This is a genomic window from Amycolatopsis sp. FDAARGOS 1241, from assembly GCF_016889705.1.
Taxonomy (GTDB): domain Bacteria; phylum Actinomycetota; class Actinomycetes; order Mycobacteriales; family Pseudonocardiaceae; genus Amycolatopsis.
Window position 1 is genome coordinate 3,335,839 of the sequence record NZ_CP069526.1, and the last position, 55,842, is coordinate 3,391,680.

General features: G+C 71.7%; 57 protein-coding genes and 1 pseudogene (2 of these 58 cut by a window edge). 34 read left to right on the plus strand and 24 right to left on the minus strand.

All coding sequences use genetic code 11. The features are described from left to right. On the minus strand, positions 1-383 hold the 5' portion of the coding sequence (locus tag I6J71_RS16380) for an AzlC family ABC transporter permease (protein WP_204095486.1). It extends 313 nt beyond the left edge of the window; 383 of the gene's 696 nt are visible here — the first part of the coding sequence; its start codon is at positions 381-383; the stop codon falls past the left edge of the window. A 69-nt stretch (positions 384-452) separates the two neighbouring features. Here I6J71_RS16380 and I6J71_RS16385 point away from each other — a divergent pair, with 69 nt between their 5' ends. Continuing rightward, entirely contained in the window at positions 453-1,016 is a 564-nt protein-coding gene (locus I6J71_RS16385; RefSeq protein ID WP_204095487.1) for a helix-turn-helix domain-containing protein, read from the plus strand. Between the two features lie 4 nt (positions 1,017-1,020). Here I6J71_RS16385 and pdxS read toward each other — a convergent pair whose 3' ends face one another. After that, positions 1,021-1,869 carry a pyridoxal 5'-phosphate synthase lyase subunit PdxS gene (gene pdxS, locus I6J71_RS16390; RefSeq protein WP_239155374.1) on the minus strand — a complete coding sequence of 283 codons (849 nt, stop codon included), beginning with the start codon at positions 1,867-1,869 and terminating at the stop codon, positions 1,021-1,023. 510 nt (positions 1,870-2,379) lie between these two features. Between pdxS and pdxT the strand changes: the two genes are divergently transcribed. The 3 genes from pdxT (at position 2,380) to I6J71_RS16405 (ending at position 4,731) form a co-directional block, all read left to right on the plus strand. After that, the gene (pdxT, locus tag I6J71_RS16395; protein ID WP_204095489.1) at positions 2,380-3,024 is read left to right on the plus strand and encodes a pyridoxal 5'-phosphate synthase glutaminase subunit PdxT; all 645 of its coding nucleotides are present in this window, start codon (positions 2,380-2,382) and stop codon (positions 3,022-3,024) included. A 61-nt stretch (positions 3,025-3,085) separates the two neighbouring features. Continuing rightward, positions 3,086-3,841: a YebC/PmpR family DNA-binding transcriptional regulator gene (locus tag I6J71_RS16400; protein WP_204095490.1), complete on the plus strand. Its 756-nt coding sequence runs from the start codon at positions 3,086-3,088 to the stop codon at positions 3,839-3,841. Between the two features lie 368 nt (positions 3,842-4,209). Beyond that, complete coding sequence (locus I6J71_RS16405) at positions 4,210-4,731, plus strand: DUF4262 domain-containing protein (RefSeq protein ID WP_204095491.1); 522 nt, start codon at positions 4,210-4,212, stop codon at positions 4,729-4,731. A 1-nt stretch (position 4,732) separates the two neighbouring features. Here I6J71_RS16405 and I6J71_RS16410 read toward each other — a convergent pair whose 3' ends face one another. After that, positions 4,733-5,185, minus strand: coding sequence for a cupin domain-containing protein (locus I6J71_RS16410; protein WP_204095492.1), 453 nt, complete (start codon positions 5,183-5,185; stop codon positions 4,733-4,735). A gap of 74 nt (positions 5,186-5,259) precedes the next feature. Here I6J71_RS16410 and ruvC point away from each other — a divergent pair, with 74 nt between their 5' ends. From ruvC to I6J71_RS16450, 8 genes are all read left to right on the plus strand, one after another. Then, positions 5,260-5,901, plus strand: coding sequence for a crossover junction endodeoxyribonuclease RuvC (gene ruvC / locus I6J71_RS16415; protein WP_239154905.1), 642 nt, complete (start codon positions 5,260-5,262; stop codon positions 5,899-5,901). Then, complete coding sequence (ruvA, locus tag I6J71_RS16420) at positions 5,898-6,494, plus strand: Holliday junction branch migration protein RuvA (protein ID WP_204095493.1); 597 nt, start codon at positions 5,898-5,900, stop codon at positions 6,492-6,494. The genes ruvC and ruvA overlap by 4 nt, the downstream gene beginning before the upstream one ends. Positions 6,495-6,509: 15 nt before the next feature. Next, positions 6,510-7,580, plus strand: a complete 1,071-nt coding sequence (gene ruvB, locus I6J71_RS16425) for a Holliday junction branch migration DNA helicase RuvB (protein ID WP_370542154.1) — start codon at positions 6,510-6,512, stop codon at positions 7,578-7,580. 144 nt (positions 7,581-7,724) lie between these two features. Further along, entirely contained in the window at positions 7,725-8,144 is a 420-nt protein-coding gene (gene yajC / locus I6J71_RS16430) for a preprotein translocase subunit YajC (protein WP_204095495.1), read from the plus strand. A gap of 205 nt (positions 8,145-8,349) precedes the next feature. Then, positions 8,350-10,116, plus strand: a complete 1,767-nt coding sequence (gene secD, locus I6J71_RS16435; protein WP_204095496.1) for a protein translocase subunit SecD — start codon at positions 8,350-8,352, stop codon at positions 10,114-10,116. 1 nt (position 10,117) lies between these two features. Beyond that, on the plus strand, positions 10,118-11,386 hold the full coding sequence (gene secF / locus I6J71_RS16440) for a protein translocase subunit SecF (RefSeq protein ID WP_204095497.1): 1,269 nt from the start codon (positions 10,118-10,120) through the stop codon (positions 11,384-11,386). A 5-nt stretch (positions 11,387-11,391) separates the two neighbouring features. Beyond that, complete coding sequence (locus I6J71_RS16445; RefSeq protein WP_204095498.1) at positions 11,392-11,910, plus strand: adenine phosphoribosyltransferase; 519 nt, start codon at positions 11,392-11,394, stop codon at positions 11,908-11,910. A 230-nt stretch (positions 11,911-12,140) separates the two neighbouring features. After that, positions 12,141-14,504, plus strand: a complete 2,364-nt coding sequence (locus I6J71_RS16450) for a bifunctional (p)ppGpp synthetase/guanosine-3',5'-bis(diphosphate) 3'-pyrophosphohydrolase (RefSeq protein ID WP_204095499.1) — start codon at positions 12,141-12,143, stop codon at positions 14,502-14,504. On the opposite strand, the gene I6J71_RS16455 is transcribed toward I6J71_RS16450, so the two are convergent. Continuing rightward, a complete protein-coding gene (locus I6J71_RS16455) occupies positions 14,488-15,195 on the minus strand; it encodes an alpha/beta fold hydrolase (RefSeq protein ID WP_239154908.1) in 708 nt (235 codons plus the stop codon). The genes I6J71_RS16450 and I6J71_RS16455 overlap by 17 nt on opposite strands. Continuing rightward, a complete protein-coding gene (locus tag I6J71_RS48270) occupies positions 15,192-15,335 on the minus strand; it encodes a hypothetical protein (RefSeq protein WP_239154910.1) in 144 nt (47 codons plus the stop codon). Before I6J71_RS48270 ends, I6J71_RS16455 begins: the two co-directional genes overlap by 4 nt. Before the next feature lie 175 nt (positions 15,336-15,510). Between I6J71_RS48270 and I6J71_RS16460 the strand changes: the two genes are divergently transcribed. After that, on the plus strand, positions 15,511-16,290 hold the full coding sequence (locus I6J71_RS16460; RefSeq protein WP_204095500.1) for an enoyl-CoA hydratase/isomerase family protein: 780 nt from the start codon (positions 15,511-15,513) through the stop codon (positions 16,288-16,290). Positions 16,291-16,300: 10 nt separating this feature from the next. Here the strand turns inward: I6J71_RS16460 and I6J71_RS16465 are convergent, their stop codons facing one another. Next, positions 16,301-17,086, minus strand: coding sequence for an aminotransferase class IV (locus I6J71_RS16465; RefSeq protein ID WP_204095501.1), 786 nt, complete (start codon positions 17,084-17,086; stop codon positions 16,301-16,303). Positions 17,087-17,089: 3 nt separating this feature from the next. After that, complete coding sequence (locus I6J71_RS16470) at positions 17,090-17,977, minus strand: peptidylprolyl isomerase (protein WP_204095502.1); 888 nt, start codon at positions 17,975-17,977, stop codon at positions 17,090-17,092. A 145-nt stretch (positions 17,978-18,122) separates the two neighbouring features. Here I6J71_RS16470 and I6J71_RS16475 point away from each other — a divergent pair, with 145 nt between their 5' ends. Then, on the plus strand, positions 18,123-18,698 hold the full coding sequence (locus I6J71_RS16475; RefSeq protein WP_204095503.1) for an MBL fold metallo-hydrolase: 576 nt from the start codon (positions 18,123-18,125) through the stop codon (positions 18,696-18,698). A 5-nt stretch (positions 18,699-18,703) separates the two neighbouring features. After that, positions 18,704-19,369, plus strand: a complete 666-nt coding sequence (locus I6J71_RS16480) for a hypothetical protein (RefSeq protein WP_204095504.1) — start codon at positions 18,704-18,706, stop codon at positions 19,367-19,369. Here I6J71_RS16480 and I6J71_RS16485 read toward each other — a convergent pair. From I6J71_RS16485 to I6J71_RS16495, 3 genes are all read right to left on the minus strand, one after another. Next, positions 19,341-19,622 (minus strand): hypothetical protein, encoded by a 282-nt coding sequence (locus I6J71_RS16485; protein ID WP_204095505.1) that lies wholly within the window; start codon positions 19,620-19,622, stop codon positions 19,341-19,343. The two genes, I6J71_RS16480 and I6J71_RS16485, sit on opposite strands and share 29 nt — an antisense overlap. Positions 19,623-19,734: 112 nt before the next feature. Then, positions 19,735-22,068, minus strand: coding sequence for a YibE/F family protein (locus tag I6J71_RS50765; RefSeq protein WP_370542155.1), 2,334 nt, complete (start codon positions 22,066-22,068; stop codon positions 19,735-19,737). A 68-nt stretch (positions 22,069-22,136) separates the two neighbouring features. Next, positions 22,137-23,114 (minus strand): GlxA family transcriptional regulator, encoded by a 978-nt coding sequence (locus I6J71_RS16495; protein ID WP_204095506.1) that lies wholly within the window; start codon positions 23,112-23,114, stop codon positions 22,137-22,139. A gap of 98 nt (positions 23,115-23,212) precedes the next feature. Here I6J71_RS16495 and I6J71_RS16500 point away from each other — a divergent pair, with 98 nt between their 5' ends. Then, positions 23,213-23,911, plus strand: coding sequence for a DJ-1/PfpI family protein (locus I6J71_RS16500; RefSeq protein ID WP_204095507.1), 699 nt, complete (start codon positions 23,213-23,215; stop codon positions 23,909-23,911). A gap of 501 nt (positions 23,912-24,412) precedes the next feature. On the opposite strand, the gene I6J71_RS16505 is transcribed toward I6J71_RS16500, so the two are convergent. Further along, positions 24,413-24,583 carry a hypothetical protein gene (locus tag I6J71_RS16505; protein ID WP_204095508.1) on the minus strand — a complete coding sequence of 57 codons (171 nt, stop codon included), beginning with the start codon at positions 24,581-24,583 and terminating at the stop codon, positions 24,413-24,415. 563 nt (positions 24,584-25,146) lie between these two features. On the opposite strand from I6J71_RS16505, the gene I6J71_RS16510 reads away from it, so the two are divergent. Further along, positions 25,147-25,500: an STAS domain-containing protein gene (locus tag I6J71_RS16510; RefSeq protein WP_204095509.1), complete on the plus strand. Its 354-nt coding sequence runs from the start codon at positions 25,147-25,149 to the stop codon at positions 25,498-25,500. Between the two features lie 100 nt (positions 25,501-25,600). Next, complete coding sequence (locus I6J71_RS16515; protein WP_204095510.1) at positions 25,601-25,993, plus strand: SPW repeat protein; 393 nt, start codon at positions 25,601-25,603, stop codon at positions 25,991-25,993. Here the strand turns inward: I6J71_RS16515 and I6J71_RS16520 are convergent. After that, the gene (locus tag I6J71_RS16520) at positions 25,983-27,359 is read right to left on the minus strand and encodes a DNA polymerase ligase N-terminal domain-containing protein (protein WP_204095511.1); all 1,377 of its coding nucleotides are present in this window, start codon (positions 27,357-27,359) and stop codon (positions 25,983-25,985) included. The genes I6J71_RS16515 and I6J71_RS16520 overlap by 11 nt on opposite strands. A 50-nt stretch (positions 27,360-27,409) precedes the next feature. Next, complete coding sequence (locus I6J71_RS16525; RefSeq protein WP_204095512.1) at positions 27,410-28,156, minus strand: SRPBCC domain-containing protein; 747 nt, start codon at positions 28,154-28,156, stop codon at positions 27,410-27,412. A gap of 121 nt (positions 28,157-28,277) precedes the next feature. Between I6J71_RS16525 and I6J71_RS16530 the strand changes: the two are divergent. After that, positions 28,278-30,024: pseudogene (locus I6J71_RS16530) on the plus strand (pyruvate dehydrogenase). Between the two features lie 400 nt (positions 30,025-30,424). On the opposite strand, the gene I6J71_RS16535 reads toward I6J71_RS16530, so the two are convergent. The 3 genes from I6J71_RS16535 to I6J71_RS16545 all read right to left on the minus strand — a co-directional run bounded on the left by I6J71_RS16535 (position 30,425) and on the right by I6J71_RS16545 (position 34,926). After that, positions 30,425-32,326 carry an ABC transporter ATP-binding protein gene (locus tag I6J71_RS16535; protein WP_204097090.1) on the minus strand — a complete coding sequence of 634 codons (1,902 nt, stop codon included), beginning with the start codon at positions 32,324-32,326 and terminating at the stop codon, positions 30,425-30,427. A 178-nt stretch (positions 32,327-32,504) separates the two neighbouring features. Continuing rightward, positions 32,505-34,238, minus strand: coding sequence for an ABC transporter ATP-binding protein (locus tag I6J71_RS16540; RefSeq protein ID WP_204095513.1), 1,734 nt, complete (start codon positions 34,236-34,238; stop codon positions 32,505-32,507). Positions 34,239-34,284: 46 nt separating this feature from the next. Further along, the gene (locus I6J71_RS16545) at positions 34,285-34,926 is read right to left on the minus strand and encodes a TetR/AcrR family transcriptional regulator (RefSeq protein ID WP_204095514.1); all 642 of its coding nucleotides are present in this window, start codon (positions 34,924-34,926) and stop codon (positions 34,285-34,287) included. A 242-nt stretch (positions 34,927-35,168) separates the two neighbouring features. On the opposite strand from I6J71_RS16545, the gene I6J71_RS16550 reads away from it, so the two are divergent. Beyond that, positions 35,169-36,065, plus strand: coding sequence for a Ku protein (locus tag I6J71_RS16550; protein ID WP_204095515.1), 897 nt, complete (start codon positions 35,169-35,171; stop codon positions 36,063-36,065). A 38-nt stretch (positions 36,066-36,103) separates the two neighbouring features. Next, the gene (locus tag I6J71_RS50770) at positions 36,104-36,466 is read left to right on the plus strand and encodes a hypothetical protein (protein WP_370542156.1); all 363 of its coding nucleotides are present in this window, start codon (positions 36,104-36,106) and stop codon (positions 36,464-36,466) included. A 241-nt stretch (positions 36,467-36,707) separates the two neighbouring features. On the opposite strand, the gene ahcY is transcribed toward I6J71_RS50770, so the two are convergent. The 4 genes from ahcY to I6J71_RS48285 all read right to left on the minus strand — a co-directional run bounded on the left by ahcY (position 36,708) and on the right by I6J71_RS48285 (position 41,607). Further along, positions 36,708-38,183 carry an adenosylhomocysteinase gene (ahcY, locus tag I6J71_RS16560; RefSeq protein WP_204095516.1) on the minus strand — a complete coding sequence of 492 codons (1,476 nt, stop codon included), beginning with the start codon at positions 38,181-38,183 and terminating at the stop codon, positions 36,708-36,710. A gap of 308 nt (positions 38,184-38,491) precedes the next feature. Continuing rightward, positions 38,492-39,265 carry a GAF and ANTAR domain-containing protein gene (locus I6J71_RS16565; RefSeq protein WP_204095517.1) on the minus strand — a complete coding sequence of 258 codons (774 nt, stop codon included), beginning with the start codon at positions 39,263-39,265 and terminating at the stop codon, positions 38,492-38,494. Positions 39,266-39,333: 68 nt separating this feature from the next. Further along, complete coding sequence (locus I6J71_RS16570; RefSeq protein ID WP_204095518.1) at positions 39,334-40,371, minus strand: DNA polymerase IV; 1,038 nt, start codon at positions 40,369-40,371, stop codon at positions 39,334-39,336. A gap of 423 nt (positions 40,372-40,794) precedes the next feature. After that, complete coding sequence (locus tag I6J71_RS48285; protein WP_239154916.1) at positions 40,795-41,607, minus strand: DUF3040 domain-containing protein; 813 nt, start codon at positions 41,605-41,607, stop codon at positions 40,795-40,797. 174 nt (positions 41,608-41,781) lie between these two features. On the opposite strand from I6J71_RS48285, the gene I6J71_RS16580 reads away from it, so the two are divergent. From I6J71_RS16580 to I6J71_RS16595, 5 genes are all read left to right on the plus strand, one after another. Then, positions 41,782-43,605, plus strand: coding sequence for a serine/threonine-protein kinase (locus I6J71_RS16580; RefSeq protein ID WP_204095519.1), 1,824 nt, complete (start codon positions 41,782-41,784; stop codon positions 43,603-43,605). Continuing rightward, positions 43,602-43,739 (plus strand): hypothetical protein, encoded by a 138-nt coding sequence (locus I6J71_RS48290; RefSeq protein ID WP_239154918.1) that lies wholly within the window; start codon positions 43,602-43,604, stop codon positions 43,737-43,739. The genes I6J71_RS16580 and I6J71_RS48290 overlap by 4 nt, the downstream gene beginning before the upstream one ends. Positions 43,740-44,063: 324 nt before the next feature. Further along, positions 44,064-44,447: a hypothetical protein gene (locus I6J71_RS48295; protein ID WP_239154920.1), complete on the plus strand. Its 384-nt coding sequence runs from the start codon at positions 44,064-44,066 to the stop codon at positions 44,445-44,447. Between the two features lie 53 nt (positions 44,448-44,500). Continuing rightward, entirely contained in the window at positions 44,501-44,638 is a 138-nt protein-coding gene (locus tag I6J71_RS16590) for a hypothetical protein (protein WP_204095520.1), read from the plus strand. Then, positions 44,611-45,252, plus strand: a complete 642-nt coding sequence (locus I6J71_RS16595) for an FHA domain-containing protein (RefSeq protein ID WP_204095521.1) — start codon at positions 44,611-44,613, stop codon at positions 45,250-45,252. Before I6J71_RS16590 ends, I6J71_RS16595 begins: the two co-directional genes overlap by 28 nt. 67 nt (positions 45,253-45,319) lie before the next feature. On the opposite strand, the gene I6J71_RS16600 is transcribed toward I6J71_RS16595, so the two are convergent. Next, complete coding sequence (locus I6J71_RS16600; RefSeq protein WP_204095522.1) at positions 45,320-45,799, minus strand: MarR family winged helix-turn-helix transcriptional regulator; 480 nt, start codon at positions 45,797-45,799, stop codon at positions 45,320-45,322. A gap of 98 nt (positions 45,800-45,897) precedes the next feature. Here I6J71_RS16600 and ribA point away from each other — a divergent pair, with 98 nt between their 5' ends. Then, a complete protein-coding gene (gene ribA, locus I6J71_RS16605; protein ID WP_204095523.1) occupies positions 45,898-46,533 on the plus strand; it encodes a GTP cyclohydrolase II in 636 nt (211 codons plus the stop codon). Positions 46,534-46,863: 330 nt separating this feature from the next. Here ribA and I6J71_RS16610 read toward each other — a convergent pair whose 3' ends face one another. After that, positions 46,864-47,841 carry a LacI family DNA-binding transcriptional regulator gene (locus tag I6J71_RS16610; protein WP_204095524.1) on the minus strand — a complete coding sequence of 326 codons (978 nt, stop codon included), beginning with the start codon at positions 47,839-47,841 and terminating at the stop codon, positions 46,864-46,866. A 177-nt stretch (positions 47,842-48,018) separates the two neighbouring features. Here I6J71_RS16610 and I6J71_RS16615 point away from each other — a divergent pair, with 177 nt between their 5' ends. From I6J71_RS16615 to I6J71_RS16635, 5 genes are all read left to right on the plus strand, one after another. Next, complete coding sequence (locus tag I6J71_RS16615; protein WP_204095525.1) at positions 48,019-48,810, plus strand: sulfite exporter TauE/SafE family protein; 792 nt, start codon at positions 48,019-48,021, stop codon at positions 48,808-48,810. Positions 48,811-48,894: 84 nt separating this feature from the next. Further along, positions 48,895-51,147 carry a xanthine dehydrogenase family protein molybdopterin-binding subunit gene (locus I6J71_RS16620; protein WP_204095526.1) on the plus strand — a complete coding sequence of 751 codons (2,253 nt, stop codon included), beginning with the start codon at positions 48,895-48,897 and terminating at the stop codon, positions 51,145-51,147. A 1-nt stretch (position 51,148) separates the two neighbouring features. Next, positions 51,149-51,619 (plus strand): (2Fe-2S)-binding protein, encoded by a 471-nt coding sequence (locus tag I6J71_RS16625; protein WP_204095527.1) that lies wholly within the window; start codon positions 51,149-51,151, stop codon positions 51,617-51,619. Then, positions 51,616-52,431 carry a xanthine dehydrogenase family protein subunit M gene (locus I6J71_RS16630; protein WP_204095528.1) on the plus strand — a complete coding sequence of 272 codons (816 nt, stop codon included), beginning with the start codon at positions 51,616-51,618 and terminating at the stop codon, positions 52,429-52,431. The genes I6J71_RS16625 and I6J71_RS16630 overlap by 4 nt, the downstream gene beginning before the upstream one ends. A 73-nt stretch (positions 52,432-52,504) precedes the next feature. Then, positions 52,505-53,188 carry a flavin reductase family protein gene (locus I6J71_RS16635; protein ID WP_204095529.1) on the plus strand — a complete coding sequence of 228 codons (684 nt, stop codon included), beginning with the start codon at positions 52,505-52,507 and terminating at the stop codon, positions 53,186-53,188. A gap of 353 nt (positions 53,189-53,541) precedes the next feature. Here I6J71_RS16635 and I6J71_RS16640 read toward each other — a convergent pair whose 3' ends face one another. Together I6J71_RS16640 and I6J71_RS16645 are read right to left on the minus strand one after the other, a co-directional pair. After that, entirely contained in the window at positions 53,542-54,018 is a 477-nt protein-coding gene (locus I6J71_RS16640) for a DIP1984 family protein (RefSeq protein ID WP_239154922.1), read from the minus strand. 42 nt (positions 54,019-54,060) lie between these two features. After that, a complete protein-coding gene (locus I6J71_RS16645; protein ID WP_204095530.1) occupies positions 54,061-54,990 on the minus strand; it encodes a hypothetical protein in 930 nt (309 codons plus the stop codon). A 282-nt stretch (positions 54,991-55,272) separates the two neighbouring features. Between I6J71_RS16645 and I6J71_RS16650 the strand changes: the two genes are divergently transcribed. Both I6J71_RS16650 and I6J71_RS16655 read left to right on the plus strand, forming a co-directional pair. After that, positions 55,273-55,779, plus strand: a complete 507-nt coding sequence (locus tag I6J71_RS16650; protein ID WP_204095531.1) for a DinB family protein — start codon at positions 55,273-55,275, stop codon at positions 55,777-55,779. A gap of 52 nt (positions 55,780-55,831) precedes the next feature. Then, positions 55,832-55,842: the start of a 2-dehydropantoate 2-reductase gene (locus I6J71_RS16655; protein WP_204095532.1), read on the plus strand. Its footprint extends 919 nt past the window's final position; 11 of the gene's 930 nt are visible here — the first part of the coding sequence; it begins with the start codon at positions 55,832-55,834; its stop codon lies beyond the right edge, outside the window.

Sequence of the window (55,842 nt, forward strand, 5' to 3'; positions counted from 1 at the left end):
GCGCGGCGGCGTTCGGTGTCGCGCTGGGCCAGGGCGAACGCGACGGACTCGTCGATCATCAGGTGGCTGCCGGCGATCCGCGCCGCCCACCGCGAGCCGAACACGTCGCCGACCGCGAAGCCGAACGGCAGGTGCCGCGCGTTCACCAGCAGGCCGGCCACGACCGCGGCCAGCGGGTTGCCGCCGCCGGCGATGATGCCGACCAGCATGAACTGCGACGCACCGGCGAAGACCAGCAGCGACAGCAGCATCGGGGCCCACAGCGGGAAGCCCGAGCTCACGGCGATGGCGCCGAATGACACGCCCACGAGGCCGTCGGCCAGGCAGACGAGTCCGATGTCCCGGGCGAGGCCCCGGTCGAGTGTTCGCCAAATCGAACGCATAGTGACTTATGCTGAACACAGCACCCGTCGTTCGTCAAGACGAACGAGCAGACTGATGGAGCGAACACCATGTCGCAGGACAACGGCGGCGCGCCGCTGGAGATCATCGCCGCGTCGCTGCGGCGCGAACGCGCGCGGGCGGGGCTGTCGCTCACCGAGGTCGCGCGGCGCGCCGGCCTGGCGAAATCCACGTTGTCGCAGCTGGAGTCCGGTTCGGGCAACCCGAGCGTGGAGACGCTGTGGGCGCTCGGGGTGGCGCTCGACGTGCCGTTCTCCCGGCTCGTGGAGCCCGACCGGCCCCAGGTCCGCGTGATCCGCGCCGGCAAGGGGCCGACGGTGTTCGCCGAGCACGCCGACTACGCGTGCACGCTGCTTTCGGCGTGCCCGCCCTCCGCGCGCCGGGACATGTACGTGATCCGCGCGGAGCCGGGCACCCCGCGGCGGTCGGACCCGCACATGAACGGCGTGGTCGAGCACATCGTGATCTGCGCCGGGCGGGCCCGCGTCGGCGTGACCGACGACCCGGTCGAGCTGCTGCCCGGCGACTACATCTCCTACCCGGGGGACGTGCCCCACCTGTTCGAGGCGCTGGAACCCGGCACGTTCGGGGTGGAGATCTCCGAATACTCCTGAGGGCTCACCAGCCGCGCTCGGCGAGGCGGTGCGGCTCCGGCAGCTCCTCGACGTTGATGCCGACCATCGCCTCGCCCAGGCCACGCGACACCTTGGCCAGCACGTCCGGGTCGTCGTAGAACGTCGTCGCCTTGACGATGGCCTCGGCGCGCTGCGCGGGGTTGCCGGACTTGAAGATGCCCGAGCCGACGAACACGCCCTCGGCGCCCAGCTGCATCATCATCGCCGCGTCGGCCGGGGTGGCGATGCCGCCCGCGGTGAACAGCACCACCGGCAGCTTGCCGGCCTCGGCGACCTCCTTGACCAGCTCGTACGGTGCCTGCAGTTCCTTCGCAGCCACGAACAGCTCGTCCTCGGGCAGCGACTGCAGCCGGCGGATCTCGCCGCGGATCTTGCGCATGTGGGTGGTGGCGTTGGAGACGTCGCCGGTGCCGGCCTCGCCCTTGGAGCGGATCATCGCGGCGCCCTCGGTGATGCGGCGCAGCGCCTCGCCCAGGTTGGTCGCGCCGCACACGAACGGCACGGTGAACGCCCACTTGTCGATGTGGTTGGCGTAGTCGGCCGGGGTGAGCACCTCGGATTCGTCGATGTAGTCGACGCCGAGCGCCTGCAGCACCTGCGCCTCGACGAAGTGGCCGATGCGGGCCTTCGCCATCACGGGGATCGAAACGGCCTCGATGATGCCGTCGATCAGGTCGGGGTCGCTCATGCGTGCCACGCCGCCCTGCGCGCGGATGTCGGCGGGCACCCGCTCGAGCGCCATCACCGCGACGGCGCCGGCGTCCTCGGCGATCTTCGCCTGCTCGGCGGTGACCACGTCCATGATCACCCCGCCCTTGAGCATCTCGGCCATGCCGCGCTTGACCTTGGCGGTACCGGTCACGGACTGGGTTGCGGGGGCGGTCTGCTGCTCGGACACCTCGGCGCCTTTCTCGGGGGCTTGCTCGTGCGCCTCCGAGCGTAGGTCGGCGGTGGACCGGTGAACCAGGCCAGTGGCGGGGTAATTCGGCAGTCCACTTCGCAGGTGGCTCCGACCTGCGGGTCCGGCGTCCGGTGGCTCCTGTCGGCCGCGTCACGTCCGCGCGAAATGGCGCTGACCTGCACGACTGCCGGCCCTGTATCCTGGAGGTACGGGTGGGCGCCCTGGCAGTGCGTTGATGTTCCGTAGCGCTCCGCGGCGCGGCAAGATCCCTCTCTGGGTGGCCACTCGGCGGCGTTGCGGGAAGGCCACTTCTCTCGGCCGGGTGCCGGCGGACGGCGCGGCTCCTCGAGTGGGTGACCACCGGTCGACTGCCCGCTGACCTGGCCGGAAGGCCCGCGAGGCGTCCCCCTAAGCTTAAGCGAACGTCTTTCGGGAGGTCGGGTGGTGACAGCTTCGGGAGCGCGGCCGACGGTCGGCGTGCTCGCCCTGCAGGGTGCCGTGCGCGAGCACGTCGCGATGCTGGAGCGCGCGGGTGCCCACGCGGTGCCGGTGCGGCGCGAGGCGGAACTGTCCGGAGTGGACGGCCTGGTGCTCCCCGGCGGGGAGTCGACCACCATGTCGCGGCTGCTGGAGAGCTTCGAGCTGCTCGAGCCGGTGCGCGCGCGGATCGCCGGCGGCATGCCGGCCTTCGGCTCGTGCGCCGGGATGATCCTGCTGGCCCGCCAGGTGCTCGACGGGCGCCCGGACCAGCAGCAGCTCGGCGGGCTCGACGTGGTCGTCCGGCGCAACGCGTTCGGCCGGCAGGTGGACTCGTTCGAGGTGGACCTCGACTTCGCCGGCGTCTGTGACGGGCCTGTGCACGCCGTGTTCATCCGGGCCCCGTGGGTCGAGAAAGCGGGCGCGGGGGTCGAGGTGCTGGCCACCGTGCCGCCGGCGGTCGTGCCCGAAGATCCGGCGCTGGGCGAGCCCGAGGCTAGGATCGTCGCCGTCCGGCAGGGGGCGGTGCTGGCCACGGCGTTCCACCCCGAGATCACCGGGGACGAGCGGGTGCACCGGTTGTTCGTCGAGCTCGTGCGAGAAGCCTGAGCAGGGATTGCGGCGGCCGCGCGACGAGTGGTCACGCGGCCGCGGAACAGATGGAGGAAAGATGAGCGGCCACTCCAAGTGGGCCACGACGAAGCACAAGAAGGCCAACCTCGACGCGAAGCGGGGCAAGCTCTTCGCCCGGCTGATCAAGAACATCGAGGTGGCGGCCCGGACCGGCACCGGTGGTGGTGACCCCGACGGCAACCCCACGCTCTACGACGCCATCCAGAAGGCGAAGAAGAACTCGGTCCCGCAGGACAACATCGAGCGCGCGCGCAAGCGCGGCGCCGGTGAAGAGGCCGGGGGCGCCGACTGGCAGAACATCACGTACGAGGGTTACGGCCCCAACGGCGTCGCGGTGCTGATCGAGTGCCTCACGGACAACAAGAACCGCGCCGCGATGGAGGTGCGGACCGCGCTCACGCGCAACGGCGGTTCGCTCGCCGACCCCGGCTCGGTCGCTTACATGTTCAACCGCAAGGGCGTCGTGATCATGCCGAAGGCCGAGGCGACCGAGGACGACGTGCTCATGGCCGTGCTCGACGCGGGGGCCGAGGAGGTCAACGACCTCGACGAGAGCTTCGAGATCGTCTCCGAGGGCGGCGACCTCGTGCCGGTGCGCAAGGCGCTGCAGGAAGCGGGGTTCGAGTACGAGTCGGCGGAACTGACCTTCCTGCCCACCGTCAGCGTCCCGCTCGACGTGGACGGCGCGAAGAAGGTCTTCAAGCTGATCGACGCGCTCGAGGACTGCGACGACGTGCAGAACGTCTACGCCAATTTCGACGTCTCCGACGAGGTCATGGCTTCGGTCGACTGAGAGGCGGATCGGCGGGGCGTCTACGCGCTGTGTCGAATTCCGCGTCTCCGGCGAGGTCGCGGCTGCGTTCGACTGACGTGCGGGTACACGCAACGTCTACGGGCTGCCTAGGCTTCCCCGTCTCCGATGAGACCATGGCGGCGGTCGGCTGACGGTGGTCCAGAGCGGATTTTCGGCTCGCAGCAAGGAATTCCGGCGCCGCGGCGAACACCTCGCTCAGCGCCGGCCGGTCCCGGTCGGGCAACGGAGGACTCCGTGCCCGGCCGGGGCCGTTTCGTTCGCGATCAGCGGAGCGTAGCCGGATCCCTTGCGGTGGCCGGGAAATCGCCGCGCGCCGGTGCTGGGCTCAGCCGCGCGGGTGCGGCACAATGGCCGCCGTGACGACCTCAGCCCTCACCGCCGAAGAGCAGCGCCTCATCGACTGGATCGAGTCCCAGGCCAAGGAACGCGGCAACGCGGTGATCGCCGTCCCGGACGACGAGCGGGGCGCCGGCTACAGCTTCACCGCGTGCGCGTGGGCGCTGCACAACGTGCCGGAGGTCGTGGTCGTCGGCCTGCCCGGCGACATGGGCCCGATCCTGCTCGACGCATACGTCGACCGCGCGGCCAACGGCGAGATCTTCGAGGTCGGCAAGCGCTACGACGACTTCTTCGACGGCGCGCCCGTCGTCTTCGAGCGCGTCGCGAAGGGCCACTACCCCGAGTACTTCGGCTCGGCGTTCCTCGTCTACCCGGACGGCGACTTCCCGGCGCTGCAGGTGATCGTCGCGACGCCCGAGGGCCACTTCCCCTGGCAGGACACGGCTCCCGACGGCTTCGCCGAGTGGCAGCCCGTGCTCACCGAAAGCGGTGCGCCGGAAAGCTGGACCCCGGGCGTCGACGGGCCCTGAGTCACCCCGAACCGGGCAGCGCGCGCAACTCCCCGGCCGCGGCGGGAAACTGCGCGGCGAGCGCCGCCGCATCAGCGAATTCCACGCAGTCGTCGGTGTAGGGCGGCACCACCACCGTGCCCAGCAGGCTCCACGGACCGAGCGGCGCCGTCGCCTGCCAGGTCCCCGCGGGCACCACGACCTGCGGCCGCTCACCTGCGGCCACGTCGGTGCCGAGCACCGGCCGCGTCACCGAACCGCCGGGGTGCAACAGCAGCATCCGCGCCGGCGCGCCCGCGTGGTGCACGAACACCTCGACGCGGTCGAGCCGGTGTGGTGCCGAGAACTCCGGCGCGACCAGCAGGTAGTAGATGGCCGACCCCTCCGCCGAGCGCCAGCTCTGCGCGAACCGGCCGCCTTCGACCGGCAGTGGCTGCAGACCCAGGTGGCGGACGAATTCGGTCGGCTCCGGCATGGCGGCCATCCTGCCGCGTCGCCGCCCAGTAGCCTGCACCTCGAACGGATGTTCGCGCGGGTGAAGGAGAAGGTGTGCGGGTGCTCGGGGTCGACCCCGGTCTGACCAGGTGCGGTCTCGGCGTGGTCGACGGTGGCAAGGGCCGGGCCGTCCGCGCGGTGGCGGTGGGCGTCGTGCGCACGCCGGCGGACTCCGATCTCGCGCGGCGGCTGCTCGGCGTCGCCGACGAGGTCGAGAACTGGCTGGACCGGTACAAGCCCGAAGCCGTCGCCGTCGAGCGCGTGTTCGCGCAGCACAACGTCCGCACGGCCATGGGTACCGCGCAGGCGGGCGGCGTCGTCGCGCTGGCGGCGGCCCGCCGCGGGCTGCCGGTCGTGTTCCACACCCCGAGCGAGGTCAAGGCCGCCGTGACCGGTTCGGGCCGCGCTGACAAAGCGCAGGTCACCGGGATGGTGATGCGCCTGCTGAACCTCGAGGTGAAACCGCACCCCGCCGACGCGGCCGACGCGCTGGCGCTGGCCATCTGCCACCTCTGGCGCGAACCCCTGCGGGCCCGCCTCGCCGAGGCGGAGGCGCGCGGGGCCGAACTGGCCCGCGCGCACAAGGCCCGGCTCGCGGCCGCCGCGAAACAGGCCGGGGTCGGCGCCCGCACGCCGGTACGGCGCGCGGCCGGCCGGACCCCGAGCAAGCTGGACGACACGGGAGCCCCACGATGATCTCCTCCGTACGCGGTGAAGTGCTGTCCGTCGGCCTGGACCACGCGGTGGTCGAGGTGGGCGGGGTGGGTTTCGCCGTGCAGGCCACGCCGGCGACGCTGGCCACGCTGCGCCGCGGCGAGCAGGTGCGCCTGCACACCGCGCTGGTCGTGCGCGAGGACTCGCTGACGTTGTTCGGCTTCGCCGACGAAGAGGCTCGCGAGCTGTTCGGTCTCCTGCAGACCGTGTCGGGCATCGGCCCGCGGCTCGCGCTCGCGACCCTGGCCGTGCTCGAACCCGACAAGCTGCGCGCGGCCCTGGTGGAAGGCAACATCACCGTCCTCACGCAGGTGCCCGGCATCGGCCGCAAGGGGGCCGAGCGCCTCAGCCTCGAGCTGCGCGACAAGGTCACCGCGCTCGGCGCGACGGGCGAGGTGCCGGTGGTGTCCGCGCCCGGCGCGCTGCGCGCCGAGGTCGTGGAAGCGCTGGCCGGCCTGGGTTTCCCGGCGAAGCAGGCCGAACAGGCCGTGGACCGCGTGCTCGCCGAGGGCGACGGGCACACCACCTCGTCGGTGCTGCGCGCGGCCCTGGCGATGCTCGGGCGGAAGCGGTAACCGGTGGAGAACGAGGTGACGGAGTTCGACGCCGGCGGCGACACCGACGAGACCTTGTCGGCGCTGTCGCAGAACGGCGAACGCGAGGTCGAGACGACGCTGCGGCCGCACCGGCTCGACGAGTTCGTCGGCCAGCAGCGGGTCCGTGAGCAGCTCGAGCTGGTGCTCGAGAGCGCCCGGCGCCGCGGGGTGCCGCCCGACCACGTGCTGCTGTCCGGCCCGCCCGGCCTGGGCAAGACGAGCCTCGCGATGATCGTGGCCGCCGAGCTCGGTGCGGCCATCCGCATCACGTCCGGCCCGGCGCTGGAACGCGCGGGCGACCTCGCCGCGATGCTGTCGAACCTCGCGCCAGGCGACGTGCTGTTCATCGACGAGATCCACCGCATCGCCCGCCCGGCCGAGGAGATGCTCTACCTCGCGATGGAGGACTTCCGCGTCGACGTGGTTGTCGGCAAGGGCCCGGGCGCCACGAGCATCCCGCTCGATATCGCCCCGTTCACCCTGGTCGGGGCCACCACGCGGTCCGGGTCGCTGACCGGGCCGCTGCGCGATCGCTTCGGCTTCACCGGCCAGATGGAGTTCTACGCCGACTCCGACCTGGAGCTCGTCGTGCGCCGCGCCGCGACGATCCTCGGCATCACGATCGACCGCGACGGCTGCGCCGAGATCGCCCGCCGGTCGCGGGGGACACCCCGGATCGCGAACCGGCTGCTGCGCCGAGTCCGCGACTACGCCGAGGTGCGCGCCGACGGCACCGTGACCAGGGACGTCGCGCGCGCCGCGCTGAAGGTCTACGACGTGGACGAACTCGGACTCGACCGGCTCGACCGCGCCGTGCTGACGGCGCTGACCCGCTCGTTCGGCGGGGGACCGGTCGGCATCTCGACACTCGCGGTCGCGGTCGGTGAAGAGGCGACCACGGTGGAAGAGGTGTGCGAACCGTACCTGGTCCGCGCGGGTATGCTCGCGCGGACTCCGCGTGGCCGGGTCGCGACCGCGGCCGCGTGGGAGCACCTCGGCCTGGTACCGCCGCCCGAGACCGGACGGTCGGACCAGGGCGGTCCCACGTTGTTCGACCAGGGCTGACGCGGGGCGCCGGGCACCGGCGGCGGGAGCGGAACAGACGGTGGGTGCTGGCGATTTCGCGAGCACCTGGCACACTCGAAGACAGCACATCCGTCAAAACCGGGCGTGAGCGGCGACCACGCGGCGTCCGTCGAATGGAGAGTCATGAACAACTTACTGCTGCCGTTGCTGCTGCTGGTCGTGGTGGCCGTGCCGCTCGTCCTCGGTACCCGCAAGCAGAAGAAGCAGCAGGCAGCCCAGCAGGACCTGCAGAAGAGCCTCGCCCCCGGCGACCGCGTCATGACCACTTCGGGCCTCTACGGCACCGTCGCCGACGCGTCGGGCGACGACACGATCGACATCGAGATCGCCCCCGGGGTCGTCACGACCTGGCTGCGGATCGCGGTCCGCGAGAAGGTCCAGCCGGCCGTCGAAACCGACGAGACCGAAACCGGGACCGACTCGGACGAGACCGTCGGCGGTGTCGCGTCGACCTCCGAAGCGCCCGTTCAGGAGTCCATCTCGGACGAGGACGAGAAGTCCGGTGCGCAGATCGCGCCCCCGCTGGAGCACGGGAAGAAGTGACCTCGCTCTTCCCCGGGCAGTGACGCACCCGTAGCCGACGAAAGTCGGTACGGGCGAACGCAGGGCTCACGCAGCACCGAGTACTGTCTCGGTGCTGCGTGCGTGTCCGCCGCCATAGTCATGCCCAGCAGCGTTCCGGGAGCACCTTCCCGGCTCGCTCACCGAACCAGTTGGGGTACACCCAGTCCGAGGAGACCGAAGCACCGTGGCACCATCGGCCGGGCATCTCCGCCCGGGACGCTATCTCGCTTTCTTCGCCCTGATCGTGATCGTGCTGTACGCGCTGGTGTTCTTCACCGGCGGCGGCAAGCCGACGCCGAAGCTGGGCATCGACCTGCAGGGCGGCACCCGGGTCACGCTCACCGCGCGGACCCCGGACGGCGGACAGCCCACGCGCGACTCGCTCGACCAGGCGCGCCAGATCATCGAGACCCGGGTGAACGGCATCGGCGTCGCCGGCACGGAGGTCGTGCTGGACGGCAACAACGTTGTCATCACCGTCCCGGGTGCGCAGGGCGACGAGGCCAAGAGCCTGGGCCGCACGGCGAAGCTCGGCTTCCGCAAGGTCATCACCTCGCAGCCCAACACCCCGGCCGCTCCGCCCGCCTCGGGTACGCAGGCGCCGCCTTCGGGCAGCCAGACCCCGCCGCCGGCTTCGGGCGCCCCCGCGGCCCCGCCGTCCGCGAACAGTGCGCCTTCGAGCGCGCCGAACGGCGGTGGCGGTGGCGGTGCGCTCGGTGCCCCGGCGCAGCAGCCACCGAGCACCACGCCGTCCGCGCCCCCGGCTTCATCCGGCACACCGGCGGCCGGCGACGAGGCGAAGACGCCCATCGAGCAGGCGCAGGCGATCCGGCAGAACCCGGACCTGGCCTCCACGGACCAGGCGAAGGCGCAGGCCGCTCAGCAGGCCGCCCTCGCTTCCCTGACGTGCGCACCGAACGTGGCTGACCCGCTCGAGGGCAACGACATCGCGAACAAGCCGCTCGTCGCGTGCGGTGACAAGGACGCGACGAAGTACGTGCTGGGACCGGAGTTCCTGCCTGGCACGGAGATCGCCGACGCGACCTCGGGCTACGACCAGCAGCGCGGCCAGTGGGTCGTCGACCTGACCTTCAAGGGCGCGGGCAGCAAGACCTGGGGCGACTTCACCTCGGCCAACGTCAACTCGCAGGCCGCGTTCGTGCTCGACACGAACGTCGTCTCGGCGCCGACGATCCAGTCGGCCATCCTCGGCGGCAACACCCAGATCACCGGGCAGTTCACGCAGGGTGAGGCGAAGGACCTGGCGAACGTGCTGAAGTACGGTTCGCTGCCGCTGTCGTTCGACTCCTCCGACGCCACGACCGTGTCGGCGACGCTGGGCTCGGCGTCGCTGCAGGCCGGCCTGCTGGCCGGCGCGATCGGCCTGGTGGTCGTGTTCATCTACTGCCTGATCTACTACCGCCTGCTCGGGATCCTCACGATCCTTTCGCTGGCGCTGTCCGGCTTGCTGATCTATGCGGTGCTCGTGCTGCTCGGCCGGTGGATCGGGTACACGCTGGACCTCGCCGGCATCGCCGGCTTGATCATCGCCATCGGCATCACGGCGGACTCGTTCGTCATCTACTTCGAACGGCTCAAGGACGAGATCCGCGAAGGCCGGACGTTCCGCTCCGCCGTGCCGCGCGGGTGGGCCCGCGCCCGGCGCACCATCCTGGCGTCCGACGCGGTGAGCTTCCTCGCCGCCGCGATCCTGTACGTGATCGCCGTCGGCGACGTCCAGGGCTTCGCGTTCACCCTCGGCATGTCGACGGTGCTCGACCTCGTGGTGGTCTACCTGGTCACGCACCCGCTCGTGGCGATGGTGTCCACGTCGAAGTCCTCGTTCCTGTCCAATCCCCGAAACCTTGGCCTCGGTGCCGTCCAGCAGCTGGCCTCGTCGCGCAAGGCCGCGCGCCCGTCGGTCGGCCGTACGAACGTGAAGGAGGCCTGACGTGGGCGTCGAAGACCTCGGCACGGATGCCGAAGCCAAGGAACCCCGCTCGGGCGGCTCGTCGGCTCCGGCCGGTGCGGCGAAGAAGGAAAGCGTCTTCCACCGGCTCTACGTCGGCACCGGTGCGTTCGACATCGTCGGCGCGCGCAAGCGCTGGTACATCTTCTTCGCGGTGCTGGTGCTCGTGTGCATCGGCTCCATGGCGATCCGCAGCTTCAACTTCGGCATCGAGTTCGAAGGCGGCACGCAGATCCAGCTGCCCGCGCACGGCGCGCACGGCGAGATCACCACGTCGCAGGTGACCGAGTCGTTCACCAAGGCTCTGGGCGAGCAGCCGTCGGAGACGCAGCGCGTCGGCACCGGCAACGCGGCGACGATCCAGATCCGTTCGGAGGCGCTGCCGGCCGACCAGGTCACCAAGGTGAAGCAGCAGCTGTTCACCGACTGGGCGCCGGTCGCGGCCAACGGCCAGCCGAGTGTGCAGGCCATCAGCGACAGCGCCGTGAGCGCGTCGTGGGGCGGGGAGATCTCGCGGCAGGCGCTGATCGCGCTCGCGGTCTTCCTCGTGGCCGTGGTGATCTTCCTGGCGATCTACTTCGACACCCGGATGGCCGCGGCCGCGCTGGTCTCGCTGATCCACGACATCGTGGTCACCGCCGGTGTGTACTCGCTCGTCGGCTTCGAGGTCACGCCGGCGACGGTGATCGGCTTGCTGACGATCCTCGGGTTCTCCCTGTACGACACGGTGGTGGTGTTCGACAAGGTCCGCGAGAACACGCGCGGCCTGCTCGGCCTCACCCGTCGCACGTACGCCGAGGCGGCCAACCTGGCGCTGAACCAGACACTGATGCGGTCGTTCAACACCGCGTTCATCGCGCTGCTGCCGATCCTGGGCCTGCTGATCGTCGGGTACCTCCTGCTCGGCTCGGGCACGCTGCAAGACCTGGCGCTCGTGCAGCTCACCGGCACGCTGGTCGGCGTGCTGTCGTCGGTCGCGCTCGCCACCCCGCTGCTGGTCGACTTCAAGATGCGCGAGCCGAAATATCAGCAGCAGGCGCAGCGCGTGGCGGCCCGCCGTGCGAAGGCAGCCGCCCGCGACACCGAGGGCGAGGGCTTCGACGCGGCGGACGACGACGCGCTGGCCACCGAACTCCGCAAGGAGAAGGCGATGGCCGCGGCCGCCGGGGTGCCGGCCCGCACGCCGAAGGCGCGGCCGCAGAACAAACCGCGCCGCAGCGGTGGCGTGTCGTCGGCGAAGCGGAAGCGCTGAGCACGGTGGACCTGGAGAAAGCCCTCGGCCTCATCGCCGAGGTGCCGGACTTCCCCGAGCCCGGCGTGCTGTTCCGCGACCTGAGCCCGCTCTTCGCGGACGCCGCCGGTTTCGCCGCGGTCGTCGACGCACTGGCCGGCACGCTCGACCCCGAGGTCGAGCTGCTGGCCGGCGTCGAGGCCCGCGGGTTCCTCCTCGCCGCGGCCGTCGGGTACGCCCGCGGCCTCGGCGTGGTGCTCGTCCGCAAGCCCGGCAAGCTGCCGGCGGTCGCCGGCCGCGTCGACTACGCGCTCGAGTACGGCACGGCGAGCGTGGAACTGCCCGCGGGCGTCGTGCGCCCCGGCACCCGCGTCACGGTCCTGGACGACGTCCTCGCCACCGGTGGCACGGTCGCTGCGACGGCGAAGCTGCTGGAAGGTGCCGGGGCTGTCCTGGACAGCGTGTCGGTGGTGCTCGAGCTGGCGGCACTCGGTGGCCGCGCGGCGCTGGCGGGCAGGCGGATCGACGCACTGCGGGTCGTCTGAGCGCCGGCATCGCCGATCGCGCATCGCCCGTGGCGGGGATGGCTGCGCGCCGTGGTGTGATCGGCACCCCGCGTCGCGAGGGAAGCTGCGCTGGTCAAGCGGTGTTGGAACCAGTGTGGCCCGGCGGAGACCCGCGGCGCGCCGGCTGTCGATCGGAAGTGGGCGGCGAGGCCACGCGGTCGAACGGCTACCCTGGGGGTTCGAAGGCCGCACGAGAGCAGGAGGTGCGGGTGAGCCAGGAGCTCGACGCCGCGGTGCCCGCGAAGCCGGGGCCCGCGAAGGACAGCGCCGGAGCACGGGGTGCGCAGGCGGTGCCACCGTCGAAGGCGAACGGGGCCGCGCCGAACCCGTCGGCGACGCGGCGGGTGCGGGCGCGACTGGCGCGCCGCATCACCGCACAGCGCGCCGCACCCGTGAAGCAGGTGCTCGAGCCGCTCGCCGTCATCCACCGCGAGCTGCACCCGAACGCGGATCTGGCGCTGCTGCAGCGCGCGTACGACGTCGCCGAGGAATTGCACCGCGAGCAGCGGCGCAAGTCCGGCGACCCCTACATCACGCACCCGCTCGCGGTGGCCACGATCCTCGCCGAGCTGGGCATGGACACCACCACGCTCGTGGCGGCTCTGCTGCACGACACCGTCGAGGACACCGGTTACTCGCTCGACCAGCTCAAGGGCGACTTCGGCGACAAGGTCGGCGAGCTCGTCGACGGCGTCACCAAGCTGGACAAGGTCAAGCTCGGCATGTCGGCCGAGGCCGAGACGATCCGCAAGATGGTCATCGCGATGGCGAAGGACCCGCGGGTGCTCGTGATCAAGCTGGCCGACCGGCTGCACAACATGCGCACCATGCGCTTCCTCCCGCCGGAGAAGCAGGCCCGCAAGGCGCGCGAAACGCTCGAAGTGCTGGCCCCGCTGGCCCACCGCCTCGGCATGGCGACCGTGAAGTGGGAGCTCGAAGACCTCGCATTCGCGATCCTGCAGCCGAAGAAGTACGACGAGATCGTGCGCCTGGTCGCCGACCGCGCGCCCTCGCGCGACACCTACCTGCGCAAGGTGATCGCGGACCTGACGGGCAACCTCGTGTCGTCGCGGATCACCGCGAAGGTCGAGGGGCGGCCGAAGCACTACTACTCGATCCACCAGAAGATGATCGTCCGCGGGCGCGACCTCGACGACATCCACGACCTGGTCGGCGTGCGCATCCTGGTGGAGGACGTGCGCGATTGCTACGCCGCCATGGGCGTCGTCCACGCGCTGTGGCAGCCGGTGCCCGGCCGCTTCAAGGACTACATCGCGCAGCCGCGGTTCGGCGTGTACCAGTCGCTGCACACCACGGTGATCGGCCCGGACGGCAAGCCGCTCGAGGTGCAGATCCGTACCTACGAGATGCACCGCACCGCGGAGTACGGCATCGCGGCCCACTGGCGCTACAAGGAAACCAAGGGCACGCACACCGGCAACGCGATGGAGATCGACGAGATCGCGTGGATGCGGCAACTGCTCGACTGGCAGCGCGAGGCCGCGGATCCGGGCGACTTCCTTGAGTCGCTGCGCTACGAACTGGCCGCGCGCGAAATCTTCGTCTTCACGCCGAAGGGCGACGTGATCACGCTGCCCGCCGACTCGACGCCGGTCGACTTCGCCTACGCGGTGCACACCGAGGTCGGGCACCGCTGCATCGGCGCCCGCGTGAACGGCCGGCTCGTCGCGCTCGAGCGCAAGCTGGAGAACGGCGAGGTCGTCGAGATCTTCACGTCGAAGGCCGAGAGCGCCGGCCCGAGCCGCGACTGGCTGCAGTTCGCCGGTTCGCCGAAGGCGCGCGCGAAGATCCGGCAGTGGTTCGCGAAGGAACGCCGCGACGAGGCGATCGACGCGGGCAAGGAAGCGATCACCAAGGAGATCCGCAAGGTCGGGCTGCCGATCCAGCGGCTCGTGTCGGCGGAGTCCATGGGCTCGGTCGCCAAGGAGCTGCGCCACGGCGACATCTCGTCGCTGTACGCGGCCGTGGGGGAGGGCCACACCAGCGCGAAGCACGTGGTGCAGCGGCTGGTCGCGCTCATCGGCGGCGTCGACGAGGCGGAGGAGGAGCTCGCGGAGCGGGCCACGCCGTCCACTGTCACGCGGCGGCGCGGGTCCAACGACGTCGGCGTGATCGTCAAGGGTTCCAGCGACGTGTGGACCAAGCTCGCCCGCTGCTGCACCCCCGTGCCGGGCGACGAGATCCTCGGCTTCGTCACGCGCGGCGGCGGCGTGAGCGTGCACCGCACGGACTGCACCAACGCCGACGATCTGCGCACCCAGCCCGAGCGGCTGGTCGAGGTCGAGTGGGCGCCGTCGTCTTCGTCGGTGTTCCTCGTGGCCATCCAGGTCGAGGCGCTCGACCGGCACCGGCTGCTCTCGGACATCACGAAGGTGCTGGCCGACGAGAAGGTCAACATCCTCTCGGCGTCGGTCACCACCTCGCGTGACCGCGTGGCGGTGAGCCGGTTCTCGTTCGAGATGGGCGACCCGAAGCACCTCGGCCACGTGCTGAAGGTGGTCCGCGGCGTCGAGGGCGTCTACGACGTCTACCGGGTCACGTCGGCTTCCTGAGCCAGGCCAGGAGCGCCTCGGTCACCTCGGCGGGCCGCTCCATCGGCGGCAGGTGCCCGGTGCCGGGGAAGTCGATGCGGCGCGCGCCCGGGATCTCCCTGGCGAACACGTCCGCCAGCTCGACGAGCCCGGACGCGTCTTCGAGGCCGACGAGCACGAGCGTCGGCGCGGTGATCTCGCCGAGGCGGTGGCGGGTGTCCGGGACGTCCTCCGTCCACTGAGGACCGCTCCACTCGCGCCGGTAGAGGTCCTCACACATCGCGATCGCCTGGACGTAGAACGATTTGTCGACCGCGTCGGGAGTCCGTTGTGGACCGACGACCAGGTAGTCGACGTTGGCCTTCGCCATGGCTCGCACGTCGGCGGGGTCGATCCGCTCGGCGCTGTGGCTGCGGTAGCGCTCGAGCTTTTCGAGCGGGACGGCTTCGAGCATGGCTTCGCGGACTTCGGTGGCCATCGGTTCGGGCCATTCGTGACCGGACAGCCCGGCGCCGACGAGCGCGATGCTGCGGACACGCTCCGGGGCGGCCAGGGCGGCGTCGAGCGAGTACGCGCCGCCCATCGACGAGCCGATCAGGTCCGCCTGGTCCACGCCGAGCGCGGTCATGAGCGCCAGCAGATCGCGGTGGTGGGAGACGGTGCCTTCGGGGTCGGTGGAGTCGCCGTGGCCGCGCCGGTCATAGCGGATCACGCGGTGCTCGCGGGCGAGGGCCGTGAATTGGTGGTCCACATGCGCCGGTCGGCGAGCCCGGCGTGCAGCAGCACCACCGCCGGTCCGTGACCTGCTTCGTCGCACCCGAACCGCGCGCCGGCTACCTCGATCATCCCCATCGCGGCCACGCTGGCGTGGCCGCCTGGTTACAGCCGCAGGTTTCGCGCAGGGCGATCCCGCTACTGATCCGGCTAAAATAGGCGGACGCCCGACAATCGGACGGAACCGTGCGCGCCAACGGGTTCCGCCGTGCTGTGGTCGGATGGGCAACGAACGGCACAGTAGGGTGCTGGCATGACCGACGGATTCGAGTTCACGCGCGACGGCGAAGTGGCGCGGCTGACGTTCGCCCGGCCGGAGAAGATGAACGCCATCACCTACGGCATGTGGTCGGCGATCCCGGACGTCGTGGCGGAGGTCGAGGCCGATCCGGCGCTCAAGGTGCTGGTGCTGACGGGCGCGGGCAAGCACTTCTCGGCCGGCGCGGACATCAGCGAGTTCCGTGAACTGCGCTCCACCGCCGACGGCGCCGCGACCTACGACAAGGCCGTCGACGGTGCGGTCGCCGCCCTGACCTCAATGCGCAAACCGTCCGTCGCCATGATCCACGGCAACTGCATCGGCGGCGGCTGCCAGCTCTCCGTCGCGTGCGACTTCCGCTTCGCCGCGGAAGACGCGCGCTTCGGCATCACGCCCGCGAAGCTCGGCATCGTCTACAGCTTCGACTCGACGCGCCTGCTCATCTCGTTGGTCGGTCCCGCGAACGCCCGCTACTTCCTGCTGTCCGGCGAACTCGTCGACGCGATCCGCGCCCGCGAGATCGGCCTCGTCAACGACGTCCACGCACCCGAAGGCCTCGCCGCCGCCACCGCGGCCTTCGCGGCGACCTTGTGCTCCCGCTCGCAGGCCTCGATCCGCGGCATGAACCGCATCGTCGCGAAGATCGTGGCCGGCCAGGAGACACCCGACCAGGAGGTGGACGACATCCGCCTGGCGGCGTTGCACGGCGAGGACTACGCGGAGGGCGTGGACGCGTTTTTGCACCGCCGGGACCCGAAGTTCACGCACCGCTGAACGGGACGGGTCAGATCTCGTCCCAGGGTGCGGTCTCGTACGCGTCGGCGAGCAGCCGCGCGGCCGCGGGATCGTTGCGCAGCACCACGTCGTCGACGGACGCCACCGGGCGGCCGACCGTCTCGGAGTTGGTGAGGAACACGGCGTCGAAGCCGGGCAGCTCGCGCGGGTGCACCTTGCGGGTCACCTGCGCGACGCCCGCGGCGGCCAGGCGGTCGCGCAGCACGAGGTAGGTGATGCCGGGCAGGACGGCGGCGTCGGGCCAGACCACCGTGTCGCCTTCCAGGAACCCGACGTTCCAGATGGACGCTTCGCTGATGTGTCCACTGTGGTCGACGAACAGCGCGTCCTCGTAACCCGCGAGCACGGCCTGGCGCGAGTGGTGGATCAGCCCGAACGTGCCGGTGTGCTTGACCTCGGGCAGGTCGCGTTCGTAGCGGACGGACCTCAGCCGGATCGGGTCGGCGACGTGCTCGCGCGGGGGACCGGTGCGCACGAGAACCTCGGGCGCCATCACGGGGTCTTCCTCGCTGGACCGGGAGAAGACGAGCACCCGCACGGAAAGCGCACCGCGCCCGGCGACGAGCCGGCGGACGTGACCGCGCACGAGATCGACGTCGAGGTCGCTGCCGAACAGCAGCTCGGTGCTCGTGACGAGGCGGGTGAGGTGGTGCGCGAGGCCGCGGACCCGGCCGTCGCGGACCTGCATCGCGGTGAAGTGGCCGTAGCTGCCCGTGGCGGCGGCGAGCTGAACGGCGCTGGGTTCAGCGCCGTTCAGCTCGAGTGCGACGGACAACGATCAGGCGGCGACGTTCACGGCCGTGAACTTGACCTGTTTCTTCGGCTCACCCGTCGCGCCGTCCTGGCCGACGGTGCCGATGCCGGCCTTCGCGATCGAGTCGAGGACCTTGAGACCCTCGTCGGAGATGCTGCCGAAGATCGTGTATTGCGGCGGCAGCTCGGCGGTGCCGTAGACCATGAAGAACTGGCTGCCGCCCGAGTTGGGCTGGCCCGTGTTGGCCATGGCGAGGATGCCGCGGCCGTACTTCTCGCCGTCGATGAACTCGTCGGGGATGGTGAAGCCGGGGCCACCCATGCCGTCGCTGTTCACGTCGCCCTTGGCGTTGGGGTCGCCGCACTGCAGCATCTGCAGGTCGGTGACGCCGAGGCGGTGGCAGATCGTGTCGGTGTAGAAGCCCTGCTTGGCCAGGCTCACGAAGGCCTGCACGGTGCACGGCGCGAGCGCGCGGTCGAGTGTGATCGGGATGTCGCCCGCGGTGCTCTTGAACGTGATCTCGACCTTGCCCTGCGACGGCACGTTCTTGCCGTCCGGCGCCGTGGTCTTCTTCGGCGGCGGCGCGCTCTGCGTGTCGGCCGGGTACGAGCACGTGGTCGGGTTCGGGAGCGCCTTCGGCCGCGTGGGCAGGGCGGTGCGCTGCGTCGGGATGTTGCCGACCGTCGGCACCGGCGGCGCCGAGCTCGACGGCGGCGGGCTCGCGGCGGCCGTGGAGTCGCCGCTGCCGCCGCTGTTCACGACCCAGACCACGACACCCGCGACGATGAGGACGACACCGCCGACCACACCAGCTCCCACGATCTTGCGTCGCTTGGCCCGCTCCTGCCGGCGCACGAGCTGCCGCTCGAGTTTGCGCTTAGCGGCTTCACGGCGCTGCTGGTTGGTCGCCACCCGCCCTCCAGTTCCCGCTCGGTGTCACACGTCTGAGGTAGCGGCAGTGTATGGGCACAGCCTGTGAGGACTCTGTACAGGGGCCGCTAGTCTCGACCCGATCGTGATCGGCGCCGCTTCGCGGGAGCCGGGAGAGGAGGGTTTGGTGCTCGTCGTCGGATTCGCCGCCGGCCCGTTGCGCGCCAACTGCTACCTCCTCGCCCAGGCCGCGGGTGGCGAGTGCGTCGTGGTGGACCCCGGGCAGGACTCCGGCGAACCGCTGGCCGCCGCGCTCGCCGAGCACCGGCTCACGCCCGTCGCGCTGCTCGCCACCCACGGTCACCCCGACCACGTCGCCGGCGCGGCGGGCCACGACCTGCCGCTGCACCTGCACCCGGCCGACCGCGAGTGGTACGAGGGCCCGTCGGTGCCGCTGGCCGAAGGCCCGCTGGAGCTCGCGGGTCTCGCGCTCGAAGTGATCTCCGTGCCCGGGCACACGCCGGGGTCGGTAGCGTGCGCCGCGACGGCGAGCGAGGGTGGCAGGCTGGTGCTCACGGGGGACACGTTGTTCGCCGGGTCGATCGGGCGCGCCGACGGCTCCGGCCCCGACCTGGAGAGATCGTTGCGCACGAAGCTGCTGGGGTTGCCCGATGACACCGTGGTCCTGCCCGGCCACGGACCCGCCACGACCATCGGCCGTGAACGAGCGAGCAACCCCGCGCTCATCGGAGCGGAGGCGTGACGGGCATGACCGAGCAGGGTGGCGCGAAGGACTCGGCAGTGCCGCCGGAGCGGCTGGCGCTGTTCGCCGAGGACGCCAAGATCCGGCGGCGCCGGGCGTGGTCAGGGGTCATCGGCGCCCTGATCGTCGCCGCGGCGTGCGGCGGGATCTCGGGGCTCATCGGCGGTCAGCTCGTGGGGCTGATCGTCGCGGTGGTGATCATGCTGCCGCTGGTTTACGTCGTGCTGTACACGCTGCGCCGCCGCGTCTGGCTCGAAGGCACGGAGCTGATCGTGCGCACGTGGGGCGTGCGGCGCATCGACCTCGTCACCGCGGAACGGCTCGACATCGTGATCGCCGACGTGCGCGGCACGCGAACGGTGAGCCTGCTCGTGAACGCGGGCAAGCGGCGCCGCGCGGTGAAGCTCGACCTCGCCGTCTTCGCCGGCACCGGCGGGCGTGAGCTGGGTGCGCTGCAGCTGCGCCGCCTCGCCGACGCGCTGCTGAACAACACCGAAGCCAACGGCCTGGTGTTCTCCGAGCTGCTCGTGGCCGAACTGCGCGCCGAGGCCCGTGGAGGCGGCGCGGCCGAACGCCCGCTGTACCGCCTCGCGTCGGCAGCGCCGGCCGGGCGCTATCTGCAGCGCTTCCCGATGGAAGCCGTCAGCCGCTTCGTCGCGACGCTGGAGTGACGCGCGCTTCTTCGGCGGCGGGGTCCTCCATGCCGTCGACCCTGGTGCGGATCTGTTCGACCTTGTGTGCGAGCTCCGGCAGTTCCCCGGCGACGTAGGTGAGCAAGCGCTCGAGCTGGCGCAGGGTCTTGCGCACGTCGTCGAGTGCCGTCGCGATCCGCGGCACGGCTTCGGCCGCTTCGAGCAGGGCCGCGAACAACCGCCGGACGAGGTGCGCGGCGAACCGAGGCCCCGCCGGCACGGCTGAGAACACGATCCCTCCTCGGGCACGGACGCGCTCGGCCACTTCGTACCGCAGCCGCCGCAGCGTTCCCGGAGCGGGGTTCGTTCGTGTTACTGGTGTGACTGCAGCGCATTTGTGGTGCTCACGAGGTGGCCGACGGCTCGCGCGCCGCGATGAGCGCCGCGAGAATCGTCGTCACCGGCACGGCGGCCACGATGCCGACGGAACCCGCGAGCGTGCGGATGATCTCCGACGCGATGTCCTCGCTGCCGAGCAGCGCGCCGAGCCCGACCCCGGAGATCGACGAGTACAGCAGCACGGGCAGCGCGGCACCGGCGTAGGCCATCACGAGCGTGTTCACGGCCGAGCCGACGTGATCGCGGCCGATGCGCAGACCCGAGCGGTACAGCTCGCGCCAGCCCAGCGCCGGGTTCGCGCGCCGCAGCTCCCACACGGCGCTGGTCTGGGTGACCGTGACGTCGTCGAGCACCCCGAGCGCGCCGATCACCACGCCGGCGAGCAGCAGGCCGCGCGCGTCGATGCCGTGGCCGAGCGAGCCGATCAGGGTGGACGTGCTGTCGTCGAGCCCGGTCAGCGAGGCGCCGATGGAGAAGATCGCCGACAGGATCCCGATCAGCGCGAGGCTCACGAGCGTGCCCAGCACCGCCACCGACGTTCTCGCCGACAGGCCGTGGGTCAGGTAGAGGGCGACGAACATGATCGCGCCGGCGCCCGCGATCGCGACCAGCAGCGGGTTCTCGCCGGACAGGATCGAGGGCAGCACGAACAGCGCGATCACCACGAAGCTCAGCACCAGCGCGACGAGCGCGGCGAGGCCCTGCCAGCGGCCCAGCACGAGCACGGCGACGGCGAACAACGCGGCCAGCAGCACGAGCGGCGTGCCGCGCTGGAAGTCGACGAGCTGGAACGACGCCGGGTCGGTGGCGTTGCCGCCGTTGTAGGCGAGCACGACCGCGTCGCCGGTGGAGAAGCGCGGGGTGCTCGGCTCGATCGGCACGATGAGCTGCAGCGGTTTGCCGTTCGCGGGCCCGTCGGTCATCGTCAGGTTGACAGTGAGGCACGGCTTCTGGTCGGGGTCGGGTTGTGAGCCCACCTGCACCTGGCCCTGCGCGAGGCACGGCCCCGTGGCGGTCGACGTGATCGACGCCTGTACCGGCGTGCCCTGCGGCACCGCACTCGTCGGCGCCGGTTTGCCCCACGGGTACAGCACGATCATCCCGACGACCGTCGCGACCGCCAGCGGGGCCAGCAGCCACGTGAGCAACTTCCGCACCCGCGCCGACGCGGGGGCCGCGGGGCCGTGCCCGTGACCATGCCCGTGGCCGTGTCCCGCCCCGGTGAGGGCCGTGCGGAGGCCTTTGCCCGGTGCAGCTTCCGCCGCATGGTCTTCCGGGTCCGCGGCGCCGTGCGCTTGCCCGGCGACAGCGGCGCGGCGCCTTGCGCGGGTGGTGGCTTCGGCGTCGAGGTCGGTTTCGGGGCCGGCGACGCCCTGGGCCTGTCCGGTGAGCCCTGCGCGGCGGCCCCCGCGGGAAGGCCCTCCCGCCGCGAAGTCGACTTCCGGGTCCGCGCCTTGGGCCTGCCGGGCGAGGCCTGCGCGGCGGCTCCCGCTGGAGGGCCCTTCGGTGGCGAAGTCGGCTTCCGGGTCCGCGGCGCCGTGCGCCTGCCCGGCGACAGCGGCGCGGCGCCTTGCGCGGGTGGTGGCTTCGGCGTCGAGGCCGGCTTCCGAACCGGCGGCTGAGGTATCACCGGGGGCGGGCCGGGCGGTCCGGGTGCCGTCGCCGCGAGGGCGGCGTGGGCCGTTGGCCGCGGCGCGGCGACGGCCCGCGGGTGGGGGAGTTTCGCCGGTACGCGACGGCGCGGGGTTTTCTCCGGTGCGGCGGGCGGCGCGTCCGGGGGCGTCAGCAGCGCGCCGGTCAGCGGGTGCGCCGGGCTCGGCGGTGCGCTGAGCGCCGGAGTCGTCGCCGTCGAGGCGGGCCGAGAGGGACGAGGTGCCGCCGGTGCGGCGGGAGGCTGGCGGCGGCGCGTCGCCGGTGCGGTGGGAGGTGGGCGGTGGGGTGTCACCGGTGTGGCGGGGCGGTGGGGTATCGCCGGTGCGGCGCGAGCTGGGTGGTGGCGTGTCGCCGGTGCGGCGGGACCGGGGCGGTGGGGTGTCGCCCGGGGCGCCGTTGCGGCTGCGGCGTGCGGCCGTCGGCGCGTCGCCGGGCTGGTGGTTCGGCCCGGGCCGGCGCGAGGCCGGCGGCGGCGTCTCACCGGAACGGCGCGGTGGCAGCGGGGTTTCGCCCGTGCGGCGGCCGCCGTTCGGGCCACGGCGCGGCGGTTCGGCGGCGGGCCACGAGGGCTCGTCGCCGGTGCGGGGGCGGCGTGGGGTGCCGTCGGTGACCCGGCGGATGGGGCCGGTGTCGTCGGCGTCGTCGTCGGCGAAGTCGGGGTAGTCGGGCGGGGCCACGGCGGACATAGTGCACTCCGCCTGCCGCCGCCACCCGTACCGGGTGGGGGAGGACCCGGTCGATTCCGGCGTTTCGCTCAGCCGAGGGCCTGGCGGAGGTGCACCCGGCGGTAAGCCGACGGCGGGGTGTCGAAGTGGTCGAGGAAGGCCTGCCGCAGCGTTTCGGTGGAGCCGAAACCGCAGCGGCGCGCGATGGCGGCCAGCGGGAGGTCGGTACCGGCGAGCAGGCGGGCGGCGTGCTCGGCGCGGACGGTCCGCACGTACTTGCCGGGGGTGGTGCCGAGGTGGGCGTCGAACAGGCGCGTCAGCTGCCGCGTGCTGATCCCGGCCTGCCGGGCCAGCACGGGCGTGCCGAGGTCGTCGCCGAGGTGCTCGGTGACGAACGCCGTGAGGTCGCGCACCTGCCGGTGCTCCGGCGGCGGTCCGGACAGGAACATGCTCACCTGCGCCTGGTTGCCGGGCCGCTGCAGGTACGTCACGAGCGCGCGGGCGGCTTCGCGCGCGAGTGTCGGGCCGTGGTCCTCTTCGACGAACGCCAGCGCGAGGTCCAGTCCGCTGGTGACGCCGGCGGAGGTGTAGACGTCGCCGTGGCGGATGAACAGCGGCACCGGATCCACGGTCACCGCGGGGTACCGGGCCGCCAGCTGCGCCGCGTACGCCCAGTGCGTGGTCGCGCGGCGGCCGCTGAGCAGGCCGGACGCGGCAAGCACGGTCGAGCCGGTGCACACCGACGCCGTGCGCGTGCTCGTCCGGGCGAGGCGGCGGACGTGTTCGAGCAGGCGCTCGTCGGCCGCGGCCGTCTTGTGGCCGACGCCGCCGGAGACGACCACCGTGTGGAGATCGCCCGCGACCTGGTCGAGGCGGACGTGGGGCGTGAGCGTGATCCCCGACTGGCAGCGGAACGGACGACCGTCCACAGTGGCCAGCCGGATGTGGTACGGCGGCCGCGCGCCGAGCCGGTTGGCGGCGTCGAGCGCGTCGGAGACGCACGCGATGTCGAGCAGCTCGGCGCCGTCGTACGCGACGATCACGACCTGCCGTTCCGGTCCCGCCATGATCGAACGTTAGCAGGTCACCGGGCCGAACGACGTGGTTCGCAGGAATGCGGACATGCGCCGCCCCCGCCGGGTGTTTCGCAGGCACGCTGGTCCCCATGACCGAGAAGACGTTCGCGTTTGTCGTGTATCCCGGCCTGACGGTGCTCGACCTGGTCGGGCCGTTGCAGGTCCTGAGCGCCTACGCGCTGATGGAGCCGGAGTTCCGCGTGGTGGTGGTGGGCGAAACCCTTGACGCCGGCGGCACCGACACGCCCCTGCGGATCGCGCCGAGTCACACGTTCGAGCAGGTTCCGGAGCCTTTCGGCGTCCTCGTCCCGGGCGGTTCCGCCCCGACGGTGCAGGCACTCGCGAACCGCCCGCTCATCGACTACCTGACCTCGGCCGCCCGCACGGCCACGCTCATGACGTCGGTCTGCACCGGCGCCCTGCTCCTCGGCGAGGCCGGCCTCCTGACCGGCCGTGAAGCCACCACGCACTGGATGTTCCGCGACCTGCTGCGCGCGTTCGGCGCCACGCCCGTCGCGAAACGCTGGGTCGAGGACGGCCCGGTCATCACCGCCGCGGGCGTCTCGGCGGGCATCGACCTGGCCCTGCACCTCGTCGAGCGCCTCGCCGGCCCCGACCTGGCGCGCCGCGTCCAGTTCGGCATCGAATACGACCCCGAACCTCCCCTCGGCGGCCTCGACTGGTCGGCCGCTCCGTACGCAGAACTGAAGCCACTGTTGGAGTACTCGCTGAGCGACACCCTCACCGACCGCCCTGACCTGAAGGCCAAGCTGCTCCAATACGCCTGACCGGCGGGTCCGGCTGCGGTCGCGGCAGGCCCCGCCGCCGCCTCGTCGCGCGCCGAGCGGCCGGGTGCGAGGGGACCGTTCGCACCGTTGGGCGTGGCTGAGTGATCCCTTCACGAGGGATGAGTTGGGCCGTGCGCGCGGGTGGTCCTGAACGGGGTCCCGGTGTCGCCGCGCGGTGCGGTGCCGGTCGCGGGAGGAACGGTACCCCTTTCGCTCGCCGGCTCGCGGAGCGGCACTTCCGGGCGTGAGGGGGGACCGTTCGTGCCTTGCTGGCGCGGTGTGGCCTGACCCGACGGGGCCGTTCGTGCGCTCGGGGTGCGGCGGGGTTCGGAGCGTGACGTCCATCCGTGCCTTGCGGGCGCAATGCGAGACGGTGCGAGAGGACCAGTCATGCCACGGGGGTGCGGCATGACTTGGCTCAAGGGGACCGGTCGTGTTTACGGCAGTGGGGTGAGGGGACCAGTCATGCCACGACGGTGCGGGATGCCGTGAGGGGCCCAGTCATGCTGCGACGTCGGCGTGGGCCATCGTGCCGTACTTCCGGGCCTGCCACACATGCGCGAGCTCGTGCGCCACGACCGCGGGCAGGTACCGGCACGGGATGCCGGAGGAGTAGACCACCGCCGACTCCGTCGCGTACGCGGCCGCGTTGTCCGGCGCCTGCGCCTTCATCCGCTCGGGGAGACCACCGCGAACGACGAGACGTGCTCACCGAGCCGCGCCGTCGTCGCCGCGATCACCGCCGAACGGTCGCACGCCGGCGCCGCGGCCGGCCGCTCGGCAGGCTGTATCGGCGTAGCGAACCCGGCCAGCGCGATGACCACAGCCAGGCCAGCGACTGCCCGGGTTCCGCGTCGGTCGCGGCGTGCCCCGGTGGTCGAGGTGTCTGCCCCATATCTGCCCCACGAGTGAGGTTGCAGGGCAGGTCATGGCGCATACGAGGGCAATCACTGGGACATCACCTTCTCCACGAGCGGCGGCCGATCGGCTTCCGGCGCGCACCCGCCGCCGCTGTGGTGCGCGCCCGAACCCCCGCCCGGCCGGGCGGCCACGGACCGATCCGAGGCCGGGGCGGGGCCTGGCCACCTCTGAGGGCGATGGGCAGTCTCCGGCCCGGCGCACCAGTCACATGACCGGTGCGTGCACGTTCCGTCACCAGGGGTGGCAGGTGAGGTCGCCCACCCGCGTGGCCCGCGAGGGTTGACCGGGCAGGCGGACGGCGTACCGTCGTACAGATGCCCCACAGCCGAGGGGGTTCCGGCCTCACCCTCCTGACTTCCGTCCGCGACGACGACCTCGTGCTCGTGACCGCCGTGGGCGAGATCGACGCCGCTTCGATCGGCGACTTCCGGACGGTGCTGGCCGAAGCGTGCGTAGTGGGGGACAAGCTCGTGGTCGACCTCTCGCGGGTCGGGTTCCTCAGCTGCGCCGGACTGCGCGCGCTGGAGGAGACGAGCCGCACGCGGCCTTCGCTGTCGGTGGTCGTGACCGTGCCGCTGGTGCTGCGCGTTTTCGGTGTGACGGGCGCCGACAAGGCGCTCGACGTACGTCCGGGCCTCGTGGAAGCGTGTGCCGCCGCCCGGGCATGAGCTGCCGCTGATCGGGTGGCGATCACGCCGCGGTGGTTGGTGCCGCGCCGCCGCTGGGTAGTCCTCCGGTGAACCCGAGAGAACGGCGAGGTGATCCGGGATGTCCACCCCGACCGAACGCTCCGGTGCCCGCGGCGCTGTCGGCGCGCTGGTCGGAGCAGCTGCCGGGCTGGCCGTGCTGGCCGGTCTGTACTTGATCATCGGCCCGTGGCTAGCGCGCTTCGGCGGCGCGGCCGAACTCGCGGTCAGCAACACCGTGACGGGGCTGGCCATCATCGTGCTCGCGGCCGTGCGAGCACGCGATCCGCGGCCGCAGGCCCTCACGTGGGTGCTGCCCGTGCTCGGCCTCTGGGCCGCGATCTCTCCGCTGGTGCTGCGCTACGGCGACGAAACCGCGCCGTCGGCGGGCGCCTTGGCGGGCAACGTGATCGCCGGCGTCGTCGTGCTGGCCGCCGGTGTCGCGCTGCTGCTGAAGCGCCCGGCTAATCGCTGAGCAACCCACGCCAGCGAGGCGCGGAATTCGGCCCGTGCACGACCTCTGCGGCGAGCACGGGCCGGACCCAGTGTGCGTCGGCGTGTTCGGGCGCCTGCTCGAACGGCGAATCCGGTTGTTCCAGCTGCGCCAGCGCGGCGGCCAGGGAGACGAGTTCCCCTTGGGAGAAGCCGACTCCGACGCTGCCCGCGTACCGCAACCCGGCGCCGTCGGGAACGCCCAGCAGCAGCGAGGCGAACGTGCCGGCACGGCGTCCGCCGCCGGGCCGCCAGCCGCCGATCACGACGCGGCGAACGTCAGGCGACTCGACGTACAGCCAGTCCGAGTTGGCGCGGCCGGGCCGGTACGGGCTCGACCGGCGCTTGGCCACGAGGCCGGGTAGTCCGTGCTCGCGGCTCGCCCGCGCGACCGCGCCGCCGTCGCCGAAGTGCGCGGCCGGGACCTGCCAGTGATCGCCGCGGAGGCCGAGGTCGTCCAGCAGGGCCCGGCGTTCGGTGTACGGCAACTCCAGCCGCGACCGGTAGTCGAGGTGCAGCACGTCGGAGACGAAGAAGAACGCCGGGTGCCGGTCCACGAGCCGGACGGCGACGGCCGGATCGGCTTCGGTGCGCCGGCGAAGGCCCGCCGGGTCCGGCTTGCCGCCGGAGAACACCACGATCTCCCCGTCCAGCAACGCTTCCGAGGAACCGAGTTGCGCGCCGAGGCCGCGTAGCTCCGGGTAGCGGCCGGTGACGTCGGCGCCGGTCTCGTCGATGGCCGTCACCCGCCCGCCGCCCGCGCGCACGATCGTCCGGCGCCCGCCCCACGCGAACTCGTAGGCCCACTCGGCGTCTTCGGCGGTCGAGGGCAGGCGGCCGGGCCGCGCGGGCATCGGCGCGAGGAACCTCGGGGTGTCTTCGTGCCCGGCTTCCGCGGGGTCGAGCCGGCGCAGCGTCCAGCCGTCGGCCACGCCGTCTTCGCGGCGGCCGAGTTCGTAGCGGCCGCGAAGACGTTCGCCGTACAGCACGAACTCGATGCGATGCTCGTGCCAGTGGACTGTCTCGTAGCGGCCACGGTCCCACACCTCGACGGTGCCAGCGCCGTACTCGCCCTGCGGGATCTCGCCCTCGAAGTCCGCGTAGGCCACGTCTTGGTCATCGATCCGGACGGCGAGCCGACCGCGGCCGGGGGATCGGGGCACCCCACGCGGGACGGTCCACGAGGCGAGCACCCCGGCGCGTTCGAGCCGGAAGTCCCAGTGCAACTGGCTCGCGTGATGTTCCTGGACGACGAAGACGCCGCCGCGGTCGACGGGGGTTTCGGGCACTGCTTCGGGGGTGCAGCCGAGTGCGCGCTTGCGCCGGCGTTCGGCGAGTTCGTCCGCCATGGCAGGCGTGGCACCCTCGTCCCTTCGGGTGCGCCCACTCTAGTCCTCGTTCACCCCAGCACGCGCTCCAGCCACGCCTGCCACACCTTGCTCTGTTCCTCCGGGTCTGCCTCGAAGAAGAGGTGGTGCCCGACCGCGATCGGCATGCCGAGCGCCGAGCGCTCGTGGAAGCGGTAGAGCGCGCCGGCCGTGCGGATCCCGGCGTAGTGCGCGTTCGGGTAGTCCAGCACGCCGTCGATGGCGGGAAGCCCGTCGACCTCGAAGTGCACCGGCTGACCCGCCTCGGGTGTGGCGGGGAGGCCGAGGGCGGCGACGAGCTTGCGCCACGCTTCGGGAGCCGCCGACGACTCCGGCCCGGACGCGAGCACGAACTGCGCGCGGCGGCCCGGAAAGTACCGCAGGAGCTGGCCGAGTGTGTGCAGGTACATGTCCCAGCCGCGGCTGAAGCCCTCGTGGTACTCCTCGCCCCAGTCCTCCGCGGTGAAACCGTGGTGGATGAAACGCAGCACCGACGTGCCGCCCCCGGTCGCTTCCACGAGGAACTCGAACGCGTCGAAGCTGCCGTCGGGCGCGGGCGTGGCGCGGTAGGCGAACCGGTGCGGCGGTTCCCACGTGGTGATCTCGGCTTCGCTGGTGAATTCGCCCATGCGGAAGCGGACTCGACGGGCGCCGGCGTCGACCTCGTGCTTGCCCATGAACCACGAATCGATACCGGGCCCCGTGGCCACGGCATCCCACACGGCCTCGGGGTCAGCGGGCAGGCGGACCTGCTTGGCGACTTCGAACTCGTGCGTCATGACCGGTTCCTCCTCACCTGACGGAACTTCACCGTGGCATTGACAAGAATAGTTGTCAAGGGTGCGGCGGGGTGCGGCGTCCAGGTGCGAGACTGCGGGGGACCGAGGGAAAGGACCGCTCATGGCGACCGTGGCCGACCAGCTGATCGACGTGCTCGTGCAATCCGGCGTGCGGCGCATCTACGGGGTGGTGGGCGACAGCCTCAACCCCGTCGTCGACGCCGTGCGCCGCACCGGGGGAGCGGCGAAGGGTGGCATCGACTGGGTGCACGTGCGCAACGAGGAGGCGGGCGCGTTCGCAGCGGCCGCCGAAGCGCAGGTCACCGGGCAGCTGGCCGTGTGTGCCGGCAGCTGCGGGCCCGGCAACCTGCACCTGCTGCAGGGGGTCTACGACGCGCACCGCTCGGGCGCGCCGGTGCTCGCCATCGCGTCGCACATCCCGTCGACGCAGATCGGCACCGGGTTCTTCCAGGAAACGCACCCGCAGCAGCTGTTCGCCGAGTGCTCGCACTACTGCGAGCTGGTCAGCAGCCCCGAGCAGATGCCGCGGCTCGCGCGGATCGCGGTGCAGAACGCCGTGGGGCGGCGCGGTGCGGCCGTGCTCGTGCTGCCCGGCGACGTCTCGCACGAGCCGGCGGCCCACCCGACGGGCGTGTCCGCCTCGCTCGGCACGCCACCGGCGGTGGTGCCCGCGGCGGGCGACGTCGACCGGCTGGTGGAGCGGATCAACCGGGCCGAGAAGGTGATGATCATGGCCGGCGCGGGCTGCCGCGACGCCCACGACGATCTCCTCGCGCTGGCGGACACCGTGGCCGCACCCGTCGGGCATTCCTTGCGGGGCAAGGAGTTCGTGCAGTACGACAACCCGTTCGACGTCGGCATGAGCGGCCTGCTCGGCTACGGCGCGTGTTACGAAGCGATGCACGAGGCCGACCTCGTGCTGTTGCTCGGCACCGATTTCCCGTACGACACGTTCCTGCCGCAGCGCAACACCGTGCAGGTCGACCTCGACCCGGCCCGCATCGGGCGCCGCTCGGTGCTGGAGTTCGGCGTGCTGGGCGACGTCGGCGCCACGATCCGCGCCGCATGGCCGCGGTTGCGGCGCAAGGAAGACCGCTCGTACCTGCATGCCATGCTGCGCAAGCACGAGCGCGGCTTGCAGCGCGTGGTCGACGCCTACACCGGCGACGTCGCGCAGCGCGTGCCGCTGCACCCGGAGTACGTCGCCGACCTCCTCGACGAGGAAGCCGCGGCCGACGCGGTGTTCACCGTGGACACCGGTATGTGCAACGTCTGGGCCGCGCGGTACCTGACGCCGAACGGCCGGCGCCGCGTGCTGGGTTCGTTCGTGCACGGCAGCATGGCGAACGCTGCCGCACGCCATCGGCGCCCAGTGCGCAGCCCAGGGCCGCCAGGTCGTCGCGATGTGCGGCGACGGCGGGCTGGCCATGCTGCTGGGCGAGCTGCTGACCTTGCGCACGCAGAAGCTGCCGGTGAAAGCCGTGGTGTTCAACAACTCCTCGCTGGGCATGGTCAAGCTCGAAATGCTCGTCGACGGACTGCCGTCCTTCGGCACCGACCATGACCAGGTGGACTTCGCCGCCCTCGCCCGGGCGGCCGGCCTGCACGCCCGCCGCGTCGAAAAGCCGGCCGAAGTGCGCGACGGCCTCCGCGAGATCCTCGACCACGACGGCCCGGCCGTCCTGGACGTCGTCACCGACCCCAACGCCCTGTCCATCCCCCCGAACATCACCGCGGCGCAGGTCCGCGGTTTCGCGCTGGCCGCCTCGCGCACGGTGCTCGGCGGCGGGGTGGGCAAGATGCTGGAGCTGGCGAAGTCGAACCTGCGCAACGTGCCGCGCCCGTGAACGCGAACCGGGGCGGTGCCGCGCACGGCACCGCGCCGCAGCGTGGAGGAATCCGGTGGTGTTCGGCCGCCATTCGGCCGGGGAGGTCGGTGGTGCCGGTCGCGGGCCGCCGCCGAGGTCGACGAGGTCGCGCCGGCGGCGTGCGAGCGCCTCGGCGGCGGCCAGTGAAGTGAGTTCGCAGCGAGGGAGACTTCCCAGCGGCTCGGCTGATCGGGAGCAGGGGAAACCGGGGGCGGCCGACCGCAGCGAGGCTGCACATCCCACCGGAAGACTCCGGGCCGACATTGCCGCTGAGGCGCCGGCCCCGCGTCGCGCTGGGGCGACGGTCGCAACGTGCCGCGCCTGTGAACGCGAACCGGGGCGGTGCCGCGCACGGCACCGCCCCGGGCAGCGGGGACGTTCAGTCCGTTTCGGCCATCGCTTCGGCGAACTGCGCCGCGTACAGGCGCGAGTAGGCGCCGCCCGCATGAAGCAGGGTTTCGTGGTCGCCCTGCTCCACGATGCGGCCCGACTCCATCACGAGGATGACGTCGGCGTCGCGGATGGTGGAGAGGCGGTGGGCGATCACGAAGCTCGTGCGGCCCTCCCGCAGGGAGTTCATCGCGTGCTGGATGAGGACCTCCGTGCGGGTGTCGACGGAGCTCGTCGCCTCGTCGAGGATGAGGATCGCCGGGCGGGCGAGGAACGCGCGCGCCACCGTGATCAGCTGGCGCTCGCCGGCGCTGACGGTGCCGCCCTCGTCGTCGATCACGGTGTCGTAGCCGTCGGGCAACGTGCGCACGAAGCGGTCGACGTAGGTCGCCTTGGCGGCCTCCACGATCTGCTCCTGCGTCACGCCATCGGCGCCGTACGCGATGTTCTCCGCGATCGTGCCGCCGAACAGCCACGCGTCCTGCAGCACCATGCCGGTCTTCGCGCGCAGCTCCTCCCGGTCCATCTTCGCGATGTCCACGCCGTCGAGAGTGATCCGCCCGCCGTCGATCTCGTAGAACCGCATCAGCAGGTTCACCAGCGTGGTCTTGCCCGCGCCGGTCGGCCCGACGATCGCGACCGTCTGCCCGGGCTCCACCGTGAGCGACAGGTCCTCGATCAGCGGCGTGTCCTCGAGGTAGCGGAACGACACGTCCTGGAACTCGACCTTGCCGTGCACCACCGCCGGCCGCTCCGGGTGCTCCGGCTCGGGCTCCTGCTCCTTCGCGTCGAGCAGCGCGAACACGCGCTCGGCCGACGCGACACCCGACTGCAGCAGGTTCGCCATGCTCGCGATCTGCGTCACCGGCTGGCTGAACTGGCGCGAGTACTGGATGAACGCCTGCACGTCGCCCAGCGTCAGGCTGCCCGACGCCACGCGCAGCGCGCCGATCACCGCCACCAGCACGTAGTTCAGGTTGCCGATGAACATCATCGCCGGCTGGATCGTGCCCGAGATGAACTGCGCCCGGAAGCTCGCGTTGTACAGCGTGTCGTTGTGCTCCTTGAACACCTGCTCGGCCTCTTCGCGCCGGCCGAAGACCTTCACCAGGGAGTGGCCGGTGTACATCTCCTCGATGTGTGCGTTGAGCCGCCCGGTGGTGGACCACTGCTTGATGAACTGCGGCTGCGCCCGCTTGCCGATCTTGGCCGCGATGAACACCGACGCCGGCACGGTCAGCAGCGCGATCACCGCGAGCAGCGGCGAGATGAGGAACATCATCACGAGCACGCCGACCACCGTCAGCAGTGACGTGACGATCTGCGAAAGTGTCTGCTGCAGCGACTGCGCGAGGTTGTCGATGTCGTTCGTGACGCGGCTGAGCACCTCACCGCGCGGCTGGCGGTCGAAGTAGCGCAACGGCAGCCGCGAGAGCTTCGCTTCCACTTCGCGGCGCAGCGAGTACACCGCGCCCTGCACGAGGCTCGTCGTGAGCCGGGCCTGGATCAACCCGAAGAACGACGCGATCACGTACAGCGCGAGCACCAGCAGCAGCACCCGGCCCACGGCCGTGAAGTCGATGCCCATCCCGGGCACGATGTCGGCGCGCTGGAAGATGTCCGCGAGCGTGGTGTTGCCCTGCGCCCGCAGCCCCGCGACCACCGCCTCCTTCGACACGCTCGCCGGCAGGTTCTTCCCGATCACGCCCGCGAAGATCAGGTCCGTCGCCTGCGCGAGGACCTTCGGCCCGATGACGGTCAGCGCGACGCTCGCAGTGCCGAGAACGAGCACCCCGATCAGCGCGGCACGCTGCGGCCGCAGCAGGCGCAGCAGCCGGGCCAGTGACCCCTTGAAGTCCAGAGCCTTCTCCGGCGGCATGCCACCGGCCATGAACCGTCCCGGTCCCGCGGCCGGCGCGACGTTCTTGTTGCGCGCCGCGGTCGGCCGTTCGCCGACCTCGGTCGCCACCCCACCCGAAGTGGTGTCTTCCTCGCTCACGCCGCCTCCTGTGTCTCGCGGGAGACCCGCACCCGGTCGGCGTCGCGAGTGAGCGTTCGCCGTTGTGTACTCACGCCGCCTCCTGCTCGGTCAGCTGCGAAAGCACGATCTCGCGGTACGTTTCGTTGCCGTCCATCAGTTCGTGGTGGGTTCCGGTGCCGACGACGCGGCCGTCGTCGAGGACGACGATGCGGTCGGCACCGCGGATGGTGCTCACCCGTTGCGCGACGATGACCACCGTCGCGTCGCGGGTTTCGTCGGCCAGCGCGCGGCGCAGCGCCGCGTCGGTGGCGTAGTCCAGTGCGCTGAACGAGTCGTCGAACAGGTAGATCTCCGGTTTGTGCACCAGCATCCGGGCGATCGCGAGCCGCTGGCGCTGGCCACCCGACACGTTCGTGCCGCCCTGCGCGATCGGCGCCGCGAGGCCTTCGGGCATGCGCTCCACGAAGTCCTTGCCCTGCGCCACTTCCAGCGCGTGCCAGAGCTCTTCGTCCGTCGCGTCCGGATTGCCGTAGCGGAGGTTGCTCGCCACCGTGCCCGCGAACAGGTACGGCTTCTGCGGCACCATCCCCACCACGCGCGCCAGCGCCGCCGGGTCGAGTTCCTTCACGTCGACGCCGTCCACGCGCACGCTGCCGGCGGTGGCGTCCATCAGCCGCGGGATCAGGTTCAGCAGCGTCGTCTTGCCGCTGCCGGTGCTGCCGATGACCGCGGTCGTCTCTCCGGGCCGCGCGATGAGCGAAATGTCGCGCAGCACCGCCTTCTCCGCGCCGGGGTAGCAGAACTCGACGGCGGTCAGCTCCAGCACGCCCCGCACGCCGGCGGGGGAGACCGGCTTCAGCGGCGGCCGCACGCTCGGCTCGGTGTCGAGCACCTCGGTGATGCGCTCGGCGCTGACCTCCGCGCGTGGCACCATCATGAACATGAAGGTGGCCATCATGACCGACATCAGGATCTGCAGCAGGTAGGCCAGGAACGCCGTCAGCGCGCCGATCTGCATCGAACCGCTCTCGATGCGGTGACCGCCGAACCACAGCACGGCGACGCTCGAGACGTTCACCACCAGCATCACGGTGGGGAACATGAGCGCCATCAGGCGCCCGACCCGCAGCGACACGGTGAGCAGTTCGTCGTTGGCCTGGCCGAAGCGCTCCTGCTCGTGCCGGTCGCGCACGAACGCGCGGATCACGCGGATCCCCATGATCTGCTCGCGCATGACCTGGTTGATCTTGTCGATGCGCACCTGCATGAGCCGGAACGCCGGGCGCATCCGCGAGATGATGAGACCGACGGCGATGGCCAGCACGGGCACGATCACCAGCAGCAGCGACGAGAGCGGCACGTCCTGGTTGAGCGCCAGGACGATGCCGCCGACGCACATGATCGGCGCCGACACCATCAGGGTCAGCGTCATCAGCACCAGCATCTGGATCTGCTGCACGTCGTTGGTCGTGCGCGTGATGAGCGACGGCGTGCCGAACTGGCCGACCTCGCGGGCCGAGAAGTCCTGCACCTGGTGGAACACCGAGGCGCGCACGTCGCGGCCCAGTGACATCGCGGTGCGGGCGCCGAAGTAGACGGCGCCGATCGAGCCGCCGATCTGCACGAGCGTGATCAGCAGCATCATGGCGCCGACCCGCATGATGTAGCCGGTGTCGCCCTTGACGATGCCGCCGTCGACGATGTCGGCGTTGAGCGTCGGCAGGTACAGCGCGGCCAGCGTCTGTACCAGCTGCAGGACGACGACCAGCCAGATGGTCGTCTTGTAAGGGCGCAGGTGACTGCGCAACAGGCGGATCAGCACGGGTCGGTTCTCCCCCAGGGTGGTGTCGGTCGTGGTGGTTCGGTTCTCAGGCGCGGGCGGCGCCGGCCGCCGCCGCGGTCAGGGACGGCATGCCGGTGGAGGCTTCCCGCAGGAGTTCGACGAACGTCGGCAGGAACTGCTCGTCCCGGCCGGACGTGAGCCAGTTGTGGAACGCGATGCGGGAAGCGCTCTGTACGATCCCCGCGAGCATGCGCGCGTGCAACGGATTTGCGCCACCGCCGGCCCGCTCGGCGACGGCCTCGGCCAGCACCCGCTCCACGGTGGCGTGGGCACGCAGCATTTCGGCGAACAAACCGGCGTTCTGGAGCATTTCGCGCATCCGGCGCACGTCTTCGCGCGTCGGCCGGCCGTCGCGTGAGGACTGTTCCACCGCCGCGTTGATCACCGCGTCCCACAGCGGTTCTTCGGCCGGCCGGGCCCGCAGCGCCTCCCGCACGCGCTCCTGCTGCGCGACGATGAAGGAGCAGACCGCTTCCTCCTTGCTCGAGAAGTAGTTGTTGAACGTGCGCGGCGACACGCCCACCTCGTTCGCGATGTCCTCGACTCGCAGCTGGTCCATGCCCCGCTCGAGCGCGAGGCGCAGTGCGGCGGTGCCGAGCGCCTGCCTGGCCGCGATCTTCTTGCGTTCGCGCAGGCCGAGGACGGGTGCCGCGGGTTCGGAGGTCATGCCCACCAGAGTAGCGAAAGTGCGCGACACGCAAAAAACTGCGTGCCGCGCACTTTTGGTCGGCATCCGGATCCGGTACTGGTTGCTACTCTGGGTGACCGGCTCGAACCCATCGGCGCAGGTCAGGCTCGGCCGGTCGGCGCCCGGGCCGATCGGCGGGGCTGTCGGGAACGGACGATCCCGGCTACGGTTGTTACCGAGCGTGAGTGTTAGCCAGGCAGCCGGACAGCGGAGGAGCGCGCATGCGGGCGATGTGGAAGGGCTCGGTCTCGTTCGGGCTGGTCAGCATCCCGATCCAGCTGTACGCGGCCACGGAGAACAAGAACGTGTCGCTGCGGCAGGTGCACGAAGCCGACGGCGGCCGCATCCAGTACAAGCGCTTCTGCACGGTCGACGGCGAAGAAGTGCCCTACGCCGAGATCGCCAAGGGCTACGAGCTGCCCGACGGCGAGATGGTCGTGCTCACCGACGCCGACCTCGCCGAACTGCCGCTGGCCACGCAGCGCACGATCGACGTGCTCGAGTTCGTGCCGCTGGAGTCGATCGACCCGATCCAGTTCGACAAGACCTACTACCTCGAGCCGCAGAAGAACGCGGTCAAGCCGTACGTGGTGCTGCGCGACGCACTGCACAAGGCGGGCCACGTCGCGATCGCGAAGGTCGCGGTGCGCCAACGCGAGAGCCTGGCTCTGTTGCGGGTCGTCTCCGACGTGCTCGTGATGACCACCATGCTGTGGCCCGACGAGGTGCGCACGCCCGACTTCCCGTTCCTGCGCGAGGACCCGCCGCAGGTGCGCCCGCAGGAGGTGACGATGGCGGGCTCGCTCATCGACTCGCTGTCGGAGCCGGTCTTCGAGTCCGAGAAATACGCGGACGGGTACCGCGAAGCGCTCGAAGCGGTGATCGAGGCGAAGGTCTCGGGTCAGGAGACGAAGAAACCCGGCGCAGTCGGCGCGAAGGCCGACGTCGTCGACCTCATGGCCGCGCTGGAAGCGAGCGTCTCCGAGGCGCGCAAGTCGCGCTCGTCCACCGGGGCCAAGAAGGCCGCGTCCCCGCGCTCGCGCAAACCCGCAGCCGACGAAGACGAGAAGCCGGCGAAGAAAACCACTTCGCGGGCGCGCCGGCCGAAGAGCGCCTGAACCGCGCCCGGCCGGACCGTACGGAGCCGGCGTGAAAAGTGCCCTCCCGCGGTGACCTGCGCCGCGCCGGAGATCACCGGACCGGGCGCGGCGACACGCCGCCGGTATGCCAGACTCTGGCGCTCACCGGTGGTACCAAGAAGCCGTCCGGTTCACTACCCAGCACGATCGCGGAAGGCGGCATGAGCATGGAGTGCGCGTTCTGCACCAGCGGGATCGACCACTGCCACGGCACCCTGGTCGTTCACCCGGACGGCGGGTTCGCCGAGTGCACGGACGAGAACTGCACGGATCTCGACCGCGTCCGGCACGCCCTCATCATCGACTGCCACACGCTCGACGACGCGTGCTCCTGCACGCTGGCCGTCGAGGTGGAGGCGGTGCTCCGGCAGGCTTCCTGAGCCCTCCCGCGGCTCGGTGACCGTGAAGGCCCCGCTCTCCGGCGCGCCGGCGAACGGGGCCTTCACGGTGTTCAGCCAGGCGGCTTCCCGTCCGGCGCCGATCCTTACCCGATCGTGTATGCAGCTGTGTACACCGGCTTGGCGATGTGCTAACACTAACGAGGTCCTTCGGCTCTCCCTCCCCCTCGGAGCCGGAGGACCCCTTAGCCGGCGGCGCGCCCGATCAGGCAGGCGAGCGCCGTCAGTACCGGTAGTGCTCCAGCTTGTAGGGGCCGGCCACGTCCACGCCGATATACTCCGCCTGCTCCTTGCTGAGTTTCGTCAGCTTGACGCCCAGCGCGTCGAGGTGCAGCCGCGCCACCTTCTCGTCGAGCAGCTTCGGCAGCCGGTGCACGCCCACCGGGTATTCGCCGGGCTTGGTGAACAGCTCGATCTGCGCGATCGCCTGGTTCGCGAACGAGTTCGACATCACGAACGACGGGTGCCCGGTCGCGTTGCCGAGGTTCATCAGCCGGCCCTCGGACAGCACGATGATCGAGTGCGCCGCGCGCCCGTCGGCCGCGGGGAAGCGCCACTCGTGCACCTGCGGCTTGATCTCGAGCTTCCGGATGCCGGGCACCTTGGCGAGCCCGGCCATGTCGATCTCGTTGTCGAAGTGGCCGACGTTGGCCACGATCGCGTTGTGCTTCATCCGGCCCATCTGCGCGGCCGAGATGATCCCGAAGTTGCCGGTCGTGGTGAGGAAGATGTCGGCGCGCTCCACCACGTCGTCGAGCTCGACCACGTCGAGGCCCTCCATCGCCGCCTGCAGCGCGCAGATCGGGTCGATCTCGGTGACCACGACGCGCGCGCCCTGGCCGCGCAGCGCCTCGACGGCGCCCTTGCCGACGTCGCCGTAGCCACACACCGCGGCGAGCTTGCCGCCGATCATCACGTCGGTAGCCCGGTTGAGGCCGTCGACCATGGAGTGGCGGATGCCGTACTTGTTGTCGAACTTGGACTTCGTCACCGAGTCGTTGACGTTCATGGCCGGGAACAGGAGGGTGCCTTCGGTGGCGAGCTTGTAGAGGCGCTTGACGCCGTTGGTCGTCTCTTCGGTGACGCCGCGGATCCCATCGGCCAGGCGCGTGAAGCGCCCGGGGTCGGCGGCGAGGCTCTCGGCGAGGGTGCGCAAGATGATCCGGTACTCCTCGGGGTCGCTCTCGTCGGCTTCCGGCACGGCGCCGGCGGCTTCGAACTCGACTCCCTTGTGCACGAGCAGCGTCGCGTCACCGCCGTCGTCGAGGATCATGTTCGGGCCTTGACCGTCAGCGAAGCGGAAGAGCAGGTCGGTGCACCACCAGTACTCGTCGAGGGTTTCGCCCTTCCACGCGAACACCGGTGTGCCCTCGGGCTTTTCCGGTGTCCCGTTAGGACCGACGACGACCGCCGCGGCGGCCTCGTCCTGGGTGGAGAAGATGTTGCAGGACACCCAGCGCACGTCGGCGCCGAGTGCCACGAGCGTCTCGATCAGCACGGCGGTCTGCACGGTCATGTGCAGCGAGCCGGCGATGCGCGCGCCCTTCAGCGGCCGCGCTTCGGAAAACTCGCGGCGGATCGCCATCAGGCCCGGCATCTCGTGCTCGGCCAGGCGCAGCTGCGTCCGCCCGGCTTCGGCGAGGGCCAGGTCGGCGACGGCGAAGTCGACGCCGTTCACGGTTTTCAGGTTCGGACTCATGTCGGTTCCCCTTGGAGGTGGTCGTTTCCGTTGCCGGGCAAGGCGAATCACGGCGCCACCGCGTGCGGGGCACCGGAGCCTGCCGGAGGGTTCAGGAGGCGCGGACGCCGTTCGCCGGCGAATTCCGCTTCGGTGAAAGCAAAAGAGGCACCTCCTTGTCAGGAGGCGCCCTTGTCCGGAACTCACGGGCGGAGCGTGGCGGAACCCTCAGGGGTTGCCGTCGCAGCGCCTCTCGGCCCGGAGTGCGCGCCCGCGGGCGCGCGTCTGGTTTTCCCGCCATCCACCATGGCAAGAGCGGAAGGAGGCTGTCAAGCGAGCGGCTCGGGCAGGTCGAGGTCGACGTGGCGGGTGGCCAGCGTCTCGGCCAGCACGGTGAGCTTCACGTTCAGCTCCTGTGACGTGCGGCGCAGGATGTCGAACGCCTCGTCGGCCGTGATCCCGCGCCGCTGCATCAGGATCCCCTTGGCCTGACCGATCACGTCCCGGGAGTCGATCGCCTTGCGCAGCTGCGCGTTCTGCAGTTCCGCGGCGGTCACGGCGCGCGTGTTCGCCAGCGCGAGCGAGCCGTGGGTGGCCAGCAGGAGCGCCACTTCGCGATCGGCTTCCGTCAACGCGCCGGCATCGTGGGCGTAAACGTTCAGCGCGCCCGACACCTGCGGTGGGCGCGCGTCGGGCAGCAGCGCGATGGCGAGCAGGGAGCCGACGCCGTGGCGGGCGGCGGCCGGACCGAACTGCGGCCACTTGGCCTCGCGCGCGAGGTCCTGGCTCTCCGCGTGGGCCGGTCCGTCGGGACGGGCCGCGTCGACGCAGGGACCTTCACCGGCGCGGTACTGCACCTGGTCGAGTTCGGTCGCGATCGGGTCGGTCTCGACGGGGGTGTAGAAGAGCCCGTCGGGCCCGCGCAGCGTGATGCTGACCAGCGACGCCGCCGGGATCACGCGCGCCGCGGTCGTCACGAGTTCGCGCAGCACACCGCCGATGGTCGTCGCACCGAGCAGCGACCGGGTGAGCCCCCCGAACTCCGTGCCCAGCCCCGCGAACCGGTCGCCGGGCAGCGCGCGGGCAGCGTCGCCGTCGGACATGCCGTCACCTCGAATCCTGGGGTTCCCTCCGGGCTACCCGCGCCGGGGTGGCGGCCAAACGGCGCCCGTTACCCCGGCGGAGGCGGGAACTCCGCGCGGACGCCGAGCAGCCGCACCGGCTTGCCGAGCTCGAACATCCCCAGCACCTCGTGGGCCGCGCGGCCGATGGCGGCGGCGTCGGACGTCGGCTCGGGCAGCGTGACGCTGTGCGTGTGGGTGAAAAACGGCGCGAACCGCACCTTCACCGCCACGCGGGCCGCGGGGCGGCCCTCCTCGGCGACGTCGGCCGCGACGCGCTGGGCAAGCCCGTCGACCTCGTCGGCGATGCGGCCCGGATCGGTGAGGTCTTGCTGGAAGGTCGTTTCCCTGCCGCGTGAGCGGACCACGTACGGGGTGGCGGTGACCTCGGCGTCGCTGACGCCGCCCGCGAGCAGCCGGTACCACGGGCCGAGCCGCGGGCCGAAGCGCGCGGCCAGGTCTTCGGGGTCGGCGCCGGCCAGCTGCAGCACCGTGGTGAGCCCGGCTTCGGCGAGCTTCTTCGCGGTCTTGCGCCCGATGCCCCACAGGGCGTCGGTGGGCCGCTCGGCCATCACGGCCCACCAGTTCTCCCGCGTGAGCCGGTAGATGCCGGCGGGTTTGGCGAAGCCGGTGGCGAGCTTGGCGCGCAGCTTGTTGTCGCCGATCCCGACGGAGCACGACAGGCCGGTCTCTTCCTGCACCGCGTGGCGGATATCGGCGGCGAAGGCCTCCGGATCGGCGGTGGTCACGCCGAGGAAGGCCTCATCCCAGCCGAGGACCTCGACGACGGCCGGGAACTGCCGCAGCCGCGCCATGACCCGCTCGGAGACCTCCTGGTAAGCGGGGGCGTCGGTGGCGAGGAAGACGGCATCGGGGCAGCGCTTCGCGGCCAGGCGCAAGGGCATGCCGGACTGGATGCCGAATACGCGGGCTTCGTAGGAAGCGGTGGCCACGACGGCGCGTTCGGAGGGGTCGCCGTTCCCGCCGACGACGACCGGGCGGTTGCGGAGTTCGGGGTGGCGGGCGATCTCGACGGCGGCGATGAACTGGTCGAGATCGACGTGGAGGACCCAGGTGGTGGTGGGCACGGGATCCAGTGTGCGGGGTTGGGGTGGGGTTGTGCACGTATGTGGTGCTGGGGTGGGGGTGTGGGTGGCTTGTTGTGCTGGGGGGGCGGCTTGTTGTCTTGAGGAGGCGCGGCTTGTTGCGCTGGGGAGTGGCCGGCTCGTCGCGCTGGCGCGCGACGTTGCGCCGGATCGGAAACCCACTGGGGCACCCCGATTTTTGATTGTCACCGCGTGGAAAGCGGGGATCGAGGTGCAGGGGCGGGTCTGGCTGTGTGGTGGGGTGCGTCGTCGGGTGGCGGTGGGTGGGGTGAGCGCGTGGTGAGGTTGCGTAGGGCAGCGGGGGGCAGGCGTGGGTGAAGGGTGCGGTGCGTAGCCCGGTGCGGTGGGCAGCGGTGGGCCGGTGGGTGAGTGGTCGCGTGGCGGTCGCAGCTGCGGTGCGTCGGATCAGCCGTGGCTGTGGCCGCCGATGATGTGGAGGGCGACGCCGCCGCCGACGGCCAGGAGGGCGCCCAGGGTGAGGGCGGGGCTGGTGGTCACGAGGCCGCCGACGAGGAACGCCACGGCGGCCAGGTCGAACAGCACCGCCATCACGGTCGCGGCCAGGCGGTTCGGGGCGGGTTTGCCCCGAGTCAGGGCCGCCGCCAGTGCGGGGTCGCTGACTTCGAACCAGCGCTCGATCTTGTCCAGCTCGCTGCGTTCCTCGTGACTGAGCATGGAGGTCTCCTTCGGCGGCGCGCCTGCCGGTGTGTTCGGCAAGTACCCGCACGCGCGGTGCGCCAACCGCTCCGGAGCGGATTCACCCGGGTGTTCGCCGTCGTATAACGGCCTATACGTCGATTCATGGGTCGCCGGCTGGAGTCCGGGGTCCACTGTGGATCCTTGATCGGCCGGACGAGTGACTGCGGCGCTCACGCTGCGAAGCGCGGGTGCCGGCCGGTTCTCATTGTCCGCCCACGGGAACCGGCACGGCTCGCAGGCCGGTTCGGGGCCGACGCAGCTCCGGCGTGACGAACGGTCGAGCCCAACCTCGCAGTGACTGGCCGGGTCGGCGTGGTTCCCGTCGACGTGTGCGCCCGTCGAGCCGGTCGCGAGCCCGCTCGCTTGGTCGGGCCCCGCGGCGAAGGTGTTGCCGGTGAGGGTGGCGTCCTGGACGTCTTCGAACGTCAGCGCCTGCGACGCCTTGATGGTCTCGCAGTAGTTGTCCTTCATGACGAAGTCCGTGGTGTGTCCCTTGCCGACGTTCAGGGCCTCGGCCATGAGGCACGTGTTGGCCGATCTTTTCGCAGCGGTTGTCCTCCATGCGCAACCCGCAGCGTAAGGGCGCCGCCGGGACCCGTCCCGGGTTCGGGCCGCTTCCTGCTCGCGGACGCGATGCAGTATCGTTACTGCGAGTTACCACACTGAGGTCCGACCACGCCGAGGGGAGCGTCGGTGCAGGGTGACCAGCTGATCGCGCAGCGTTATCGACTGCTCGAGCGGATCGGCACCGGCGGCATGGGCGTGGTCTGGCGTGCGCGCGACGAGCAGCTCGACCGCGTGGTGGCGGTCAAGCAGGCCCGGCTTTCCGACGCGGTGAGCGGCCGCACCCTGCGGCGTGAGGCGCGGCTCGCCGCCGGGGTGCAGCACCCGAACGTGGTCACCTTCTTCGACGTGGTGGCCGATGGCGACGAGCTGTGGCTGGTGATGGAGTACGTCCCGTCGCGCAGCCTCGCCGAGCTGCTGACCGAGCGAAGCAGCCTGCCGGTGCGCACGGTCGCGGAGATCGGCGTGCAGGTCGCGGCGGCGCTGGCCGCGGTCCACGAACGCGGCATCGTGCACCGCGACGTGAAGCCCGGCAACGTCCTGATCACCGACGACGGCCGCGCGAAGCTCACCGACTTCGGCATCTCCCGCTCGGTCCGCACCGACGAGACGCTCACCGACTCGCCGCTCATCGGCGGCACCCCGGGCTATCTCGCGCCGGAGGTCGCGCAGGGGCACGCGCCGACGCCCGCGTCGGACGTCTTCTCGTTGGGCGCCACGCTGTTCGCCGCCGCCGAGGGGGTGCCGCCCTTCGGTGGCGGCAACGAGTACGCGACGATCCACCGCGCCGCGGAGGGCGCCGTGCCGCAGCCGCGCCAGGCGAGCGATCTCGCGCCGGCGCTCGCCGCGCTGATGCGTTCCGCGCCCGCGGACCGGCCCACCGCCGCCGCCGCGCACGACCTCCTCGCGGCGGGGCTCGACGGGCTCCCGGCCGCGGCGCCGCTGCGCCCCGCCGGTGGCCGCCGACGCGGGCTGGTGCTCGCCGGGGTGACCGTCGCGGCGGTCGTGGTGCTCGCCGGCGTCGCGCTGATCGTGGTGCACGGCAAGGGAAAACCGGGGACCCCCGCCGCCGGCGCGGGCGCGTCCGCCGGACCCGCGAAGCTCGGGATCGGGCGCGATCCGCGCTCGGGCGACCCGTGCCGGCTCGTCGACCCGGCGCCGCTGAAGCCCTTCGGCGACCCCGAGGTGGACCCGGACTACGGCAACTTCGACCGCTGCGACGTGATCATCCACCGCCCTGGCGACGACGTGCAGGCCGACGTGAAGGTAGAGCTGCAGGACGCGCCCGCGGACAAAGCGGCGCCCGAGGGACAGCGCACGCGCTCGGCTCCGTTCGACGTGTTCGGCGACCCCGCGCAGGACGGCGACTGCGTGCGCCTGATCCGGCTGCAGGACGGCTACCTCGTGCGCGTGACCATCGCCGACGACCCGGGCGACCACCTCGACGTGTGCCAGGCCGCCGGGGTCGCGGTGGCGTCCGCGACGAAGGTGCTGGCCGCTTCGGGCGTTCCGGCGCGGGCGACGCCCTGGCCCGCGGGTTCGCTCGCGCGCGTCGACGCCTGCGCGCTGCTCGATCCGGCGACGCTCGGCAGCGCGGCGGGCGTCGCGGCTCCGGTGCAGGTGGAGCCCGGCTACGGCAACTGGACCTGCGATTGGGACAGCTCGGCTTCGAGCCGCGGGGTCACCGTGATCTTCGACCGCGACCAGCCGCCGGACGGGGGCACGGGCCAGCTCGTGCAGGTCGCCGGCCACGACGTGTACCTCAAGACCGACGAGTTCGCCGACGACACGTGCCAGGCTCTGCTGGTCTACCGCCGGTACACCGACGCGCACGGGGAGGCCGCGGTGGAGCAGCTCAAGGTCGTCGTGCACGGCGACCCGCCCTCGGCCCAGTTGTGCGCGCCGGCCACCGCGCTCGCCGGCACCGTCGTCTCGAAGCTGCCGCAGGCATGACCGCACTGCGCCCCGGCGGCCAGGCCGAACCCCTCGGTGCCGACCACGGCAGCCTCGCCTACGGCGTGCCGCCCTCGCCGCCCGGCACGATCTTCGCGCTGCCGTCACCGGCGGGATCCGCATGCCGCCGGTGACGGGCGCGAGGTGCTCTTCGGCCGCAACCGCGAGGACGTGCACGTGTGCGTCGGCGAGGACGACCGCAAGGTCAGCCGCAAGCAGGGGTTCCTCGTGCGCCGCCACGACGCCTGGTGGATGCACAACACGGGCCGGCTGCCGATCCGGCTGCCCGGCTCGCGGCTGCTGTTCCCCCAGGAGGAGCCGGTGCCGCTCGCACAGGGCTACACGGCCGTGTTCGTGCGCGGCTCCGCCGGCCGCGAGCACCTGCTCGAGCTGTACGTGTCGGGCGCGGACGGGCGGCGGCCCGAGTCGCAGCCGCAGGACAGACGGAGCCGCCGCGCATGTGGCGCCTCAGCCCCGAAGAACGGCTCGTGCTCGTGTCGCTGGCGCAGCGTTACCTGTTGCAGCAGCCGTATCCGCAACCGATGGCGTGGCGGCAGATCGCCGAGCAGCTCGCCGAGCTGGAACCGGGCAAGCGCTGGACGCCCAAGCGCGCGGAGCACCTCGTGGTCGCCGTGCGCGCCCGGCTCGCCCGCGCCGGCGTCGCGGGTCTCACGCGCGAGGAAGTCGGTGAGCCCGTGGGCAACTCCCTCAACGACAACCTCGTGAAGGAACTGCTGCTGTCCACCTCGCTCGTGCCGCCGGACCTCGCGATGCTCGAACCGGCCGACGACGAAGCCGGTGGTGCGCCCGGTTCGGGAGGGGTCCCGGCAGCGCCTGGTTAGCCTCGCGGGGCGCGGCGGGCCGGCCCCCGCGCCGGAGCGGGGGAGGGGGCGGTGTGACCGGTGCGGGGACGCGGGTGCTGCCCGCCGGGCACCCGAGCCTGGCGCGGGGGTTCGTGTCCCCGGCGGGCACGCTGGTGGTCCTCGGGCCGGCCGGGGAGTACTGGTGCCGCCGGGTGTGCTGGACCCGGTGACGTTCGGGCGCAACACCGCTGAGGTGTCCGTGCCGGTGGGGGAGGACGACCGGCGCGTGAGCCGCCGCCACGGCGTGCTGGAGCGCCACCGCGAACGCTGGTGGGTGCGGGCGACCGGCAAGGTTCCGTTGCGCCTGCCCGAGTCGCGGTTGCTCTTCACCGGCGCCGCGCCGGTGCCGCTGCCGGGCGGCTACCTGCCGCTGTTCGTGCACGGCTCCCGCGGGCGCGAGCACGTGCTGGAGGTCCACGTCGCCGACGGCCGGCCGGTCGCGCCACCCGTGGCCGACGGCGTGCTCGCCGCCTGGGAACGGCTCGCGCTCATCGTCGTCGGCCAGAGTTTCCTGCGCTGGGAAGCGCATCCGCGGGTGGTGCCGTTCGAGCGGGCGGCAACCCAGCTCACCGCCCTCGACCCCGCCGGCGGCTGGACCCCGCGCACGGTGCGCGCCGCGGTCGGCGCAGTGCGCGCCCGCCTCCCCCCGGCGTGCGGCGACGAGCAGCTGCTGACCGGCCTCGTCGCGTCGGCCGTGCTGGTGCCGCCGGACCTCGCCCTGTTGACCGCCACGGCAGCGTCGCCCGGGGCGTCCGACTGGACACAGAGGACAGTCGGCGAGTAGCGGCGCCGGAGGTGGTTGTGCCATCGCCCGGGCCGGGACGGACTCCGCGACGGCCGGGTGCCGAGTCTCACACCGCCGTTCGCTGCGGCCGATCGGCGCCGCGGAGGTGGGTGTCGAGGATGTCGAGGGCTTCGCCGAAGGCCGTGAACTGCTCGGGGGTGAGGTGGTCGACGAGGAGTTCACCGACGAGGGCGGCGTGGCCCGCGGCTGCTTCGCGAAGCTGTGACCAGCCGAGATCCGTGAGGAACGCGATCACGCCCCGGTCATCGGATTCGCACGAGCGGCGGCCGACGAGCCCGGTTTTCTCCAGCTGCCCGACCTGGTAGCTCAAGCCGCTCTTCGACGTCAGCGCGGCGCCGGCCAGCTCCGTCATCCGCAGCGCGCCGCCGGCGGCGGCGAGGCGGGCCAGAACTTCGTACTGTGGGTGTGAAAGCCCCGCGTCGTCGCGCAACTGCTGTTCGACGCGACGGTTGAGCTGCGAGGTCACCGCCAGGAAGGCCTGCCAGGTCTGCAGCTGGCGATCCGTGAGCCATCGGGGTTCGGCCATGCACCCATGGTAACGCAGGTTGTTCCAATTTGAACGTTGTTGTAGGGTCGGTCGAGTCGTGGTTCGAATTTGAACTACCTGGGAGAACGGAGCGGTCGATGGCCACAGCAGCGGAGGTGCGTACGCGGGTGCGGATCCCGCTGCGGCTGGGCGAGGACTTCGAGGTCGACGCGGAGGCCGTCACGTTCCGGGGGCTCACCGACGGGCTGGAGCACCTGGCATTCGTGCTGGGCGAGCCCGGTGACGTCCCGCTCGTGCGGCTGCACTCCGAGTGCCTCACCGGTGACGTCTTCGGCTCGGCCCGTTGTGACTGCGGCCCGCAGCTGCGCGAGTCCGTCGCGCGGATCTCCGAGGCCGGCGGCTACCTGCTGTACCTGCGCCAAGAGGGCCGCGGCATTGGTCTGTACAACAAGCTCGACGCGTACGCCCTGCAGGACAGCGGCCTCGACACGTACGCGGCCAACGCGGCGCTCGGCCTGCCCGAGGACGCCCGCGACTACACCGCCGCCGCGCAGATGCTCCTCGCGCTCGGGGTGCGGAAGCTCGACTTGCTGTCGAACAACCCGGACAAGGCCGCGCAGCTGACCGCGCACGGTCTCGAGGTGCACGAGCGAGTGCGCACCGGCGTGTTCGCGACCGAGACCAACGTCCGCTACCTGCGCGCGAAGATCGAGCACACCGGTCACAGCCTCACGCTGCCGAAGGGTTTCGGGCACGCCGGCATCGCCAGTTGACGTCGCGTCCGCCGGCTCGAATGGTCCATCGAGGCCTGCCGGCCGGCCGCACGTGCGCCGCCGCAGTCGTGAATGGACAGGATCGGCAACGCGTAGCCGCGGGGCCTCGTCCTGCAAGGGCGGGCCGCGCCGCTGCATGACCTGTCGCGTGGATGCGGCAGCCGCTTCACCGAGGTCATCGCGATGATCAGTGGCGTACAGTCGCTCGACGCGCCCGCGGCCGGCCGGCGGAGTCCGCGCGCAGCGGAGACCGTGAATCCGGCGCAAACCGTTTGCTGTGCGCGGTTTTCCACTGAGGAGCGAGCCTGGGTGGACACCAACCCACCGGAGTCAGGGCGCCGATTCGCGCACCACGAGCTCGCTCGGCAGCACCGTCGTCCCGCCCAGCGGCGCGCCGCCGGTAAGCCGGTCGAGGAGCTTGCGCGCCGCGGTTTCACCGAGGGCGCGCAGTGGCCGGCGGACGGTCGTGAGTCCCATGACCTCGGCGAGCGGGGTGTCGCCGAACCCGGCCACGGCGACCGTCTCCGGGACCGCGCGGCCCGCTTCGCGCAGACCGGTCAGCACTCCGGCGGCCAGGGCGTCGTCGCACGCGAACACCGCGTCGAAGCCGAGGCCGGCGGCGAGGAGTCTGCGCACGGCCAGCCGCCCGCCCGCCACGGTGAGGTCGGCTTCGGTCACGGCGGGTTCGCCCAGTGGCATCCCGGTTTCGGCCAGTGCCGCGCGGAAGCCCGCGAGCCGGCGGCCGGTGACCGCGGCCGGGCCGGTCACCACGGCGACGCGCCGCCGGCCGCGCGCCAGGAAATGGCGGGCCACGGCGGCCGCGCCGGCGGGGTCGTCCGCGGAGACCGACGCCAGCGTGGGGTGCGTCCCGTCGACCACGACCACGGGCAGGTCCGAATCGCGCAGCGCGTCGAGGTCCGTGACGGCGGGCGGGGGAGCGACCAGCAGCAGCCCGTCGAACGCGCGCGCCCGCACCTGGTGCCCGAAGCGCTCGAGCGACTCCTCGCCGCGATTCGTGGTGCCCAGCAGCAGGCCGTGGTCGTTCGCTTCGACGGCGTCGGCGATCGCCTGCAGCACCTCGCCCATGCCCGGCGGCGACAGTCCGGGCACGAGGACACCGACCAGCCCGGTGCGGCCCTTCGCCAGCCCGACCGCGCCGGCGCTCGGGATGTACCCGGTGGCGGCGATGACCTCGCGCACGCGTACGGCGGTCGCGGCGTCCACGTCGGACTTGTTGTTGAGCACCCGGGACACGGTCGTCTTGCTCACCCGCGCGCGGCGGGCGACCTCGGCGATCGTGACGCGCATAGGTCCTCCCGCGGAGCCCGTCCACCGGGCGCCGTCGTCCGGGCTGGCGGCCTCTCTTCCAAAATTACCCGTGTTCGGGGCCCCGGCCGGGCGTCCGTTCGGCGGTGTCCGTTCCGCCGGACGTGACATGTATAACAACCTATACGGTGACGCTCCGCCGCGTGTTCTCATGTCCGCGTGATCATCGACGCGGGCGAGCTCGCCCTCCTCCTGCTCGCCGGAGTCGGGGCCGGCCTCGTCGGCGCGACGGCCGGGCTCGCCTCGCTCGTGTCGTACCCCGCGTTGCTCGCCGCCGGAATGCCGCCGGTCGTCGCGAACATGACCAACACCGTCGCAATGCTCGGCACCACCGCGGGCGCGGCCGCGGGAGCGCGCCCGGAGCTCACCGGGCAGTGGCGCCGGCTGCTGCCGCTGTGCCTCATCACCACCGCGGGCGGCGCGTGCGGTGGGCTCGTGCTGCTGCTGACGCCGGCCGACGCGTTCACGGTCGTGGTGCCGTGGCTGATCGGTGGCGCGTCGCTGGTGCTGATGGCGGGTCCGCGGTTGCGCCGGTTGGCAGAAGGCACGGAAGGCTCGGAAGGCACGGAAGGCTCGGAGCGGCACGGGATCGGCCCGGGCACCGGCGCGGCCGCGTTCCTGGTCGGCGTCTACGGCGGCTACTTCGGCGCGGCGGCGGGGGTGCTGATGCTCGCGCTGCTCACGACCGTGTGGACACAGTCGCTGGCCCGCACGAACGCGGCGAAGAACATCGCGACGGGCACGGCGAACCTGGTCGCCGCGGTGGTCTTCTCCTTCACCGGCCGGGTGTTGTGGCCGGCGGCCCTCGCCGTGTGCCTCGGTTCGGTGGTGGGTTCCTGGCTGGGCTCGGTGCTGGTCCGGTATCTTCCCGCGACACCCCTGCGCATCGCGATCGCCCTCGGCGGGCTGGCGCTCGCGGTCGCGCTGGCCCGCGAAGCGTTCGCCGGCTGATCGCGGCGGAACCGTTGCCCCACGGGGATGACGCGCGAGTGCCTCAAAGGGCATGATCGCGGGGTATCCCGAGCAGGAGGCCAGATGAGCATTGTCGGCACCCGTGTGGTGCGTGTAGAGGACGAGAAGCTGATCACCTCGGGCGGAACGTACGTCGACGACTTGCGGGAGGCGGCGCTCACCGGCGCGCTCCACGCGGTCTTCGTGCGCAGCCCGATCGCCCACGCGCGCATCACCGGCATCGACGTGGAAGAGGCGAAACAGGCGCCGGGCGTCGTCGCCGTCTTCACCGCGGCGGACCTCGACCTCGCCCCGCACGAGGCCGGGCCCGTCCCCGAACCGTTCCTCGCCACCGACGTCGTGCGCTACGTCGGCGAACCCGTCGCGCTGGTGCTCACCGAAGAGCGCTACCAACTGGCCGACGCGGCGGAGCTGGTGGACGTCGACTACGACCCGCTCGACGCGGTGGCGAGCATCGACGCCGCGCTGTCAGGCGAAACCGAGCTGTTCCCCGGTGGCAACGTCGTGCAGGTGACCGGCGAGGGGGACCTCGACGACGCCGTGTTCGCCGGCTGCGACGTGGTGGTGACGCAGACGATCCTCAACCCGCGCGTGGCGCCCGCTCCGCTCGAGGTGCGCGGCGCGTCCGTGGCCTGGGGCGAAGACGGCCGGCTCACACTGTGGCTGTCGACGCAGAACGCCCAGATCGCCCGGACCACCGTCGCGAGCGCGCTGGGGCTGCCCGAAGAACAGGTGCGCGTGATCACGCCGGACGTCGGCGGCGGCTTCGGTGCGAAGATCGGCGCGGACCCGGAAGCGAGCCTGCTCGGCTGGGCCGCGCGGCGCGTCGAACGGCCGGTGCGGTGGGTCGAGTCGCGCAGCGAGAACCTGACCGCGATGACCCACGGGCGCGCGCAGCAGAACACGGTGACCATCGGCGGCAAGCGCGATGGCACCGTGCTGGCGTACCGGCTCGAGGTCGTGCAGGACGCGGGCGCCTATCCGCGCAGCCTCTTTCTCCCGACGCTGACGGAGCTGATGGCGCCGGGCGTCTACCGGTTCCCGGTCGTGCAGACCCGGAGCCGGGCGGTCGTCACGAACACCACGCCGATCGCGGCGTACCGCGGGGCCGGCCGGCCCGAGGCGACGGCCGCGGTCGAACGCGCGATGGACCTGTTCGCCGCGGAGATCGGGATGGATCCCGCCGAGGTGCGGCGCATCAACTTCATCCGGCCCGAGGAGTTCCCGTACACCACCAAGACCGGCGGGGACTACGACACGGGTGAGTACGCGGCCGCGCTCGACGGGGTGCTCGAAGCGGCGGGCTACGCCGAGCTGCGCGCGGAGCAGGAAACCCGCCGCGCCGCGGGTGATCCGGTGGCGTTGGGTCTCGGGATCGCAGCGTACGTCGAGATCACGGGCGGCGACGCCGGCGGTGAGAGCGGCCGCGTCGACCTCCACGCCGACGGCTCGGTCACCGCGTACACGGGCAGCTCGCCCCACGGCCAGGGCCTGGCGACGTCGCTGGCGATGCTGCTGTCGGACCGGCTCGGCGTGCCGATCGAGAAGATCACCGTGAAGCACGGCGACACCGACGACGTGCCGCGGGCGGTCGGCACGTTCGGCTCGCGGTCGCTGCAGCTGGGCGGTTCGGCCATCCGGCAGGCGGCCGACGCCGTGGTGGAGCAGGCCCGCGAACTCGCGGCCGACCTGCTTGAAGCGGCGCCAGAGGACCTGGAGCTCGACACCGACCGCGGCGTCTGGCAGGTGCGCGGCGCGCCGGCGAGCGTCACGCTCGACTGGGCCCGGGTGGTGTCCGCGGCCGAGGGCGGGACGCTGTCGGCCGACGTGTGGTTCGGCGACGGCAAGCCGACGTTCCCGTTCGGCGCGCACCTCGCGGTCGTCGAGGTCGACACGGAGACGGGCAAGGTCGAGGTGCGGCGCGTGATCGCGCTCGACGACGCGGGGCCGGTGGTGAACCCGCTGACGTTCCGCGGCCAGCGCCACGGCGGCCTCGGCCAGGGCGTCGCTCAGGCGCTGCTGGAGGTCGTGAACTACGACGAAGACGGCAACCCGACCACGGCGACGCTCGCGGACTACTCGTTCGTGACCGCGACCGAGCTGCCCGATTTCGAGCTCGTGGAGATGGAGACACCCACGACCCGGAACCTGCTGGGGGTCAAGGGCATCGGCGAGGCGGCAACGATCGGGTCGACGCCGGCCGTGCACAACGCCGTGGTCGACGCGCTCGCCCCGTACGGCGTGCGGCACCTGGACATGCCGACCACCCCGATGCGGGTGTGGACGGCCCTGAACGACGCGAGGAAGGCGAACTGACGTGCGGGTCTCCATAGAGGTCAACGGAAGGACCGTGGCCAGTGAGGTGCCCGACCGGACGCTGCTGGTGCACTACCTGCGCGACACGGCCGGGCTGACGGGCACCAACGTCGGCTGCGACACCACGTCGTGCGGCGCGTGCACCGTGCTGTTCGACGGCGAGTCGGTGAAGTCGTGCACCGTGCTGGCCGCGCAGGCGGACGGGCACGAAGTGACCACAGTGGAGGGTCTGGCCGGCGCGGACGGCGAGCTGCACCCCGTGCAGCGTGCGTTCCGCGAGCAGCACGGCCTGCAGTGCGGGTTCTGCACCCCGGGCATGATGATGGCGTCGGTGTCGTTGCTGAAGGAGAACCCGAAGCCGACGCGGCGCGAGGTGCGGGAAGCGCTCGAGGGCAACCTGTGCCGCTGCACAGGTTACCACAACATCGTGAGCGCCGTGGTCGAGGCCTCCGGGCAGGAGGTGGACCGGTGATCCCCGCCGAGTTCGCCTACCGCCGGGTGTCCACTGTGGACGAGGCGCTGGCCGTGCTGGCCGAGCACGGCGACGATGCCAAGGTCCTGGCCGGCGGGCATTCGCTGCTGCCGCTGATGAAGCTGCGGTTCGCGGCGCCGGAGGTCGTGGTGGACATCGGGCCGCTGGACGAGCTGAAGTTCGTGCGCCTCGACGGCGACGAGGTCGTGATCGGTGCCCTGTCGCGCTACCACGACCTGCACGGCGACCCCGTGCTCGCCGAGCACGCGCCGCTGGTGGCGCACGCGTCGGGTGCGGTCGGTGACCCCCAGGTGCGCCACCGCGGCACGCTCGGCGGTTCGCTCGTGCACGCCGACGCGGCGGCCGACCTGCCCGCCGTGGTCCTCGCGTCGGGCGGCACGCTCGTCGCCCGCGGCCCCGCAGGGGAGCGGCGGATCCCCGCGGCCGAGTTCTTCCTCGGTCCGTTCACCACGCCGCTGGAACCCGACGAGCTGCTGAGCGAGATCCGGTTGCCGAGCCAGGCCGGTCTCGGGTGGGGCTTCGAGAAGTTCACGCGCCGCTCCATCGACTGGGCGATCGTCGGCGTGGCCGTCGTCGGCCGGTCCGTGGGCCTGATCAACCTGGGTGGCACGCCGCTGCGGGCGGCCGCGACGGAGAAGGCCCTGGCGGACGGCGCCTCGGCGGACGAGGCGGCGGCGCTGGCGGCGCAGGACACCTCCCCGCCCGACGAGCCCCACGCGTCGGCCGAGTACCGGCGGCACCTGGCGCGTGTGCTGACCCGCCGCGCCCTGCTGGCGGCCGGCATCGCCTGATCGCTCCGGCTGGCGGGATCACGACGTCCGTTTCCCGCCAGCCGGTGCGTTCGCCCCTGCGCAGACTGGCGAGGTGAACGTTTCCCCGCACACTCCCATCGAGCCCGGCATCCTCTACTTCGGCACTCCGGTCGTGCTGATCTCGACGACCAATGAGGACGGTTCGGCGAACCTGGCACCCATGTCGTCGGCCTTCTGGCTCGGCTGGCGCGCCATGCTCGGCCTGGGCGCCCGCTCCAAGACGACGGCGAACCTGCTGCGCACGCGCGAATGCGTCCTGAACCTCCCCTCGGCCGACCTCGCACCGGCCGTCGACCGGCTCGCCTTCACCACCGGCTCCGACCCCGTCCCACCGGGCAAGACGAGGCGCGGCTACTTCCACGTCGCGGACAAGTTCGGCCGCGCGGGCTTCACGGCCGTTCCGTCCGGAACCGTCGCGCCCCCGCGGGTCGCCGAATGCCCCGTCGCCCTGGAAGCCGTCCTCGAAGCCACCCACCCGTTCGCCACCGACGACCCCGCCCAGTCCGGCTCCGTCCTGGGCCTGGAAGTCCGCGTCCAGCGCGTCCTGGTGCACGACGCCATCCGCCGGACCGACGCGCCCGACCACATCGACCCCGACGCGTGGCGGCCGCTGATCATGAGCTTCCAGAAGCTGTACGGCCTGGGGCCGCAGGTGCACGAATCGACGTTGGCCCGGATCCCGGAGCGCCTGTACCGGGGGCCGGACATCGACCGAGCCAGGAGGATCGGCGCCTGAGCGCTCCGCTGACGACGCGATGGACCTCAGCTGACCGGAATCCGATGAGAATGTCCACAACAGACAAAATTGCCGGGGTGGTGTCCCGGTTCGGCAACCAGAACACCACCCCGGCGGTCGCCGGGCGCGGAAGTTCCCCTGACCCACCCTCACCATCCCGGACGAACCAGCACGCGGTGATGAGTTGTGCCACGTACACCGTCACCTGTGCGCCGTGCTGGGCTGCGCTGTCCCTGGGGAATCGAACCCCCGCGTTGCCCGCCACGCGCCAGGAGGTGGGCCGGAATGACCGCCGGCCCTCGGTGTGTGCTCGCGTTCGCTCGGGGTGGTTACCGGCTTCCGCGCCGGGAGACTCAGGGCAGCAGGTCGGCTTCCCAGTTGGTGCGCTGGATGTCGACGTCGAGGGTGCGCAGGTCCAGGGCGACGCGGTCGGCGCGGTCGCGCAGTTCGGCCACGGGGAGGGCGGCCAGCTGGCGCAGTTCGGACCGCAGCTGGCGCGCGATGCCGTGCCCGCGGCCGGACGCGGCGTCGGCGGCGGCCGTGAGGACGGAGTGGCGCAGGCGGAGCGCGTCGCGGCGGGCCAGAGCGTCCGTGACGCTGCCGTCGCCCAGCGGGGTTTGCGCGTTGGTGCGGTTGATACGCCGGATCAGGTCCTCGAGTTCGTCGAGGGTGGTGCCGGCTTCCGTGAGCAGGTCGGCGGCGTTCTCGGCCGGCTCTTCACCCTCTTGGTAACGCGCGCTCGCCACGATCCGCGTGCGCAGCTGCTCGATCCGCTTGGTCGCGTCGGCACGCAGCGCCAGGGCTTCCGCGAGCTTCATCTCCTCTCTCATGCCTCGACGGTAACCGGCAAGATCACCGCGGGCCACCGATTTTCAATCCGCCGTCCACGCGGCGAGAGCCGGTGCCAGTGCCTTGATCCCCGCCGTCACCGTGGCGCGGCCCTTCGCCGACGAAGTGCCGGCCCGCTGCTGCGTGAAGAGCACCACCACGTACCGCGAGTCGACGATGCCGGTGGTGTTGAGCACGAGTGCGGACCGCCGGATCATCCAGCACTGCTTGATCTCCCACGTCGAACCGGGCAGCCCGTCGGGGATGCCGAAGTACTGGGGGTAGCCGTCGTCGGCGGGCTGGCGGGCGTCGGCGAGCGCGGTGAGCAACGGCTGTGCCGTGGCGGCGGGGACGGTGTTCTCGAGGTAGCGGTAGGTGGTGACGACGTCCTCGGGACTCATCTTCGTCATGCCCCACTCGCCGGGCTCGGTCGGCTCTAGTGTGTGCGACAGTCCGATGAGGTCGGTCATCCGGCCGATGACCGCCGTGTCGCCGCCTTCTTCCCACAGCTTGGAGGCGATGGCGTCGTCGCTGCCGGCGAGCATGTCGGTGAGGTCCTGCGCGTCCTCGCCTTCCGGGACCCGCCACGTGCCGTCGTCGTAGAGCGAGTCGAGCGCGATCAGCAGTTTGACCACCGAAGCCGTGTAGTGCGGCTGGTCGGGATCGGTCTCCGCGATCGTCTTGCCCGTCTTCTCGTCGTAGACCACGAGCCCCACCTGCGTGCCCTTCGACGCGGCGGTGGCGGCGTCGGTCACCTCGTCCGCCACCTCCGCCGGGTCCGGCAGCGGGGTGGCCGGGGTCGGCGTCGGTGGCTCGCTGCTGCTCGGCGGGTCCGAGGAGGTCGGCGGGGACGCCGGAACCACGGCCGCGACCGGGGTGTCGTGCCGGGCACTCGCGGTGACCGCGATCGCCGTGGTGAGGACCGTCGCGGTGAGACCAGCGGCGGCCAGCGTCCATCCGAGAGCCCGTGCCATGTCTGGACAACGTGCGGAACGCTTGGGTTGCAGCGGTTTTCGCCTGTTCGTTTCCTGTGTGTTGCTTCGCCGCCGCGGCGCTCGCGCTGATGATCGCCACGTCCGGGTTCGTCCGGTTCGGCGCCCCGGCTGTTCCTGGCGGCCCGCCGTCCGGTCGGCCCGCGGTGAACGGTCCACACGGGACGGGAGGACGCCCGCGCCGCCCGCTACTGCGTTGCCGGAGCAACCCGGCGCGCCGGTAGCCTGAGCGGCGGCAGCAGTGGCCACGGCGAAGGGGGAACCATGGCGACGGAGCGGATCGGGCCGCCGTCGATCGCGGGGGAGCGGGAGATGCTGCGGGCGTTCCTGGACTTCCACCGCGCGACGCTCGCGATGAAGTGCGACGGCCTGTCCGACGAGCAGCTGCGGCAGCGCTCGATGCCGCCGTCCACGCTGTCGCTGCTGGGGCTGGTGCGGCACCTCGCCGAGGTCGAGCGCACGTGGTTCCGCCGGGTAGTCGACGGCGAGGACGTCCCGCTCGTCTGGTCGCCCGACGGCGACTTCCAGGTCGCCTACGACGCGACCGAGTCGACGCGCGCGGAGGCGTTCGCCGCGTGGCAGGAGGAGGTGGCGCACTCGCGGCGGATCGAGGCGGCGGCCGAGTCGCTCGACGTCGTCGTCCACAACGCACGCTGGGGTGAGGACGTGTCGCTGCGGCTGGTGATGCTGCACCTGATCCACGAATACGCGCGCCACAACGGCCACGCCGACTTCCTGCGCGAGGGGGTCGACGGGGTGACCGGGGTGTGAGAAGGCGGACTCTGACTTGTGTAAGGAAAGTCAGGGGCCTAGTGTCGGCGCGATGGCGAGCGG

Bases quoted from the DNA above. Each gene is read 5' to 3' on its own strand.
- I6J71_RS16495 (WP_204095506.1), bottom strand. From the start codon at position 23,114: ATGGCGGGACCGGAACGGCAGGTCGTGATCGTCGCGTACGACGGCGCC.
- I6J71_RS16545 (WP_204095514.1), bottom strand. From the start codon at position 34,926: ATGACCTCCGAACCCGCGGCACCCGTCCTCGGCCTGCGCGAACGCAAG.
- I6J71_RS16405 (WP_204095491.1), top strand. From the start codon at position 4,210: ATGGCCGCCGTGACGACCTCAGCCCTCACCGCCGAAGAGCAGCGCCTC.
- I6J71_RS50765 (WP_370542155.1), bottom strand. From the start codon at position 22,068: ATGTCCGCCGTGGCCCCGCCCGACTACCCCGACTTCGCCGACGACGAC.
- I6J71_RS16505 (WP_204095508.1), bottom strand. From the start codon at position 24,583: ATGAAGGCGCAGGCGCCGGACAACGCGGCCGCGTACGCGACGGAGTCG.
- I6J71_RS16400 (WP_204095490.1), top strand. From the start codon at position 3,086: ATGAGCGGCCACTCCAAGTGGGCCACGACGAAGCACAAGAAGGCCAAC.
- yajC (WP_204095495.1), top strand. From the start codon at position 7,725: ATGAACAACTTACTGCTGCCGTTGCTGCTGCTGGTCGTGGTGGCCGTG.
- I6J71_RS16610 (WP_204095524.1), bottom strand. From the start codon at position 47,841: ATGCGCGTCACGATCGCCGAGGTCGCCCGCCGCGCGCGGGTGAGCAAG.
- I6J71_RS16550 (WP_204095515.1), top strand. From the start codon at position 35,169: ATGCGGGCGATGTGGAAGGGCTCGGTCTCGTTCGGGCTGGTCAGCATC.
- I6J71_RS48290 (WP_239154918.1), top strand. From the start codon at position 43,602: ATGACCGCACTGCGCCCCGGCGGCCAGGCCGAACCCCTCGGTGCCGAC.
- I6J71_RS16515 (WP_204095510.1), top strand. From the start codon at position 25,601: ATGTCCACCCCGACCGAACGCTCCGGTGCCCGCGGCGCTGTCGGCGCG.
- I6J71_RS16650 (WP_204095531.1), top strand. From the start codon at position 55,273: ATGGCGACGGAGCGGATCGGGCCGCCGTCGATCGCGGGGGAGCGGGAG.
- I6J71_RS16565 (WP_204095517.1), bottom strand. From the start codon at position 39,265: ATGTCCGACGGCGACGCTGCCCGCGCGCTGCCCGGCGACCGGTTCGCG.
- I6J71_RS48295 (WP_239154920.1), top strand. From the start codon at position 44,064: ATGTGGCGCCTCAGCCCCGAAGAACGGCTCGTGCTCGTGTCGCTGGCG.
- I6J71_RS16510 (WP_204095509.1), top strand. From the start codon at position 25,147: ATGCCCCACAGCCGAGGGGGTTCCGGCCTCACCCTCCTGACTTCCGTC.
- I6J71_RS16620 (WP_204095526.1), top strand. From the start codon at position 48,895: ATGAGCATTGTCGGCACCCGTGTGGTGCGTGTAGAGGACGAGAAGCTG.
- I6J71_RS48285 (WP_239154916.1), bottom strand. From the start codon at position 41,607: ATGGCCGAGGCCCTGAACGTCGGCAAGGGACACACCACGGACTTCGTC.
- I6J71_RS16645 (WP_204095530.1), bottom strand. From the start codon at position 54,990: ATGGCACGGGCTCTCGGATGGACGCTGGCCGCCGCTGGTCTCACCGCG.
- I6J71_RS16460 (WP_204095500.1), top strand. From the start codon at position 15,511: ATGACCGACGGATTCGAGTTCACGCGCGACGGCGAAGTGGCGCGGCTG.
- I6J71_RS16525 (WP_204095512.1), bottom strand. From the start codon at position 28,156: ATGACGCACGAGTTCGAAGTCGCCAAGCAGGTCCGCCTGCCCGCTGAC.
- I6J71_RS16520 (WP_204095511.1), bottom strand. From the start codon at position 27,359: ATGGCGGACGAACTCGCCGAACGCCGGCGCAAGCGCGCACTCGGCTGC.
- I6J71_RS16600 (WP_204095522.1), bottom strand. From the start codon at position 45,799: ATGGCCGAACCCCGATGGCTCACGGATCGCCAGCTGCAGACCTGGCAG.
- I6J71_RS16480 (WP_204095504.1), top strand. From the start codon at position 18,704: ATGACCGAGCAGGGTGGCGCGAAGGACTCGGCAGTGCCGCCGGAGCGG.
- ahcY (WP_204095516.1), bottom strand. From the start codon at position 38,183: ATGAGTCCGAACCTGAAAACCGTGAACGGCGTCGACTTCGCCGTCGCC.
- I6J71_RS16535 (WP_204097090.1), bottom strand. From the start codon at position 32,326: ATGGCCGGTGGCATGCCGCCGGAGAAGGCTCTGGACTTCAAGGGGTCA.
- I6J71_RS16385 (WP_204095487.1), top strand. From the start codon at position 453: ATGTCGCAGGACAACGGCGGCGCGCCGCTGGAGATCATCGCCGCGTCG.
- I6J71_RS48270 (WP_239154910.1), bottom strand. From the start codon at position 15,335: ATGGGGATGATCGAGGTAGCCGGCGCGCGGTTCGGGTGCGACGAAGCA.
- I6J71_RS16500 (WP_204095507.1), top strand. From the start codon at position 23,213: ATGACCGAGAAGACGTTCGCGTTTGTCGTGTATCCCGGCCTGACGGTG.
- I6J71_RS16410 (WP_204095492.1), bottom strand. From the start codon at position 5,185: ATGCCGGAGCCGACCGAATTCGTCCGCCACCTGGGTCTGCAGCCACTG.
- pdxS (WP_239155374.1), bottom strand. From the start codon at position 1,869: ATGGCCGAGATGCTCAAGGGCGGGGTGATCATGGACGTGGTCACCGCC.
- ruvA (WP_204095493.1), top strand. From the start codon at position 5,898: ATGATCTCCTCCGTACGCGGTGAAGTGCTGTCCGTCGGCCTGGACCAC.
- ribA (WP_204095523.1), top strand. From the start codon at position 45,898: ATGGCCACAGCAGCGGAGGTGCGTACGCGGGTGCGGATCCCGCTGCGG.
- I6J71_RS16640 (WP_239154922.1), bottom strand. From the start codon at position 54,018: ATGAGAGAGGAGATGAAGCTCGCGGAAGCCCTGGCGCTGCGTGCCGAC.